Annotated in this window: 44 protein-coding genes and 1 pseudogene; 17 read left to right on the top strand and 28 right to left on the bottom strand. The window is 74.3% G+C overall.

The window, feature by feature from the left end:
- The 3 genes from ACQEUR_RS22800 to ACQEUR_RS22790 all read right to left on the bottom strand — a co-directional run.
- Positions 1-615 (bottom strand): hypothetical protein (locus ACQEUR_RS22800; protein ID WP_433034624.1); only part of this gene is annotated, 615 nt, incomplete at its 3' end.
- The gene (locus tag ACQEUR_RS22795) at positions 612-1,613 is read right to left on the bottom strand and encodes a hypothetical protein (RefSeq protein ID WP_433034622.1); all 1,002 of its coding nucleotides are present in this window, start codon (positions 1,611-1,613) and stop codon (positions 612-614) included. The genes ACQEUR_RS22795 and ACQEUR_RS22800, both read right to left, overlap by 4 nt.
- Before the next feature lie 54 nt (positions 1,614-1,667).
- On the bottom strand, positions 1,668-2,243 hold the full coding sequence (locus tag ACQEUR_RS22790) for a methyltransferase domain-containing protein (RefSeq protein WP_433034621.1): 576 nt from the start codon (positions 2,241-2,243) through the stop codon (positions 1,668-1,670).
- Positions 2,244-2,742: 499 nt separating this feature from the next.
- Between ACQEUR_RS22790 and ACQEUR_RS22785 the strand changes: the two genes are divergently transcribed.
- The 6 genes from ACQEUR_RS22785 (at position 2,743) to ACQEUR_RS22760 (ending at position 9,863) form a co-directional block, all read left to right on the top strand.
- Complete coding sequence (locus tag ACQEUR_RS22785; RefSeq protein ID WP_433034619.1) at positions 2,743-2,880, top strand: hypothetical protein; 138 nt, start codon at positions 2,743-2,745, stop codon at positions 2,878-2,880.
- Between the two features lie 389 nt (positions 2,881-3,269).
- Positions 3,270-6,029 carry a class III lanthionine synthetase LanKC gene (gene lanKC / locus ACQEUR_RS22780; RefSeq protein ID WP_433034617.1) on the top strand — a complete coding sequence of 920 codons (2,760 nt, stop codon included), beginning with the start codon at positions 3,270-3,272 and terminating at the stop codon, positions 6,027-6,029.
- A 28-nt stretch (positions 6,030-6,057) separates the two neighbouring features.
- The gene (locus tag ACQEUR_RS22775; protein WP_433034615.1) at positions 6,058-6,195 is read left to right on the top strand and encodes a SapB/AmfS family lanthipeptide; all 138 of its coding nucleotides are present in this window, start codon (positions 6,058-6,060) and stop codon (positions 6,193-6,195) included.
- Positions 6,196-6,273: 78 nt separating this feature from the next.
- Complete coding sequence (locus ACQEUR_RS22770; RefSeq protein ID WP_433034613.1) at positions 6,274-8,028, top strand: ABC transporter transmembrane domain-containing protein; 1,755 nt, start codon at positions 6,274-6,276, stop codon at positions 8,026-8,028.
- Complete coding sequence (locus tag ACQEUR_RS22765) at positions 8,025-9,500, top strand: ATP-binding cassette domain-containing protein (protein WP_433034611.1); 1,476 nt, start codon at positions 8,025-8,027, stop codon at positions 9,498-9,500. The genes ACQEUR_RS22770 and ACQEUR_RS22765 overlap by 4 nt, the downstream gene beginning before the upstream one ends.
- Before the next feature lie 150 nt (positions 9,501-9,650).
- Positions 9,651-9,863, top strand: coding sequence for a hypothetical protein (locus ACQEUR_RS22760; protein WP_433034609.1), 213 nt, complete (start codon positions 9,651-9,653; stop codon positions 9,861-9,863).
- A 19-nt stretch (positions 9,864-9,882) separates the two neighbouring features.
- On the opposite strand, the gene ACQEUR_RS22755 is transcribed toward ACQEUR_RS22760, so the two are convergent.
- The 5 genes from ACQEUR_RS22755 to ACQEUR_RS22735 form a co-directional block, all read right to left on the bottom strand.
- Positions 9,883-10,488, bottom strand: a complete 606-nt coding sequence (locus ACQEUR_RS22755) for a response regulator transcription factor (protein WP_433034607.1) — start codon at positions 10,486-10,488, stop codon at positions 9,883-9,885.
- Positions 10,489-10,699: 211 nt separating this feature from the next.
- A complete protein-coding gene (locus tag ACQEUR_RS22750; protein ID WP_433034605.1) occupies positions 10,700-11,305 on the bottom strand; it encodes a response regulator transcription factor in 606 nt (201 codons plus the stop codon).
- Between the two features lie 224 nt (positions 11,306-11,529).
- Complete coding sequence (locus ACQEUR_RS22745) at positions 11,530-12,690, bottom strand: hypothetical protein (protein WP_433034603.1); 1,161 nt, start codon at positions 12,688-12,690, stop codon at positions 11,530-11,532.
- 155 nt (positions 12,691-12,845) lie between these two features.
- On the bottom strand, positions 12,846-14,432 hold the full coding sequence (locus ACQEUR_RS22740; RefSeq protein ID WP_433034602.1) for an asparagine synthetase B family protein: 1,587 nt from the start codon (positions 14,430-14,432) through the stop codon (positions 12,846-12,848).
- Positions 14,433-14,437: 5 nt separating this feature from the next.
- A complete protein-coding gene (locus ACQEUR_RS22735; protein ID WP_433034600.1) occupies positions 14,438-15,382 on the bottom strand; it encodes a hypothetical protein in 945 nt (314 codons plus the stop codon).
- Positions 15,383-15,950: 568 nt separating this feature from the next.
- Between ACQEUR_RS22735 and ACQEUR_RS22730 the strand changes: the two genes are divergently transcribed.
- Complete coding sequence (locus ACQEUR_RS22730) at positions 15,951-16,364, top strand: hypothetical protein (RefSeq protein WP_433034598.1); 414 nt, start codon at positions 15,951-15,953, stop codon at positions 16,362-16,364.
- 82 nt (positions 16,365-16,446) lie between these two features.
- Here the strand turns inward: ACQEUR_RS22730 and ACQEUR_RS22725 are convergent, their stop codons facing one another.
- The gene (locus ACQEUR_RS22725; protein WP_433034596.1) at positions 16,447-16,797 is read right to left on the bottom strand and encodes a hypothetical protein; all 351 of its coding nucleotides are present in this window, start codon (positions 16,795-16,797) and stop codon (positions 16,447-16,449) included.
- A gap of 2 nt (positions 16,798-16,799) precedes the next feature.
- Positions 16,800-17,582, bottom strand: coding sequence for a GGDEF domain-containing protein (locus ACQEUR_RS22720; protein ID WP_433034594.1), 783 nt, complete (start codon positions 17,580-17,582; stop codon positions 16,800-16,802).
- Positions 17,583-18,060: 478 nt separating this feature from the next.
- Between ACQEUR_RS22720 and ACQEUR_RS22715 the strand changes: the two genes are divergently transcribed.
- From ACQEUR_RS22715 to ACQEUR_RS22705, 3 genes are all read left to right on the top strand, one after another.
- Positions 18,061-18,300 carry a DUF397 domain-containing protein gene (locus ACQEUR_RS22715; protein WP_433034592.1) on the top strand — a complete coding sequence of 80 codons (240 nt, stop codon included), beginning with the start codon at positions 18,061-18,063 and terminating at the stop codon, positions 18,298-18,300.
- Positions 18,301-18,815: 515 nt separating this feature from the next.
- Complete coding sequence (locus ACQEUR_RS22710) at positions 18,816-19,697, top strand: helix-turn-helix domain-containing protein (RefSeq protein ID WP_433034628.1); 882 nt, start codon at positions 18,816-18,818, stop codon at positions 19,695-19,697.
- 90 nt (positions 19,698-19,787) lie between these two features.
- The gene (locus tag ACQEUR_RS22705) at positions 19,788-20,549 is read left to right on the top strand and encodes an SDR family NAD(P)-dependent oxidoreductase (RefSeq protein ID WP_433034590.1); all 762 of its coding nucleotides are present in this window, start codon (positions 19,788-19,790) and stop codon (positions 20,547-20,549) included.
- 67 nt (positions 20,550-20,616) lie between these two features.
- On the opposite strand, the gene hpnH is transcribed toward ACQEUR_RS22705, so the two are convergent.
- The 9 genes from hpnH to ACQEUR_RS22660 form a co-directional block, all read right to left on the bottom strand.
- A complete protein-coding gene (gene hpnH, locus ACQEUR_RS22700) occupies positions 20,617-21,621 on the bottom strand; it encodes an adenosyl-hopene transferase HpnH (RefSeq protein WP_433034588.1) in 1,005 nt (334 codons plus the stop codon).
- 81 nt (positions 21,622-21,702) lie between these two features.
- Positions 21,703-23,184, bottom strand: a complete 1,482-nt coding sequence (gene ispH / locus ACQEUR_RS22695; RefSeq protein WP_433034626.1) for a 4-hydroxy-3-methylbut-2-enyl diphosphate reductase — start codon at positions 23,182-23,184, stop codon at positions 21,703-21,705.
- 26 nt (positions 23,185-23,210) lie between these two features.
- Positions 23,211-25,214, bottom strand: a complete 2,004-nt coding sequence (gene shc / locus ACQEUR_RS22690) for a squalene--hopene cyclase (RefSeq protein ID WP_433034586.1) — start codon at positions 25,212-25,214, stop codon at positions 23,211-23,213.
- Between the two features lie 188 nt (positions 25,215-25,402).
- Positions 25,403-26,431: a polyprenyl synthetase family protein gene (locus ACQEUR_RS22685; RefSeq protein WP_433034584.1), complete on the bottom strand. Its 1,029-nt coding sequence runs from the start codon at positions 26,429-26,431 to the stop codon at positions 25,403-25,405.
- Positions 26,428-27,777: a hydroxysqualene dehydroxylase HpnE gene (gene hpnE / locus ACQEUR_RS22680; protein ID WP_433034582.1), complete on the bottom strand. Its 1,350-nt coding sequence runs from the start codon at positions 27,775-27,777 to the stop codon at positions 26,428-26,430. The genes ACQEUR_RS22685 and hpnE overlap by 4 nt, the downstream gene beginning before the upstream one ends.
- Complete coding sequence (gene hpnD / locus ACQEUR_RS22675; protein WP_433034580.1) at positions 27,774-28,652, bottom strand: presqualene diphosphate synthase HpnD; 879 nt, start codon at positions 28,650-28,652, stop codon at positions 27,774-27,776. Before hpnD ends, hpnE begins: the two co-directional genes overlap by 4 nt.
- The gene (gene hpnC, locus ACQEUR_RS22670) at positions 28,649-29,551 is read right to left on the bottom strand and encodes a squalene synthase HpnC (protein ID WP_433034578.1); all 903 of its coding nucleotides are present in this window, start codon (positions 29,549-29,551) and stop codon (positions 28,649-28,651) included. The genes hpnD and hpnC overlap by 4 nt, the downstream gene beginning before the upstream one ends.
- 218 nt (positions 29,552-29,769) lie before the next feature.
- On the bottom strand, positions 29,770-30,612 hold the full coding sequence (locus ACQEUR_RS22665; RefSeq protein ID WP_433034576.1) for a DMT family transporter: 843 nt from the start codon (positions 30,610-30,612) through the stop codon (positions 29,770-29,772).
- An 18-nt stretch (positions 30,613-30,630) separates the two neighbouring features.
- Positions 30,631-32,061, bottom strand: a complete 1,431-nt coding sequence (locus ACQEUR_RS22660) for an MGDG synthase family glycosyltransferase (RefSeq protein WP_433034574.1) — start codon at positions 32,059-32,061, stop codon at positions 30,631-30,633.
- A gap of 281 nt (positions 32,062-32,342) precedes the next feature.
- On the opposite strand from ACQEUR_RS22660, the gene ACQEUR_RS22655 reads away from it, so the two are divergent.
- Positions 32,343-33,599: a glycosyltransferase gene (locus ACQEUR_RS22655; protein WP_433034572.1), complete on the top strand. Its 1,257-nt coding sequence runs from the start codon at positions 32,343-32,345 to the stop codon at positions 33,597-33,599.
- A 220-nt stretch (positions 33,600-33,819) separates the two neighbouring features.
- Positions 33,820-36,453, top strand: coding sequence for an Ig-like domain-containing protein (locus ACQEUR_RS22650; RefSeq protein ID WP_433034570.1), 2,634 nt, complete (start codon positions 33,820-33,822; stop codon positions 36,451-36,453).
- Between the two features lie 19 nt (positions 36,454-36,472).
- Here the strand turns inward: ACQEUR_RS22650 and rpsD are convergent, their stop codons facing one another.
- Positions 36,473-37,078, bottom strand: coding sequence for a 30S ribosomal protein S4 (gene rpsD, locus ACQEUR_RS22645; protein WP_433034568.1), 606 nt, complete (start codon positions 37,076-37,078; stop codon positions 36,473-36,475).
- A 199-nt stretch (positions 37,079-37,277) separates the two neighbouring features.
- Complete coding sequence (locus ACQEUR_RS22640) at positions 37,278-37,934, bottom strand: SRPBCC family protein (protein ID WP_433034566.1); 657 nt, start codon at positions 37,932-37,934, stop codon at positions 37,278-37,280.
- A 110-nt stretch (positions 37,935-38,044) separates the two neighbouring features.
- Here ACQEUR_RS22640 and ACQEUR_RS22635 point away from each other — a divergent pair, with 110 nt between their 5' ends.
- A complete protein-coding gene (locus ACQEUR_RS22635; protein ID WP_433034564.1) occupies positions 38,045-38,590 on the top strand; it encodes a TetR/AcrR family transcriptional regulator in 546 nt (181 codons plus the stop codon).
- Positions 38,591-38,832: 242 nt separating this feature from the next.
- Here the strand turns inward: ACQEUR_RS22635 and ACQEUR_RS22630 are convergent, their stop codons facing one another.
- The 3 genes from ACQEUR_RS22630 to ACQEUR_RS22620 form a co-directional block, all read right to left on the bottom strand.
- Positions 38,833-39,351, bottom strand: a complete 519-nt coding sequence (locus tag ACQEUR_RS22630) for a metallophosphoesterase family protein (protein ID WP_433034562.1) — start codon at positions 39,349-39,351, stop codon at positions 38,833-38,835.
- Between the two features lie 235 nt (positions 39,352-39,586).
- Positions 39,587-39,868 carry a hypothetical protein gene (locus ACQEUR_RS22625; protein ID WP_433034560.1) on the bottom strand — a complete coding sequence of 94 codons (282 nt, stop codon included), beginning with the start codon at positions 39,866-39,868 and terminating at the stop codon, positions 39,587-39,589.
- Positions 39,869-39,968: 100 nt separating this feature from the next.
- Complete coding sequence (locus tag ACQEUR_RS22620) at positions 39,969-40,412, bottom strand: Hsp20/alpha crystallin family protein (protein ID WP_433034558.1); 444 nt, start codon at positions 40,410-40,412, stop codon at positions 39,969-39,971.
- A 497-nt stretch (positions 40,413-40,909) separates the two neighbouring features.
- On the opposite strand from ACQEUR_RS22620, the gene ACQEUR_RS22615 reads away from it, so the two are divergent.
- Complete coding sequence (locus ACQEUR_RS22615) at positions 40,910-41,344, top strand: hypothetical protein (RefSeq protein WP_433034556.1); 435 nt, start codon at positions 40,910-40,912, stop codon at positions 41,342-41,344.
- A 73-nt stretch (positions 41,345-41,417) separates the two neighbouring features.
- Here ACQEUR_RS22615 and ACQEUR_RS22610 read toward each other — a convergent pair whose 3' ends face one another.
- On the bottom strand, positions 41,418-41,609 hold the full coding sequence (locus ACQEUR_RS22610) for a DUF397 domain-containing protein (protein WP_433034554.1): 192 nt from the start codon (positions 41,607-41,609) through the stop codon (positions 41,418-41,420).
- The gene (locus ACQEUR_RS22605; protein ID WP_433034552.1) at positions 41,600-42,400 is read right to left on the bottom strand and encodes a helix-turn-helix domain-containing protein; all 801 of its coding nucleotides are present in this window, start codon (positions 42,398-42,400) and stop codon (positions 41,600-41,602) included. The genes ACQEUR_RS22610 and ACQEUR_RS22605 overlap by 10 nt, the downstream gene beginning before the upstream one ends.
- Before the next feature lie 137 nt (positions 42,401-42,537).
- Here ACQEUR_RS22605 and ACQEUR_RS22600 point away from each other — a divergent pair, with 137 nt between their 5' ends.
- The 3 genes from ACQEUR_RS22600 (at position 42,538) to ACQEUR_RS22590 (ending at position 43,882) form a co-directional block, all read left to right on the top strand.
- On the top strand, positions 42,538-42,762 hold the full coding sequence (locus ACQEUR_RS22600; RefSeq protein ID WP_433034550.1) for a hypothetical protein: 225 nt from the start codon (positions 42,538-42,540) through the stop codon (positions 42,760-42,762).
- On the top strand, positions 42,759-43,007 hold the full coding sequence (locus ACQEUR_RS22595; RefSeq protein WP_433034548.1) for a hypothetical protein: 249 nt from the start codon (positions 42,759-42,761) through the stop codon (positions 43,005-43,007). Before ACQEUR_RS22600 ends, ACQEUR_RS22595 begins: the two co-directional genes overlap by 4 nt.
- A gap of 155 nt (positions 43,008-43,162) precedes the next feature.
- A complete protein-coding gene (locus tag ACQEUR_RS22590) occupies positions 43,163-43,882 on the top strand; it encodes a lytic polysaccharide monooxygenase auxiliary activity family 9 protein (protein ID WP_433034546.1) in 720 nt (239 codons plus the stop codon).
- Between the two features lie 56 nt (positions 43,883-43,938).
- Here ACQEUR_RS22590 and ACQEUR_RS22585 read toward each other — a convergent pair whose 3' ends face one another.
- Complete coding sequence (locus ACQEUR_RS22585; RefSeq protein ID WP_433034544.1) at positions 43,939-44,739, bottom strand: FkbM family methyltransferase; 801 nt, start codon at positions 44,737-44,739, stop codon at positions 43,939-43,941.
- Positions 44,739-45,124, bottom strand: a pseudogene (locus ACQEUR_RS22580) (sulfatase); the annotation flags it as partial. The pseudogene ACQEUR_RS22580 and the gene ACQEUR_RS22585, both read right to left, overlap by 1 nt.

Genomic DNA, 45,124 nt, shown 5'->3' with positions numbered 1-45,124 from the left:
GCGGGCGGTCTCCGCCGCGTCGCACCGCTCCCGGCGCGTCCGGTGGGTCTGTCCCCGCAGCGGGCCCAGACTGAGGTCCCAGGCGCCCGGCGCGGTCCGGCCGAGGGCGACGGTGGCGGCCTCCACCCCGTCGGGCACCTCGCTGGTGTGGAAGCTTCCGGCGGGCAGCGCGTACGAGGCGCCCGCGCCGTGGGTCTCCACCGTGCCGGTACGCGCCCGGACCAGTCGTGGGGTGGCCAGGACCTCGTCGAGGTCGCCCCGGCTGTGCACCTCGTAGATCCGGTGCGTCGGCTCGGCGGCGACGTCGGTCACCTGCACGATCTCGTTGCGGACCTCGCCGTAGAGGACCTGGCTGAGCAGGTCCCAGCTGTGTGAGTGCATGGCCGAGGTGAGCGGCGCGACGGCCGGGCGCTCCGCCGGCCAGAGGTGTACGCAGATGCCGTCGTCGCCGCTGCGGTCGACCGGCAGGCAGATGAAACCGAGCGGGTGGCGGACCGCCCTGAGCTGCCGCCGCCCGTCCGCGATCTCGGTCAGGACGTCGACGACCCACGCGTAGACCAGTCCGCTGCCGGTGCCGCGGCCGATCTCCCGGTGGAGCTCGGGGTAGTTCGTCATTCGTACGGATTCCTCGCCTGGATCGCCTTCACGATGATGTCGGAGACCTCCCGGTCGCCGAACGAGCGTGGCAGCGGCAGCCCGAGCGCGGTGAACAGCTTGCGGGCCTGTTCGACCGACGGCTCGTCGTCCAACAGCACCTGCCTCGCCTGCTCGATCGGGACCCGGCGACTCTGCTCCCGGCTGTACTGGAGCTCAATGCTATAGCGATGGTAGTAGATTTCCCGACGGTCTATCCGAAGTGCCGGAGTTTGCGGATTCTCCTGCGTGATGATGACGCAACTGGACGACAGGTCGAACCGGAAGGTGCTCATCTGGCTGGACAGCCGCACGTCGATGTTGAGCAGCCCGGAGCGCTGGTGGTGCCAGCACGCGGCGAGCACCGTGGCGAAGGACTCCTTGCGGGTCCGGTCCACCGTCCACAGTTCCCCGGTGCCGTCGGTGCGGGGTGCGAGGCTGCGGCGGAACTGCGCGTAGCGTTCGCAGACCTGCTCGTCGGTCGGGTCGATGATCTCGATGCCGAAGTCCAGGGTGCCGTTGCGCCGCCGGGCGTGCTCGATGCACTCGGGCAGGGTGACGGCCCGGGTGAAGGTGCCGGTGCCGCCCTTGAACCGCCAGCGGTCGGTCTGCCGGCGGGCCTCGGCGTGCGCCTGGCCGACCTCCTGGCCGTTGAGCACCCGGACCATCGAGACGCTGTTGATCGCGGTACGGGCCCGGGCCAGTACGCCGTCGTCGGCGGTGATCGCGGCGAGGTGCGGCAGCAGCGCGTCGAGCCGGGTGGTGCTCGGCCAGCATCCGCCGGGTCGCCTTCTCGGCCGTGTCCCGCCGCCACCGCTCCCGCAGCAGCGCCTGGGCGAGCAGGGCCAGGATCGCGGGACCGGCCTGGGCATTCTGCGGCTCACGTCGTCGTTGAGCCCGAGGATGCTCACCACGAGGGCGACCAGCAGCCCGAAGAAGGCGTCGAGGTTGCCGGCGACCCAGCTCAGAAGGCGCGCCATGTCATCCCCCGACCCACAATGATCTCCCCATCATAGCCCTCGGTCAATATCGAACTACCGAGAGTGGATCGGCGGTGATCTCACCGCCGCCGCGCGGCCAGTACCAGCGACCCGCCCAGCCCCGGCAGGAAACGGGCCAGGGTACGAGACTTTACCCATCGACCGTCGCGCAGGCGCCACCCGACATAGTTGGACCGGACCCGGATCGGCTCGAACCGCGCGGCCCGCAGCACCTCGCACAGCAGCGAGACGGTGAACGGCCGGATCTTGCAGCAGAGATGAGGATGCGGCAGTTCTGCCGGGCTGCCCGGTGAAGATGACCCGGTCCTGGAGGGTGGCCAGGTTCGGTGTGGTGAGGACCAGCAGGCCCGAGGGGACGAGCACCCGCCGGCACTCCCGCAGCAGCGCGACGGGATCGTAGACGTGCTCGATCAGCTCGCCCATCAGCACGGCGGCCAGCGCTTCGTCCCGCAGCGGCAGCGGCCGGGTCGCATCCAGGCAGAGCGCGCCGGCCGCCGCGCCCCGGGCCAGCCGCAGCGCGTCGGGCGCCAGGTCCGCGACAACGACCGGCCACGGCGGATCCGGTACGTCCGCCAGCATGCTCGCCGAGCCACAGCCGAGTTCGAGCACGGTATGCCCATTCCGGTCTCCGGCATCGCGTCGCGCAGCATCCGCAGCGCGAGCTGCCGGCGGGTGCGGTGGTAGGGGTCGGTGACGTACGCGCGCACCTGCGCGCCGTCGGCGTAGCTGTGCCGGTTGACCTCGCGCCCGTGCTGCTCGGCGGTCCGGGACAGCGGCGGGGAAGGTGAACCGTCCATCACACCCTCCACACCCTCCGACGGCCGCCGCGCCGATGTGCCACCCGGGTCGGGCCCGGGGTGTCCCGCCCATATCGAAACACGCCGGGGCGGTCCCAGCCGGTAGGCGGTGCGGTCGGTTGTCCCGGTCGGTGCCTCCGGCGCCGCCCGCGTTTGCGGGCGAGCCGGCACGGGGTATCAGAGGGCGTCGGCGCCCGGCGGGAGCCCGTCCGGTCCGACCCGATTCCCTCGTAAGGAGGCCACCGTGCGCTACGGATCGATAGGCGGCGTCATCGTTGTCATCTGGCTGATCATCGGCGCGCTGGCCGCCGGTGCGCGGCTACTTCAGCCGGGACAACGACAACTGCGCCGAGGCCAGCACCACCGCCGTCACCATCGTCGCCGGTCCGCTCAACTACGTCGGCGCGAACCCCGAGATCGACTGCGACGTCCCCGAACCCTCGAAGTGATCCCCCCTCGGCGGGTACGGCGCGGCGGTCGAGCCGCCGCCGGATTCCGAACGCCCGGCGGCGCTCCCCCCGACAGGTAGGAAGAGCCGCGCCCCCCCCAGTACCCCGGCGGCAAGGTCGACGGTCTTCGACCCGGCGCGCCTACGTCCGCCGCGGGCCTGGTGGTCCGGCCCCGGTCGCCGACATCCCGCGAGCAGGACCATTCATCCACGCCGTTGCCATATTTATATATGTCTGTATCTTGGCCGGCCTGACATTTGTCATAGGTAGCCGTGCACGACGCACGTCGGGGGATGACTTAACACACTAGAAACAACTCCATCGCGACCGCGAGACTTCGTCACATCGATAGCGCAAGGCCCCGTGTGGAGCAGCGAGGAGCCGAGACGATGGACGAACGGTACGACGCGTACTGCGCGGTCGACCCGCTGTTCTACGACTCCCTCAGCAGCAGTACCTCGGTGGCGTCGGGATTCGCGGCGGCCGGGCGGCCGCTGCCGCAGGGATGGCAGCGGGAGCCGAGCGACGACTGGATGATCTACGGCCCGGTCGGCGGATCACTGCCACAGCAGGGCTGGAAGATCCACATCTCGGCCTGCCTCGACAACGCGGACCGGATCCTCGACGCGGTCTGGGACTACTGCGTACCACGCGGCCTCTCCTTCAAGTTCCTGCGCGGCCCGCGGATGCTGCTGCTGCGCAACGCCAAGTACGCCCGCCGCGGCTCCAGCGGAAAGTTCGTCACGATCTACCCTCGCGACGAGGCCGAACTGGAGCTCACCTGCAAGGAACTCGCCGAGCGGCTGGACGGCGAGGCCGGCCCGTACATCCTCAGCGACCTGCGGTACGGCAGCGGTCCGGTCTACGTCCGCTACGGCGGCTTCGCGGCCCGCTACTGCCTCTCCGAGGACGGCCAGGTGGTACCGGCGATCACCGACGGAACCGGCACCCTCGTGCCGGACCGGCGCGACCCGGTCTTCCACGTCCCCGACTGGGTGACCCTGCCGGACTTCCTCGCCCCGCACCTCGCCGCCCGCAACGCGACCACCACCACCGACCTGCCGTACCGGATCGAGCAGGTGATCCACTTCTCCAACGGCGGCGGCCTCTACGTCGGCCGCGACACCCGCACCGACACCCGGGTGGTGCTCAAGGAGGCCCGCCCGCACGCCGGCCTCGACGCCACCGGCACCGACGCGATCACCCGGCTGGGCCGGGAGGCCGCCATGCTGCGCCGGCTGGCCGACGTACCGCAGGTGTGCCGGGTGCACGACGAGTTCGGCCTCGGCGACCACCGCTTCCTCGCGCTGGAGTTCGTCGAGGGCCGGGCGTTGAACAAGCTGGTGGTCGAGCGCTACCCGCTGACCGACGCCGACGCCACCCCCGCCGACCTCGCCGAATACACCGACTGGGCCCTGCGGATCCACGCGCAGGTGGAACGGATCGTCGACGCGATCGCCGAGCACGGCATCGTCTACGGCGACCTGCACCTGTTCAACATCATGGTGGACGCCGACGACCGGGTGACGCTTGTCGACTTCGAGGTGGCCGCGCCGGTCGCCGACGCCAGCCGGCCCGCGCTGCGCAACCAGGCGTTCGCGGCGCCCCGCGACCGCACCGGCCTGGCGGTGGACCGCTACGCCCTGGCCTGCCTGCGGCTGGCGCTGTTCCTGCCACTGACCCAGGTCGTCCGGCTGGCCCCCGCCAAGGCCGCCCACCTCGCCGACGTGATCGCCACGCACTTCCCGGTGCCGCGCGAGTTCCTGGACCGGGCGGTCGCCGAGATCGTCGACGGCGGCGCGACCGCGCCGGCGGACCACCGGACCACCGCCGACGGCGGGGCCGGCAGCGCCGTCCAGGAGTCCACCCCGGCCGCGCCGCCGCCCGCCGCCACCACCCGCACCGGTGACCCCCGGGCCACCGCCGCCGACCTGACCCGCGCCGCCGCCGACTTCGCCGCCGGCCCCGGGGCCTGGCCCCGGCTGCGCGACCGGCTCGCCGGCGCGATCCTGCACAGTGCCACCCCGGACCGCGACGACCGGCTCTTCCCCGGTGACATCGACCAGTTCCGCACCGGCGGGCTCAACCTCGCCCACGGTGCCGCCGGCGTGCTGTACGCGCTGCACGCCAGCGGCGCCGGTCGGCATCCCGGGCACGAGGACTGGCTGGTGAGGCGGGCCCTCGACCCGCCCTCCGGCGCCCGCTGCGGCTTCTACGACGGGCTGCACGGCGTCGCCTTCGCCCTGGAGTGCCTCGGCCGGCGGCAGGACGCCCTCGACGTCCTCGACATCTGCCTGCGGGAACCGTGGGAGGAGCTCGGCCACGACCTGCACAGTGGACTCTCCGGGATCGCGCTCAACCTGGCCGAGATCGCGCAGCGCACCGGGGAACCGGAGCTGCGGGCGGCGGCCTGGCGGGCGGCGGAACTCGTCGCCGAACGGCCGGGCGCCGGGGACCCGACCGGCCCCCCGTCGGCCGAGGCCGGCGTCGGCGGATCGGACCTGAGCGGCGGCCGGCACCCGTACGCCGGGCTGACCCGTGGCCGTACCGGACCGGCCCTGATGTTCCTCCGGCTCCACGAGCTGACCGGTGACCCGGAACTGCTCGACCGGGCGGCCGACGAGCTGCGGCGGGACCTGCGCCGCTGCGCGCTGCGCCCCGACGGGGCACTGGAGGTCAACGAGGGCTGGCGCACGATGCCGTACCTGGCACACGGCAGCGTCGGCATCGGGCTGCTCCTGGACCAGTACCTCCGGCACCGCCCCGACGAGGAGTTCACCCGCTCGGCGGCGGCGATCCGGCGGGCCGCGCGCTCCCCGTTCTACGCGCAGTCCGGCCTCTTCGCCGGCCGGGCCGGGATCATCGCGTACCTCGCGGGGCGGGTCGGGTCGGAGCCCGACGACGCCGACCGCGTCGAGCTGACCCGGCAGGTGTCCCGGCTGGCCTGGCACGCGCTGCCGTACCGCGGCTTCCTCGCCTTCCCCGGCGAGCAGCTGCTCCGGCTCTCCATGGACCTGGCCACCGGCACCGCCGGTGTCCTGCTCGCCACGGCCGCGGCCCGGCACGACACGCCGGTGACCCTGCCGTTCCTCGCGCCGCTCACCGGCGCGACCAGACTCCCCTCGCCGTCCGGGCGAGGGGCCGAATAACGGAAACATGGGAGGGAGGTGCACGACAATGGCGCTTCTGGACCTTCAGGGCCTGGAGCTGGCTGACCGCACTGGCGGTGGCGGCGGTGGCGGCGGTGGCGGCGGAAGCCGCGCGAGCCTGCTGCTCTGCGGCGACAGCTCGCTGTCCGTGACGACCTGCAACTGATCAGGTTTCCGATCGGGGCCCTGGGTGGGTAGACGTGCCCGCCCAGGGCAACCCCATGTTCTCGGAAGGGTGGTGTCCGTGGCCACCGACGGCGATCGGCTACTGCGGCAGGCGATCGGCTACGGCGGCGGCTGGACGGTCACGCTCGGCGCCACCGCGCTGCTCGGCGCGGCAGCCGAACTCCTGCTGCCGGCCGTACTGGGACTGGCCGTGGACGCCGCGCTCGGCACCGCCGACGGGCGGTGGCCGGTGGCCGCCTGCGGGCTGGTCCTGCTGATCGTCGCCACCGACACCCTCGGCGGGCTGGCCGGCGGTACCGCGGCCGCCCGCACCACCGCGCGGCTGCGCCACCGCCTGCTGCGCCACCTGCTCGCCCTCGACCCGCGCGCCGCCGCCCGGCATCCGGTCGGCGACCTGATCGGACGGCTCGTCGGGCAGGCCGCCGACGCCGGGCAGGTCGGCATCACCGTCGTCTTCGGGTTCACCGCCCTGCTGCCCTCGCTCGGCAGCATCGTCGCCCTCCTCCTGCTGGACTGGCCGTTGGCCGTCACCCTCGTCGCCGGGCTGCTGCTGCTCGCCGTCGGGCTGCGGGCCTTCGTCACCGACGCCTCCGCCGCCGCCACCGGCTACCTCACCGCGCAGGGGCAGATCGCCGGCCGCCTGTCCGAGGCGCTGCGCGGTGCCCGGACGATCGCCGCCGCCGGGACCGTACCGGCCGAGATCGACCGGGTGCTGGCGCCGCTGCCCCGGCTCCGCGCGCACGGCGCGGGCACCTGGCGGGCTCTCGCGCTGGCCTCGGCCCGGACCGCCGCGGTGGCGCCGCTGCTGCAACTGGCGGTCGTCGCGGTCGGTGGCTGGTCGGTGGCGGCCGGCCGGCTGACCCCGGGCCAGCTCTTCGCCGCCGTGCAGTACGCCGCGCTCGGTGCCGGCGTCGGCACGGTGGTGGCCACGCTCAACCGGCTGGTCCGGACCCGGGCCGGCGCGGTACGGGTGGCCGCCCTGCTGGCCGAGCCCGAGCGCCGGTACGGGCCGGCGGAACTGCCCGCCGGTGCCGGTCGGCTGGTCCTCGCCGGGGTGACGGTGCGCGGCGCCGACGGCCGGCCGGTGCTGGACGGGATCGACCTGGCGGTGCCCCCCGGCACGGCGCTGGCCGTGGTCGGCCCGTCCGGGGCCGGCAAGTCCACCCTGGCCGCGGTCGCCGGACGGCTCTGCGACCCGGACGCCGGCGAGGTACTGCTCGACGGTGTCCCGCTGCGCCGGCTCGCTCGGGCGTCGTTGCGTCGCGCCGTCGGGTACGGCTTCGAACGCCCGGTCCTGGTCGGCGACACCATCGCCGAGGTGATCGGGCTCGCCGGCGACGTCGCGCCCACCCCGCCGGAGGCGCCGCCGGCACCCGACCCGGCCCGGCACCGGCTGCTCGCGGCGGCCCGGGCGGCGGCGATCGACGGCTTCGTCGAGCGGCTGCCGGAGGGCTACCGCACCCGGCTGGCCGACGCGCCGATGTCCGGCGGGGAGGCGCAGCGGCTGGGCCTGGCCCGCGCGCTCTACGCGGAACGGCTGCTCGTCCTGGACGACGCCACGTCCAGCCTGGACACCGCCACCGAGCACCGGATCGCCCGGGCGGTCGCCGCGCACGCCGACCGGCGTACCCGGTTGATCGTCACCCACCGGGTGGCCACCGCCGCCGCCGCCGACCTGGTCGCCTGGCTGGACGGCGGGCGACTGCGCGGCCTGGGCCGGCACCGGGACCTGTGGCGCGACCCGGACTACCGGGCGGTCTTCGACGCCGTACCGGCGCGGCCGCGCGACTCACCGGCCGGGGCCGGGCGGTGAGCGGCGTCCTCCGGTTCGCCGTCGGGGCACTGCGCCGGCGGTCCCGCCCGCTCGGCCGGCTCGCCGCCTGGTCGGTGGCGGAGGCGGTGCCGGCGCTGCTCGCCGGCCAGTTCACCGCCCGCGCCGTGGACCAGGGGTTCCTGGCCGGTCGCCCCGGCACCGGGATGGCCTGGCTCGGCGCGCTGGCCGTGACGGTCTGCGTCGGGGCGGTCGGCACCGGCCGGACGTACGCCCGGCTGGGCGACATCGTGGAGCCGTTCCGCGACGAGTTGGCGCACCGGGTGGTGGCCGGGGCGCTGCACCGGTCGACCGCCGCCGGTGGCCGCCCGGACACCGCGGCGGTGGCCCGGCTGACCCACCAGGTGGAGATCGTCCGGGACACCTTCGGCGGGCTGGTCATGGTGGTGCGCGGCTTCCTCTTCGCCGCCACGGCGGCGCTGCTCGGCCTGCTCTCGCTGGATGCGGTCGTGGCGGCCGTCGTGGGGGTGCCACTGGTCGCCGGGCTGGTCCTGTTCGCCGCCGCGCTGCCGGCGATGGTGGCCCGGCAGCGCGACTACGTCCGGGCCGACGAGCGGCTGGGCGAGGCGACCAGCGCCGCCTTGACCGGACACCGGGATGTGACCGCGTGCGGCGCGCAGGACGTGGTGGCCGCCCGGGTGGGACGGCAGATCGACCGGCAGGCCGCCGCCGAGCGCGCGCTGGCCCGGATGGCGGCGCTGCGCAGCCTGACCCTGGCGGTCGGCGGCTGGCTGCCGCTGGCGGCGCTGCTGCTGGCCGCGCCGTGGCTGGTCCGCCGGGGACTCACCGCCGGGGCCGTGCTCGGCGCCCTGGTGTACGTCGCGACCGGCCTGCAACCCGCCCTGCACTCGCTGGTGCAGGGCGTGGCCGGCGGCGGGCTGCGCTTCGCGGTGACGCTGGACCGGATCCTCGCCGCCACCGCGCCCCCCGGGCCGACCGCCCCGCCGCCGCGACCCGCTCCGCCGACCGCCCCGCTCCCCCGACCGACTCCCCCGCTGCTCCGGCAGTTCCCCCCGGCGCCGCTGCTCCGGCCGGCGCCGCTCGCCGGCAACGGAGGACCGGGACGGAGGACCGGGCACGACCCGGCCCGCGCCGAGCTGCACGGCGTGACCTTCCGGTACGGCCCGCACGCCCGGCCGGTCCTCGACGGGTTCGACCTCACGCTGCCCGACGGGGACCACCTCGCCGTGGTGGGGCCGAGCGGAGCCGGCAAGTCCACCCTGGCCGGGCTCCTCTCCGGGCTGCTGCAACCCCAGGCCGGCTCGGTACGCCTGGCCGGCGCGCCGGTCGCCGGGGTCGACCCCGGGACCCTCGCCACCCGCCGGGTGCTCATCCCCCAGGAGGCGTACGTCTTCGCCGGCACCCTGCTGGAGAACCTGCGCTACCTGCGGCCGGAGGTCGAGGAGAGCCGGGTGGCGGCGGCGGTGGAGCGGCTGGGCCCTGCGACGACCTGATGCCGTGCGCGGCGGCCTCGAGGACGAACTCGATCAGCAGCTCTCCGGCCGGCGAACAGCTCGTCGCCGTGATGCCGCGCCTATCTCATCGCTCCACTGGCGATCCTGGACGAGGCGACCTGCCACCTGGACCCGGCGACCGAGGCCGTCGTGGAGCGGGCCTTCGCCGCACGCCCCGGCGCGCTGCTGGTGATCGCCCACCGGATCAGCTCCGCCCTGCGGGCCCGCCGGGTGCTCATCCTCGACGGGGGCCGGCCGGTGCTGGGCCGGCACGACGAGCTGCTGCTCCGCTCGGCGTCCTATCGGGAACTGGTCGGACGCTGGCAGGGCGAGCCGGAGTCGGGTCGCCCGGTCAGCGCCTGACTCCGGCCCGAGACACGGCCTAGATCCAGCCCTCCTCACGGGCGATCCGTACCGCCTCGATCCGGGTCCGGGCGCCGGTCTTGCCCGCGATCCGGGAGAGGTGGTTGCGCACGGTGCCCGGCGAGAGCGAGAGCTTGCTGGCGATCTCGACCACCGGCCACCCCTCGGCGGCGATCTCCAGCACCTCGACCTCGCGGGGCGTCAGCGGGTTCTCCCGGTTCAGCGCCGCCACCACCAGGTTGGCGTCGACGACCGAGTCGCCCCGGGCGAGCCGGCGGACCGCCTCGATCACCCGCTCCGGCGCGACGTTGCTGCCGAGGAAGCCGATCCGCTGGCCCGGGGTACGCAGCGCGTCGTCGAGCACCCGTGGGCGACGGGGGTCGACCAGCACGAGCATCGGGCACGGCGGTTCCGACGGCGTCCCCTCCGCGCCGTGCAGGACCCCGGCGCCGAAGAGGCTCCCGTCGGCCACGGCCACGTCCGGGCGCCGCGTGCGCAGGGCCAGAGCCAGTTCCTCGGGCCGGTCGACCTCGGCGACCACCTCGATGTCGTCCTCGATGGTCAACACGTAGGCCAACGCGCCGCGGATCAGGGCGCCGTTCAGGGCAAGCAGTGTCCGAATCACTTTCCCCCCTGCTGTTCGTGATCAAGTAATCACGAGCTGTGAACATTCAAACACGGCGGAACCCCGTGCGCTCGTTGGAGGGACCGCGGTGGCGCATGGGTCGGACAACCGACTCGGCGCAGGTCACGGCCGGGCCCCGGCGCCCGTCGGGAGGGCGGGTGCCGGGGCCCTACGGCGCACCGGGCCGGACGGAACCGATGGCGGGCCGGACTCAGATCCAGCCGGCCTGCTGCGCCCGCCGCACCGCCTCCAGCCGGTTGCGGGCGCCGGTCTTGCGCATGATCACCGAGAGGTGGTTCCGGACCGTGCCGTGGGCCAGGAACAGCCGGCGGGCGATTTCCTTCAACGGCAGGCCCTCGGCGACGATGCGCAGCACCTCCGCCTCGCGGCTCGTCAGCGGGCTGGTCGGCGGCAGCAGCGCGGCGACGGCCGTACCCGCGTCCACCACCCGCTCGCCGGCCGCCACCGCCCGGACCAGCCGGACCAGTTCGGCCGGGGGCACGTTCTTGTTGACGAACCCCCGCGCGCCGGCCCGGATCGCCCGCTGCAACGCCTCCGGGTGCAGCTGCGTACTCAACGCCAGCACGGCGCTGCCCGGCACCTCCGTACCGAGCCGCTCCACCACGGCGAGCATGTCGGCGCTCGGCAGCTCCAGATCGGCCACCACCACATCCGGTCGCATCGCCCGGCTCACCGTCACCAGGTCGGCCGCCTCGTGCAGGTCGGCCACCACCTCCAGGTCGGTCTCGCTGGACAACATCGCGCGCAACGCGCGCCGTAACAGGCCCATCTCCTCCACGATCACAATGCGGATCACGAGGTCTCTCCGATCTCGTTACACGCGACACGTCGGTTGCGCCGACCACCCCGGCCAGGCCTTCTCGAACCATCGAGCACGGCCTCACCGGGCGGCATCCCGCATCCGGGGACACACGCCAGTCCGACTGGGCGGCGACGGGGCACCTCCGTCATGGCCCGGTCGCGACACGGGCACATCGGAGGGGACGAAAGCGGCGGCCCGGACGAGGCCGCCAGGCCCGGTCAGCCAGGCAGGGTGGGTACGCCGGGCGACCGCCCGGCACCGATCGTGTCCACGAGAAGTGCGGTCGGCCGTGACCGTGCGCCGGGCTGCCAACCCGCGCCAGCGGGCAGGGCCGCCGGCTGGGCGCCAGCGCCGGTCACCGCCCCGGCCCGCTGCTCACCGGGGCCGCTGCGGGCGGGCGAGAACGGGCCGTACGGCGTGGGAGCGCCCGCGCCGCGCGCCGTGGCGCGGACGGCGGCGCTGTGCTGCACGGACCCCATCCGGGCGGTGGAGGACGGTGGCGCGGCGACGGGCCGGGCCGGTGATCCGGCGATCGACCGGTACCCCGACGGCAGGCCCGGCCCCGGTTGGACCTCGCCGGGCGGCGGCAGGGCCAGCGGTTCCGGCGGTGAGCCCCTGGCGGCCACGGGCAGCGCCGGCCCCAGCGGGGCGCGTCCGGGTATCTCCGGCACCGCCTGCACCGCGCGGACGACGACCCACGCCGGCCGGGCGGCGACCGCCAGCCCACCGAGCAGGACGGGATCGGCGACGAGCCGCACGCGGTCCGCCGCGACCGGGACCGCCTCGGCGAGGTGCCCGAGCACCCGGGCCGGTGGCACGACCGCGCGTCGCAGCGGTGCCGGCCCGGTCACTGTCTGGATGCCGACAGGTGGGCGGTCCCGCTCGGCGGCGACCGACCGGGGCAGGCGCGGCTGCGGCCGGCGACCGGGCTCGACCGCGGCCGACCCGGGCGGGCGCGGTGCCACCTCCGCCGACCGGGAACCGCCGGGCGCGTCACCGGCCGGGGCCGGGCGGACTCTCCTCGGTGGACCGGCGGACCGCCGGTCGGGTGCGGCGTCGACGAGAGCGACGCGGTCCCGGGACGGGGCCGACCGGGGCCGCTGCCCGGCGGGCCGCTGCTCGGCGGCGGTGGAGGTCAGGCGCGCCAGGGTGGACCCTGCCGACCGGGGGCTGACGTCGGGCGTCGAGCCGAGCAGCGCCGGCCGGCCGTCGCGACCGTCGTCGGCCCGGGCGGGATCGTCGAGGAGAGCCAGGAGGAGGTATCCGACCAGCGCGACGCCGCCGAGCAGCGCGATCCGGACCAGCAGGGCGCACCGCACCCCGGCGGGGGCCGGTGGGACCGGTCCCCGCGGCTGCCGGACTGCTGACACCGCGGTCATGTCGCGAAGGTGACCCTCCGGGAAGGCGGACAGGAACGACATCGTAACGCCGTGTCTACCACGCCGCATCCGGAAGCGACCCGCGCCTCGCGGTGACCAGCATCGATCGTTGCGGCGGCGCCGGCGCGGTCACCGCCGGTGCACCGCCGGCCCGGTCAGCTCCGGCGGCCCGAGCCGGTACGCCGGCGCAGCGCCGGGGTCATGTGCCAGCGCGCCGCCCCGGCCAGGTCACGGGCGTGTTCGAGCACCGTGTAGTCCTGCCGGGCGGTGCCCTCGGCGACCGCCCGGTCCAGGTCGTCGTCGCAGCGCATCAGGACGGCGTCGAAGTCGCGGCGCATCGGCGCCAACAGGTCGTACCCGAAGGAGCGGTACCGGCGGGCGAAGAACGGCCGGTAGAGCCGGACCCGTTCGTGCAGGCCGGACGCGTACGACAGCCGGCCCGCCGGGCGACGGCGGACGTGCTCCGGCAGCCGGTCGGCGAAGGCCCGCCGGAGGATCCACTTCTCCCGCCCGTCGCGCAGCTTCAGCTCCGCCGGCATCCGCAGCGCCAACTCGATCAGGGAGAGGTCGAGGAAGGGCACCCGGACCTCCACCCCGTGCGCCAGGCCGGTCCGGTCGATCCGCTGCAACTCGGTACGGCCGAGGTTGCGCAGCCGGTGCAGGAGGAGCCGTCGGGCCGCCTCCGGGCCGAGCCGTTGCTGCGCCGGCCGGCCGCCGAAGAGTTCGTCCGCCCCGTCGCCGGTGAGGACCACCCGGACCCCGAGGTCGCGTACCCGCCGGAACAGCGGCACCGAGACGACGGCGTCGATGACGTCGCCGTACTCGGTGAGTTCGGAGATCCGGATCGCCTCCCGGACGTCGTCGAGCCGGATGTCCCGCGGCCGCAGCTCGATCACCTCGTGGTGCACCCCGAGTTCGGCGGCGAGCCGGCGGGCGTGCCGTACGTCGTCGCTGTCCGGGTCGCCCACGGTGAACGCGACGCAGTCGTGGTGCAGCTGCCGTACGTGCAGCAGCACGAGAGCGCTGTCCAGGCCCCCGGAGAGCGGCACCCCGACGGTCAGGTCGGTATCCACCCGTGCCCGGATGCTCTCCCGCAGCCGCTCGCGGAGCAGCGTCGCGGCCTGCCCCGGATCGTCCACCGGAGGCTGCCGGTCGCCGAGCCGGGCGAGGTCGAGGTAGGGCACCAGATCCGGCCCGGCGACGGCGCCGGCCCAGCCGTGGTGCCCGGGCGGCACCTCGGAGATCGGTGCGCCGACCGGCACCAGCGCCTTGACCTCCGAGGCGACGTGCAGCCGCCGGAGCTGACGGGACCAGTACAGCGGCCTCACCCCGAGCGGGTCCCGGGCCAGGTACGTCCGGCCGGTCGTGGTGTCCACGATCGCGAAGGCGAACTCGCCCCGCAGCCGCCGTATCGCCCGCGGTCCCCATTCGAGGAACGCCTCCAGCACCACCTCGGTGTCGCTCTCGCTGCGCAGCCGGTGGCCCAGCCGGACCAGCTCGGCGGCCAGCTCCCGGTGGTTGTAGATCTCGCCGTTGTAGCAGAGCAGCCACCGGCCGTCGGCCGAGGCCCACGGCTGCGCCGCGCGTTCCCGGTCGACGATCCGCAGCCGCTGGACACCGGCGAGCACGTCGGCCCGGAGGTGGGTCTCGGCCAGGTCACCCCGGGGACCGAGGGTCGCCAGCATCCGGTGGAAGGCGGCGCGGTCGGCGCCGGAGCCGAGCACGAGGGCGATCCCGGACACCGGGCTCAGCCTCCCATCGCGGTCTGGAAGTCGCGCCGGAGCCGGCCGGCGCCGCGGGGGCTGACGCACACGTGCCAGAACTGGTCCTCGTCGATCACGTTGACGTCGCCCCAGCCCTGCCGTTCCAGCAGCAGCGCGGCCAGGGTGCCGTGCGCGTCGAAGCGACGGAACCAGGACATCTCGATGTCCACGGCGTGTCCGGTGCAGTGTCCGCTGGGCAGCATCGCCGCCTGGCCGAGAGCGCGGAGCCGGTGTTGGTGCTCGACACTGCGGGCCAGACTCGTCACCCAGAGCGGCGGGGTGGGACCGGTACCGCGTTGTGCGAGGTCGACGGCGAGCTGGTTGAGCAGGGCCACCACCTCCGGCCGGGTCCGGGCGAAGCGGAGCCCCGAGGTGTACGGCGCCCGGTGCGGCCAGACGCGGCGCTCGACCGTACGGAGGGTGCGGGTGAGCATTCCGCCGGCCCGCCGTCGGTACCGGAACCGGAGCAGGCCGCCGCGGCCCAGCGCCTCGACGTCCACCAGATCCGCCGAGTTGTGCAGTTCGGCGTCCGTGGCGTAGCCCGGTAGCCGTCCCCACCACATCACGTCGATCCGGGAGAGGAGGTAGATCCTGATCAGTTCCGCCACGTCCGGGGCCCGCGCGGGACCGTCGGTGCGGCGGTCGGCGACCTCCAGCACGAGCTGGCGTGCGACCTCGACCGCCCCGCCGGGCAGGGCGGCCAGGACCGCGGAGAACTCCGGCCGGGTCAGCCGCCCGGTCAGCGCCGCCTCGAGGGCGGGCAGGTCGGCGGGGCCCGTCCAGGCCGCGACCGCGGGCAGCAGGTCCGCCACCGCCGCCCGGTACGTCACCAGGTCCGGCAGCGGGGCGGCCGGACCCGCGCCGGCTCCCTTCCCCGGGGTCGTCCACGTCCGGGCCTCGACGTGTCGGGCCGCCTCTTGGCTGGGCATCTCCGGCCTCTTCCCGGTGCGACGTGAGCGGTTTCCGAACTCGGCCGGCCGGTGCCCCGGGGCGGCCCGGCCCGCCTCTGCCGCGCCCCGGGGATCACCTGGTCGCAGGCGGTCGAACCGGCCACGTCCAGGAAGGACACGCGGACGGCGGCCCAAGTTCGCACGCTAACACCGGATTAGCGGGAAAGACGGGATTCGCCTGTTTTGCGCGTTGCGCCGCCCCGGTCCGCCCCGACCACGCTCCCGGCCGGCGCGGCGAGTCGGGGCGGCCCCGTGCTCGCCCCGGGGGCCACCGGCGGCTCCGGTGCCCCGCCGAGGTCGGAGCGATCTTCGACGGAGACTCCGACCGACGCGGATTCGCGGTCCGGCGCTCGCGGACAGGGCGGGTCCCGGCCTCGGGCGGCGGCGGAACGGGTGCCTGACGGCCGCCGGGGTGCGATAACCTCCGGCGGCGACGCCTCGCCGAGCGGGACGACGGGGCCGGGCACGTGCCCGGACGGTTCAGGCCGGCAGGCGCTGAGTAGCCGTACTCGTGCGCCGGCGGCGTGCCCGGGAGAGAGTCGAGGACATGACCGAACCACGGCAGCAGGGCCGGACGCGCGGCTCGGTTCCGCTCTGGACAGTCCTCACCGGGGCCGTCACCGCGGCGGCGTACTGGGGGTTCCTCGGCTGGGACCAGCAGAAGGACACCGATCCGCTGACCGGGAACCAGACCGGGCCGTTCCAGGCCTGGCAGGTGGCCGGCCTGGTGCTGGTGCTCGCGGTGCTCGCCTTCGCGGCCGGCCTGCGCGGTCGGCCCTGGCTAGCCAGCATCGTGGTGGCCGTCGTGCTCACCGTCTCCTTCGCGCTGGACGCCGCGACCGACGTGGACGCGGACGGGCTCTGGCCGATCGGTGCCGCCCTCGTCACGCTCGGTTCGCTCCTCGGTACGGCCCTGGTGGCGGGGGCCGGCGCGCTTCTTGCCCGCCGCCGCACCGCCTGAGGTCACCGGCGGACGGACCGACTCCGTACCGCGCCGCGTCGTGGCGGCTAGTCTCCGGCGGAGCGGGACGGCCGCACCGGGGTCACCTGCCGGGGCGGTGCAACCGGTTGACGTCGTGCCCGAGGGTCAACATGCGTTCCACGGGCCGCCGCATCGGCTCCCGGGGAGCGTGGTTGGGGCTGCCGCCGTCCAGCAGCGGATCCGGGTCGGCCCGGCGGATCACGTACTGCGCGGTCAGGGTGTCGACGCCGGTCCCCCGGGCGCTGTTCGGCCGGTAGGTCACGGTCGCGGCCAGGGCGGACGCCGCCTCGATCACCCCGGCCCGCCAGTTGCCCGCGCGGTAGACCCAGACCGGATCGGTGGGGCGGTAACTGGCGGTGGAGTCGATCTCGGCGGGGTCACGCCGGTGGGGGTCGACGGTGGGAGCGGGCATCTTCACTGTCCTCCTGGCTCGGCACCCGGCGTCGTCTCGATCAACTGCCGGGATGGGGTGGGCTGGGCCGACCGTCGGCGGCCCGGGTGTTTCGGTTGGCTGAGGTGACCCGCGCCGAGGCCGAACCGGGTCGGCTGTGCGGCGGCGTCCAGATCGGGCAGGGTCTGACCGTCGTCGAGGGCGCCGAAGCCCCGGCCGGTCTTCACCCGGTACATCGCGGCGTCGGCGATGTCGAGCACCTCGGCGAGGTGGGTACCGGTGTCCACCGGCGCCAGGCCGACCGAGGCCGTGACCCGCAGGTTGGCGTCGGCGACCCGGATGGGTGCCGCCAGCATCTCGGCGAGCCGGCGGGCGGACTGGTGCAGCCACCGCCCGTCCTGGCGCCCGCTGACCAGCAACCCGGCGAACTCGTCCCCGCCGAGCCGGGCGATCAGGTTGTCCCCCGCGTACGCCGCGAACCGCCAGGCGACGGCGATCAGCACCTGGTCACCGACGGCGTGCCCGAACCGGTCGTTGATCTGCTTGAAGCCGTCCAGGTCGAGCATCACGGCGACGAGCGGCGGCCGGCCGGGATCGGCGACGAGCGCGGCTCCGATCTGGTAGAACGCCCGCCGGTTCGGCAGCCCGGTGAGTGGGTCGTGGCTGGCGGCGTGCCGTTCCGCCCGCAGCTCCTCGCGCAGCCGGATCACCTCCGCCTCGGCGCACCGGGCCCGGGAACACATCCGCCACGCGGCGCCCAGCCCGGCGACCGCGGCGGCTCCGGCTGCGAGAGTGAAGGGGTCCACTATGGATTTCCCCTCAGCGGTCCCGGCCGGACGCCGGCCCGAGGGAGGGTCGAACGATGGGCCCGAGGGCCTTCGGACGGCGGGAATTTGTCACCCTGAGTGACCAAAATCCACATCGGCCCCCACCCGCTGGCACCGCCTCGTCGCGGTGCGTTCGCGGCCATCGACGCAGGCAGACAGCCACGGAAGCGATCGGCAGCGCCTCCGCAGACCTCCGCGTCGCCGGCAATGGTCCCCCGCCCCCATCACGAAAAGTGAACAAACGGACACACCGTTTCAAGCGCTATCATGCTCGCTGTCAGGTGCAGAAGCAAGAGCGAATGCACGTGCAGATGGTCATGCACCGAGTGGCCGGGCCGACGGCGTCCGCGTCCCGCCGCGGCATGACGACGCGTCCACGGGGGAGGAAGCAGACGTACGCCGGGCGCGCGCGACGCCCCCTCGCCCTGACCCCTGCGGGATCTCCAGAAAGACACCGATGACTCACACCTACAACGGCATGGCCAGTGCGCAGCTACCGCATGTCAGCTGGCAGAAGAGCCGCCGCAGCAACCCCAGCGGCAACTGTGTCGAGCTGGCCCAGCTGCCGGGCGGCGCCGGGATCGCCATCCGGAACTCCCGTGACCCGGAGGGACCGGCGCTGATCTACACCCACGACGAGATCGCGGCGTTCATCCTCGGTGCCCGGGACGGCGACTTCGACCACCTCATCCCGTAGCCGTCGCTCCAGCTCTGCCGGCTCAGGTCCGCCCTCCCCCGGACGCGGTCGCACCCCGACCGCCGTCCGCCCTCCCCCGGACCCGCCACCCGGCCCGGCGCTCCCCTGCGGACCACGCGCCCCCGGTACACCCTCGGCGGTCACTCCGCCGGCGTCCGCGCCACCCACCTCGAAGCCGACCTCCGGGCCGCCCGTCCACGGCCCGCCGGTGCCCCCTCCGGTACGCCACGCCGTTCATTCCGGTCGACCGGCGCCACTCGCCCCGCGGCACGCGTCCGGGTCGACGCGCCCGACGAACAAGGGGATCGGAGTCCGACCGACCGCCGAGAAATTTCGGGCCTGAGGTCTACCCCCCTCACCGTTGTGGCATGGCATGCTTACCGACGGATTTGGCCCGGCCCGTTCGCCGGGTCATGTCGAGCATGCGGAGGCGGCAGGTGACCAAGGATCAACCCGACGGTGGACCGGACGCCGATGGTGGGACACCCACCGACGGCGGGCCGGTCTTCGACGGGCTGGCCCTTGACGGATCCGCCACGGGCCCGACCGTGCTGCGCATCCTCCTCGGCTCCCAACTGCGCAAGCTGCGCGAGGCCTGCGGCGTCAGCCGGGACGCCGCAGGTTATGAGATCCGCGCGTCCGGATCCAAGATCAGCCGGATGGAGTTGGGCCGGGTGGGCTTCAAGGAACGTGATGTCGCCGACCTGCTGACCCTCTACAAGGTCTCGGACACCGGCGAACGGGACGCCCTGCTCGCCCTGGCCCGTCAGGCCAACAACCCGGGCTGGTGGCACCGGTACGGCGACGTCCTGCCGCACTGGTTCCAGTCCTACCTGGGCCTGGAGAGCGCGGCGGCCCTGATCCGGACCTACGAGGTGCAGTACGTCACCGGGCTGTTGCAGACCCGGGACTACGCGCGGGCCGTTGTCCTGCTCGCCCACGACGGAGCGCCACCGGACGAGATCGAACGCCGGGTGAACCTCCGGATGGACCGGCAACAGATCCTCACCCGCCCCGGGGCTCCCCAACTCTGGGCGGTGCTCGACGAGGCGGCGTTACGGCGGCCCATCGGAGGGCTGCGGGTGCTGCGGGACCAGGTCGCGCACCTGATCAAGGCCAGCAGGCTGCCCAACGTCACGATCCAGGTGATCCCCTTCGCCGCCGGCGGGCACGCCGCCGCCGGAGGCGCCTTCAGCCTGTTGCGTTTCCCCGACCGGGAACTGCCGGACGTGATCTACATGGAGCAGCTCACCAGCGCGCTCTACCTCGACAAGCGCGACGACGTGGACTACTACGCCGCCGCGATGGAACGGCTCTGCGTCGAGGCCGACCCGCCCGCGAAGAGCAGCGAGTTCCTCCAGCGGCTGCTGGCCGAACTGGACGCCGTCGAGGGCTGACCCGGCCGCAGCGGCACCACCGCGCCGCGACCACGGTTCCGTTCGGCGCTCCGTCCGCTGCCGGGCGGCCGGATGGGCCAGACTACGGGTATGCAGCTACGCCGGCTTGACGGCGCCGTAGCCCTGGTCACCGGCGCGTCCTCGGGCATCGGGACCGCCGCCGCCCACCGGCTGGCCCGGGCCGGGGCCCGGGTCTTCCTCACCGGCCGCGACCCGCAACGGCTCGCCGCTGCCGCCCGGTCCGCCGGCGGTACGGCGCTGCCCTGCGACCTGGTCGACCCGGAGCGGACCGCCGGACTGGTCCAGCGGGTGCTGGACGACACGGGCCGGGTGGACATCCTGGTCAACAACGCGGGCCAGGGCTACGCCGGAGCGCTGACCGCGATGGGCGATGACCAGATCGCCGCGCTGGTCGCCGCCAACCTGACCGCGCCGATGCTGCTGACCCGGGCCGTGCTGCCGGGCATGCTGGCCCGGGGCCGGGGGCACCTGGGTTTCGTCGGTTCCATCGCCGGCCGGCTCGGGGTTCGCGAGGAGGCGGTGTACGCGGGCACCAAGGCGGGGCTGAGCGTCTTCGCCGACAGCCTGCGTCAGGAGACGGCCGGACGCGGAATCGTGGTCACCGAGCTGGTACCCGCGGTGGTGGACACCCCGTTCTTCGACCGCCGGGGCCGGCCGTACCCGCGCCGTCGACCCCGCCCCGTCTCGGCGGAACGGGCCGCCGACGCGCTGTTGGCCGGCATGTTCGGCAACCGGTCCGAGGTGTGCCTGCCCCGGTGGATGTACCTGCCGATCGCGGTCCGGGCCGCCCTGCCGGCGACGTACCGGCGGCTCGCCGGCCGGTTCGGCTGAGCGTCAGGGGTTAGGAGGGGGCCCTTCCTCTACCGAAAACGATAGGAAGGGCCCCCTCCTTACATCCCTAGCCGGCGCGGAGGGCGCGCAGGGACTCGCGCAGCGAGCCCATCGTGGCGAGCACTGCGGTCGGCTCGTACCCGCAGTGGGCCATGCAGTTGGCGCAGCGCGGATCCCTGCCGCGCCCGTACGCGGACCAGTCGGTGGTCTCCACCAGTTCCTTGTACGTCTTGACGTACCCGTCCCCGAGCAGGTAGCAGGGGCGCTGCCAGCCGAAGAGCGAGTACGACGGGATCGCCCAGGCGGTGCAGGAGAAGTCGACCTTGCCCTCCAGGAAGTCCAGGAAGAGCGGCGAGTGGTTCAACCGCCACCGCTTGCGCCGGCCCTCGCCGAACGCCTTGCGGAACATCGTCCGGGTCTCCGTCACACCGAGGAAGTGCTCCTGGTCCGGCGCCTTGTCGTAGGCGTACGCCGGGGAGAGCATCATCTGGTCGACCTTGAGGTCGTCGTTGAGGTAGTCGAGCACCTCGATCACGGTCTGCGGGGTGTCGGTGGAGAAGAACGTGGTGTTGCTGGTGACCCGGAAGCCCCGCCGTTTCGCCTCCTTCACCGCCTCGACCGCCTCGTCGAAGACGCCCTCCTTGCAGACCGAGGCGTCGTGCCGCTCCCGCAGCCCGTCGATGTGCACGGCGAAGGAGAAGTAGCGGGACGGGGTGAACTTGTCCAGCTTCTTGCGCAACAGGGCGGCGTTGGTGCAGAGGAAGACGTACTTGCGCCGCTTCACCAGCTCGGCGACCAGCTGGTCGATCTGCGGGTGCATCAGCGGTTCGCCGCCGGCGATGGAGACCATCGGCGCCCCGCACTCCTCGATCGCGGCGAGCGCCTGCTCCACCGGCATCCGGCCCTTCAGCACGTCCGCCGGGTGCTGAATCTTCCCGCAGCCTGCGCAGGAGAGGTTGCAGGCGAAGAGCGGCTCCAGCTCGACCAGCAGCGGGAAGTGCGGCCGGCGCCGCAGCTTCTGCCCGATGAGGTAGCGGCCGACCCGGATGCTCTGGCGCAGCGGCATGCCCATCTCAGCACCCCACCCCGGTCGGCGGGGCGCTCCGTTTCGCCCGGACGTGCTCCACTGAGTCGCTGCGCTGCGAGGTCCCCGTCATGGTGTCCGTATCTCCTTGGGAAGGGTGAAGTGCATGCTCTCGGTACGGGTGATGAGTTCCCGTACCGTGCCGGCGCCGAGGCCGGCCAGCGCCGCGACGGTCTCGTCGACCAGGCGCGGCGGCGCCGACGCGCCGGCCGTGACGCCGACGACGCGTGCCCCGGCGAGCCAGCGCAGGTCGACGCCGTCGACGTCGTCGACCAAATAGGCCGGGGTTCCCCCGCGCTCGGTGACCTCCACCAGGCGCCGGGAGTTCGAGGAGTTGGCCGAGCCGAGCACCAGCACGACGTCGGCCTCGACGGCCACCTCGCGCAGCGCGGCCTGCCGGTTGGTGGTGGCGTAGCAGATGTCGTCGGAGTTCGGGCCGGTCAACGCGGGAAAGCGCCGCCGCAGCACGTCGAGGACCGCGGCCACCTCGTCCACCGCCAGCGTCGTCTGGACCAGGTACGAGACCCGGTCCGGGTCGCTGACCTCGATCCGCTCCGCGTCCCCGACGTTCTCCACCAGGGTGATCTGGCCGGGCGCCTCGCCGAGGGTGCCCTCGGTCTCCTCGTGTCCGGCGTGCCCGATCAGCAGCACGGTGTTGCCCCGCCCGACGAACCGGCGGGCCTCGGTGTGCACCTTGGTCACCAGTGGACAGGTCGCGTCGATCACCGGAAGGCGCCGGTCCGCCGCCGCGCCCCGCACCGCCGGCGCCACCCCGTGCGCGGAGAAGACCGTCAGCGCCCCGTCGGGGACCTCGGTCAGCTCGTCCACGAAGACCGCGCCCCGGCGTTGCAGGTCGGCGATGACGTGCACGTTGTGCACGATCTGCTTGCGGACGTACACCGGCGGGCCGTGCCGGTCCAGCGCCTGTTCGACCACGCTGATCGCCCGTTCCACCCCGGCGCAGAACGACCTCGGCGAGGCCAGCAGCACCTGGCGGGCTGTCGTCGCGGCGGCCCACTCGACGAGCGCCGGGGCGACCCTCGGCAGGGTCCGCAGCGCGGTCAGCACCCGGCCGGCGGTCACCGGGCGGTACAGCCGCTGGGGCGGCACGTCGGCGACCACCCGTACGCAGGTGGTGGGGCGGCCGGAGGCGCCGGCGAGCAGCCCCGCCGACTCGGTGTCCACGGCCAACGCCCCGGTGGCCGCCAGCCGGTCCCGTTCCGGGCCGTCCACCAGCCGTCGACTGCTCACCACCGGCCCCAGGTGGACGGTCAGGCCGCGTCGGCGCAGCGCCGCCGCGACCATCGGCGCCGCCGGGCAGGGCACCGCCTCGTCGGGCGGCGCGCCGTCCCGGCGTACCTCGGTGGCGACCACGACGTCACCGGGGCGCATCCCGGCGACCAGCCCGCCGGCGATGCCGGCCACCGCCAGCGCACCCGCCTCCCGGTAGCCGGCGGCGACGCGTCCGGCCCGGTTCAACCCCCGGCCGGTACGCCGCAGCGGGGCGCCCGCCGGCAGGCCCCGGCGCAGCGCGCGGGCCTCCGTCCGCATGGGTGCGAACAGCACCCAGTCGCCGCTCAACTCGGTTCACCCGGGTCGGCGAGGAGCCGGCCGAGCGCGCTGATCGGGAAGACCAGCCGGTAGAGGTGGTAGTTGATGTAGAAGTCACCGGGGAAGCCGGTGCCGGTGTACTGCGGCTCGTCCCAGCCGCCGTCCGGGCGCTGGGACTCCAGCAGCCACCGGACGCCCCGCCAGAGCGACGCCCGGTCGCCGGAGCGGGCGGCGTGCAACGCCAGCAGCGCCCACGCGGTCTGCGACGCGGTCGAGGTGCCCCGCCCCCGCCAGCTCGGGTCGCGGTACGAGCGCATGTCCTCGCCCCAGCCGCCGTCGGCGTTCTGCCGCCGGTGCAGCCAGCAGAGCGCCCGGGTGATCGCCGGGTCGTCGGGGCGGACCCCGGCGGCGATCAGCGCCGGGACGACGGCGCCGGTGCCGTACACGTGGTTGGCCCCCCACCGGCCGAACCAGGAGCCGTCGGCCTCCTGGCTGCGCAACAGCCAGGCCACTCCCCGGCGGACGGCGGCGGAACCCGTCAGCCCCTCCGCGCAGAGCGCCTCCACCACGTGCGCGGTGACGTCCGCGCTGGGCGGGTCGATCACCTCGCCGAAGTCGCAGAACGGCAGCTCCCGGGCGATCCGCCGGGTGTTGTCCGCGTCGAAGGCACCCCAGCCGCCGTCGGCGGACTGCATGCCGCACAGCCACCGCAGTCCGCGTTCGATGGCGGGCCGGACGCTCGGGTCCGGGCCGCTACGACGCAGCGCGAGCAGCACCTCGGCGGTGTCGTCGGTGTCCGGGTAGCCGTCGTTGTCGAACTCGAAGGCCCAGCCGCTGGGCACCAGGCCGGGGCGGCGCACCGACCAGTCGCCGGGGACCCGGATCTCCTCGGCGAGCAGCCACCGGGCGGCGGCGGTCAGGGCCGGATGGCCGGGCGGCAGGCCGGCGTCGGCGAGGGCGGTCACCGCCAGCGCGGTGTCCCAGACCGGGGACTGGCACGCCTCCAGCCGACGTACCGGGCCGTCCGGGGTCTCCTCCCGCACGGTGAAGCGTTCCAGTCCGGCCAGGCCGGCCCGCAGCACGGGATGCGACAGCGGGTAGCCGACCAGGTGCAGCGCGATCAGCGAGTAGACCCAGGGCGGCTGGATCCCGCCCCACGAGCCGTCCGCCTCCTGCCGGGCGACGATCCACTCGGCCGCCCGGCGCAGCGCGTTGCGCCGCAGCGGGCCGACCGGGCGCCGCTCGTAGCCGCGCAGCGCGCCGTCCAGGCGGTGCATCCAGCCGTCGCGCCGGCGCAGCGACGGCGGCGGTGCCGGACGCTCGCCGGTACGCAGCTCGCGCAGGGAGAAGCCGAGCGGGCGTACCGGCCGCAGCGAGCGGACGATGGCCAGCGGCACGATGGTCTGCCGGGCCCAGCAGGCGAAGTCGTAGACGTTGAGCGGGAACCAGGGCGGCAGCAGCACCACCTCGGGCGGGATGGCCGGCAGCCGCTGCCACGGCCACTCGCCGAACAGCGCCAGCCAGAGTCGGGTGAAGACCCGGCTCCGCTCGATCCCGCCGTGGGCGAGCACGAACTCCCGGGCCCGGCGCAGGTGCTCGGCCTCCGGCGGGTCGCCGGCCAGCCGCAGCGCCGCGTACGCCTCGATGGTGGTGGAGAGGTCACCCGGGCCGCCGTGGAAGGTGGCCCAGGCGCCGTCCGACCGCTGCCTGGACCGGATCCACCGGGCCGTGGGTTCGGTCTGCTCGGCGGTGCGGACGCCGAGGAACTCCCGCATCAGCAGGTCCTCGGCCTCCATCGTCACGTTGGTCTCCAGCTCGCCCTGCCACCAGCCGTCCGGCTCCTGCCCGGCCAGCAGCAGGTCGCGGGCCCGGTCGAGGGCCGCCCTCGCCTGTTCGCGCAGCTCGGCGTCGGGCACCGTCCCGGCCTCGGGCGCCGGTCCCGCGGCGGCGGCCGGCACGGCGGCGTCCAGCGCGGCGGCGGCGGCCGGCACCGCCGCGGCCGCCAGGGCGGCGGCGTCGGTGTCGGCCAACCTGCCGCCCCGGCCACCGTCGGGCGTGCCGCCGCCGGATCCAGCCCCGTCGGTTCCGGCGCCGCCGGACCCAGCGCCGTCCGTTGCGGTGCTGCCCGTTGCGGTGCCGCCCGTTGCGCCGTCCGGCCCGGCTGCCTGAGGTCTGGCGCCGTTGGGGCTGGCGCCGTCGGTGGAGATCAGTCCAGCCATCAGTGGTCCCGTCCCGTCATGAAGTGCGCGATCGCCACCAGGTCCGCGTGTACCTCGGCGCCGGCCTCCGGACCCGGCGCGGCGAGCTGGTCCAGCTCGGCGAGCGCCTCGGTGAGCAACCGGTCGGCCTGCTTCTCCGTCCAGTCGCGGGCACCGGTCTCCTCGATCAGGGTCGCGGCCAACGCCAGGTCGGCGGCGGAGAGCTCCCCCGGGCTGGTGTACAGCTCGGCGAGCTGGGTGGCGGCCGGGCCGCCCGAGGTGAGCGCCCGGACCACCGGCACGGACTTCTTCCGGGCCCGCAGGTCGGCCAGGACCGGCTTGCCGGTGACGGCCGGCTCGCCCCAGATGCCGAGCAGGTCGTCGACGAGCTGGAACGCCAGACCGAGCCGCTCCCCGTACCGGGCCAGGCCGTCGACCACGGCGGGCGAGCCGCCACAGAGCACCGCACCGAGCGTCGCGGAGCAGGCCAGCAGCGCCGCCGTCTTGTCCCGGGCCATCGCCAGGCATTCGTCCAGCGTCACGTCGGTCCGGGTCTCGAACGCCACGTCGGCGGCCTGCCCGGCGATCAGCCGCCGGATCGCGGCGTGCAGCACCGGCATTCCCCGGCTGACGTCCAGGTCCGGCGCGAGGGTCAGTACCTCGTCGGCGAGGCTGAGCAGCGCGTCGCCGGCCAGGATCGCCGGACCGAGCCCGAAGGCGGCCCAGGCGGTCGGCCGGTGCCGGCGCTCCAGGTCGCCGTCGATGACGTCGTCGTGCAGCAGCGAGAAATTGTGCACCAGCTCCACCGCGACCGCGCCCGGCAACCCGCGGCGTACGGTCTGGCCGGCGGCGCGCGCCGAGAGCAGTGCCAGGGCCGGCCGCAGTCCCTTGCCGCCCCGCCCGGTGGGCTGGCCGGCCGCGTCCCAGTAGCCGAGCTGGTACCCGGCGACCAGGCGGGTGCGCTGGTCGATGCGATCGAGCGCCGCCCGGATCTCGGGTGCGACGAGTTCGTCCACCTGGGTGAGGATGTTGGGCAGCATCATGGTCATGTCGGTGCCTCCGTCGCACTCGATGTCGACCCGAGGTGGGCGAGTACGACGTCCGCGGCCCGGTGACCGCTGCGTACGGCGCCCTCCATCGTGTCCGGCCACCCCGTGTCGGTCCACGCGCCGGCCAACGCCAGTCCCGGTGACCGGGTCTGGGCCGGCGGCCGCGCACTACGGGAACCCGGCTCCTGCCGGAAGGTCGCCCGGGGTTCACGGGTCACGAACGCGTCGAGCACCCGGGTCCGGCGTGCCGCCGGGAACAGCTCCGCCAGCGCGTCGATCTGGGTCCGCAGCAGTGCGCCCGCCCGGGTCGCCAGCACCTGTTCGGCGGCGGAGATGGAGACCACCAGGTACTGCCCGGCGGTGCCGGTCGGGCTCCGGTCGAAGACCCACTGCACGGGCGTGTCCAGCCCGGCCGCGAACTCCAGGTCGGTGACCCGCTGCTGGTAGCGCACGTGCACGTTGACGATCGGGGCGGCGCCGAGCCGCGCCCAGCGGGCCCGGTCGGGTGCCGCCTCGGCCGGCACCAGCCGGGCCGCCTGCGGATGCGGCACCGCCAGCACCACGGCGGCGACGGCCAGCTCGATGCCGTCGCCGGAGATCCGGTACCCGCCGTCCTCGGCGCGGATCTGCCGCACCCGTACGCCGGTGCGGACCGTCGCGCCGCGCTGCCGCAGCAGGGTGCGGGCCGGTCCGCCGTGCAGTTCGGACAGCGGCGCGGTGGGGCGGCCGAGGTCGGCGGCGTCGGCCCGGTCGAGCAGCCCGGTGCGGAACACCCGGGCGGCCAGCGCCAGCGACGCCCGCTCCGGCGGGGCGTTGAGCGCGGCCGTGCAGATCAGCTCCCACAGCCGGCGGATCGTCGGCGCGTCCTGGCCGTGAGCGGCGAGCCAGGTGCCGAAGCTGATCCGGTCGGCCGCCGGGTCGTCCGGGTCGACGCCGCGCAGCGCGGCGGCGGCCCGGATCGCCGCGAGCCGCTGCCCGAAGCGCAGCGGACGGTAGTTGAGCAGTGCGGGCAGCAGGTGCGCCGGCGCCGGCAGCCGGCGGTGGCGGGCCAGTACATGCGGCGGCACCCCGACCCGCAGGATCGGCACCGAGAACCCGTCCTGCAACGCGGCCCGGTCGGCGGTGCCGAGCCGGGTGAGCAGTTCCCGGTATTCGTGGTAGCAGCGGAGGAAGACGTGCTGACCGGTGTCGACGGTGAGGTCGCCGCGCCGGAAGGAGTAGGTGGCCCCGCCCAGCGCCGGCCGCGCCTCGACCAGGGTCACCCGGTGTCCGGCGTCGACGAGCCGGATCGCGGCGGCGATGCCGGCCAGGCCGCCGCCGATCACACCCACCCGGTCGGTGGTCACGACCCGCTCCGGGTCATCGCCCGCGCCGCCACGTACGCCTTCTCCCAGCCCGGCAGCGACACCCGGCTGCGGGTCACCGCCAGCGGGTCCGACGCCATCCGGACCAGTAGCCGGTGGTAGATGCCGGCCATCGCGGCGACGCAGGCGGCACTGCGCCGGTCCAGCAGCGGCAGCAGTCGCAGCCCGGTCTGGTAGTACCGCTCGGCCCGCTGCGCCTGCCAACGCAGCAGCGCGGCCAGCCGCTCCGGCGGGTCGACGAGTTCGCCGTCGGCTCCGAGTCGCAGGGTGCAGCCGAAGCGCTCCAGATCCTGGCGGGGCAGGTAGATCCGGTCCACCGCGCGGTCCTCGACGATGTCGCGCAGGATGTTCGTCAGCTGGAGCGCGATGCCCAGGGTGTCGGCCAGCTCGCTGGCCACCGGCCGGCTCACCCCCGGGCGCAGCTCGAAGACGCCGAGCGAGAGCCGGCCGATGGAGCCGGCCACGCAACGGCAGTAGCCGACGAGTTCCTCGAACGTCTCGTACCGGGTCCCCCGGACGTCCGCGAGGCAGCCCTCCACCAGCTCGTCGAACGCCGCCAACGGGATGGGCAGCCGGTTCGCGGCGTCGGCCAGGGCCACCAGCGCCGGATCACGGCCGGCCGCCGGCAACCGGTGCAGCGCGGCACGGACCTGGTCGAGCCGGGCGAGCTTGGTGGCCGCCGGCAGGTCGCCGTCGCCGATGTCGTCGATGCGCCGGGCCACCGCGTAGACCGCGCAGAGGGCGGCGCGGCGGTCGGGCCGGAGCAGCCGGATTCCGTACGAGAAGTTGCGGGCCTGGCTGCGGGTGACCCGCGCGCACTCCCGGTAGGCCCGTTCCAGCCCACCCTCGCGTCTCATGCCGCGCTCACCAGCCAGGAGCGGAGGAAGGCGGTGGCGACGCCGGCCCGGGTCGGCCGGGGCGGCCCGGGCAGCGGGTCATAGCCGCTGCGGGCCAGCGCGGCGAGGGTCGCCTGTCCACCGGCGACATAGCCGGCGACGGCGACGCGGGCCCAGCCGTGCAACTCGCCGACGAGCGGGGCGCCGGCGGTGAGCAGGCTCTGCGCCCGCTCCGCCTGCTGCCGGACGACCGTGCGGAGCGGCTCGCCGGCCCGCGGCGCGTCGAGTTCCCGTTCGTCCACGCCGGCCGCCGCGAGGTCCTGGGTGGGCAGGTAGATCCGGCCGCGACGGCGGTCCTCGGCGACATCCTGGAGATGTTCGACGATTTGCAGCGCCGTGCAGATCCGGTTGGAGAGTTGGATCCGGGGGGCGGTACGGGCACCGAATACCTGGAGGACCAACTCCCCCACCGGGTCGGCGGAGAGGTGGCAGTACTCAGCCAGGCTGCCGAAGGTCGGGTAGCGGTCGACCACCTGGTCGCGGCGGTTCGCCTCGATCAGCCGGAGCAGCGGGTCCATCGGCAGCTGGCAGTCCACCAGCGTGGGCGCGAGGTGGAGCAGCACCGGATGCCGGGGCGGCAGGCCCTCGTACATCGACCGGACCTCCCGCTCCAGCCGCTGCAACGCGGCCAGCCGTACGGTCGGTCCCTCGTCGCGCCCGGCCGTGTCCGGTTCGTCGCCGAGGTCGTCGACGAACCGGGCGTACGCGTACAGTGCCAGCAGGTGCCGCCGGATCCTGGCGGGCAGCACACGCAGCGCGACAGGAAAGTTCTCGCCGGCCAGCACTGTCTCCGGCAGCCGTCGCTCGCCGGGCCGGTCCGAAGGCGGTTGGCCGGGAGCATCGTCGGTCAGATCAAGCACGCTGCCGCCTCTCGCGAGGTCCATCTGTCAGCCAGAGCCCAGCCAGACCGCCGCGCCAGATTGGTAGTGACCCCTTGCTCGCGCTCAGTAATCTTCACCGAGCGTACCCAACTTCCCACCTCCGTCGGCCCGGCTGGGAAAATCCCTTCTGCGGTGTTCAACGCACGTGAAGCAACTTCGACCCGGGGTGACCGCCTCGGCCGGTGACGGGCGGTCTGTCAGTTCGAACGGGTACGGCGGGCCAACCAGATCCCGACCGTCATCGCCAGCACGCCGAGCAGGCCGATGAACAGCCGCGGCCCCTCCAGCGAGAGTTCCTCCTTGAACGCGGTGACCCCGATCAGCACGCTGGTGAAGGGGTCCAGCAGCGCGATGGCGGTCAGCGGGGCGGCGATCGGACCGCCCTGGAAGGCGTTCTGGTTGAGCGTCAACGCGACCCCGCCCACCACGATCAGCGCGTACAGGTGCCAGTCGGTGAGCAGCGAGAGCGGATGGTCCGGCAGCTTCGAGGTGACCGTCTTGAGCAGGGCCGCCGCCCCGGCGTACAGCAGGCCGGTGGCGATGCCGAGCATCAACCCCCGGGTGGCGTTCTGGGTGCGCCAGGCGATCACCAGGCAGAGGGCGGCGAGCGACCCGATCGCGATCCCGACCCCGATCCAGGCCAGCAGCGACGGCTGGGTCACGCCGCCGCGCGGGTTCGCCGCGGCGAGGAACGCGACCAGCCCCACCGCGCCGACGACCACCAGGATCATGTCCCGGCGGTGCGGCCGCCGGCGTTCCAGCGCCGCCTCCAGCGGCACCGCCATGAACAGGCCGCTGGCCAGCAGCGGTTCGACCAGGGCGAGCGGGCCGAAGCGCAGCGCCAACGCCTGTAGGACGGTGCCGATCCCGTCCGGCACCCAGCCGAACAGCCACAGCGGCCGGTGCAGCAGGCGGATCAGCAGCCGCGGGTCGATGGTGCGGGTCGGCCGTTCCTGCTTGGCGGCGTGCTGCTCCAGCACGGAACTCAGCGCGAAGCAGGCGGCGGAGGCCACCCCGAGCACGATGGCCAGATAGTTCACCAAATCCTCACCTGCTCGTCAGCCCTGCCGGTCCGGCCGGCGGGCCGGTCGGCGTCCATCGGGGCGGACACCGGGTACACCGCCGCGCAACCCCCGCGCGGCGGTGCGCAGTTCCTGTGCCCCGGTGCGCAACCCGACCCACCAGGTCAGCGCGCGGCGGGGCGGGAACGCGGCCAGCGCGGTGCCGATCTCGGCGGAGGCCTCCGGCACCGACGCACGCTCGACCAGCGCCGGACGCTCGCCGTGGACCAGCGGGCCGGTGCCGTTCGCGGGTACCGCCGTCGGGCCCGGCTCGACGCCCCGGGCGACGTCGGCGACCACGCCGGCCGGGTCGGACGCGAACAGGGACAGCCCGGCCGCCCGTTGCGCCCGGCCGGCCGTGCCGTCGGCGAGCGTCACCAGGGTCGGTCCGAGGGCCGCCCGCCGACGTACCCAGGTGGTCACGCCGGCCCGGGACATGGTGGCGGCGTTCGCTCGGCCGTGGCCGGGGATGGGCCGGTAGGTGGCGACCGGCAGCCCGCAGGCCATCGCCTCCAGCGCGGTGAGCCCGCCGGCGTTCTCCACGAGCACGTCGGCGGCGCGCAGCAGGGCGGGCATGTCGTCCACCCAGCCGAAGACGGGTCCGGTGCCGCGCCGGGCGAGCCGGCGGTACAGCCGGGCGTTGTGACCGCAGACCACGACCGGGACCGCGACCCCGGTACGGGCGATCTCGGCCGCCGTCTTGGCCACCGCGCCGACCCCCCAGGAGCCGGCGACCAGCAGCGCGAGTCGCGCGTCCGGCGGCAGGCCGAGGCGTTCGCGGGCGCGCCGCTTCTCCTCGTCGGTGCCCGGGCCGAACCCGGCCGAGACCATCCGGCCGGCCACCCGGACCTCACCGGCGCCCAGCGCCCGGGCCTCGGCCCGGGTCCTGTCGTGGGCGGCGCAGTGCACGTCGATCCCCGGCGACACCCAGATCGGGTTGACCGCGAAGTCGGTCAGGTAGGTGATCACCGGTACGGCGAGGCGGCCCTCCCGGCGCAGCGGTCCGAGGATCTGGCTGACCACCGGGTACGTCGAGACGACCGCCCGGGTGTCCGGTGGGAGGGCGCGGAGCACCCGCGGCCAGACCGGTCGCAGCAGCGCCCGGGTGATGGGTGCGGCCCGGCTGAAGTTGCCGCCGATCGCGAAGAGGACCCCGTAGATCCAGGGCAGCCGGCTCAACATCCCGTGGTAGGTGCCGCGTAGCAGCCGGCCGAGTCCCCACGGGAAGATGTCGGCCAGGTCCACGCAGTCCGCCAGCAGGCCGCGTTCGCGCAGCCGCCGGGCCAGTTCCCGGCTCGCCCCGTCGTGGCCCGCACCCGCGCTGGCGTAGATGATCACCACGCGTGGACGTCGGCCTCCGGCCCCGCCGGCCGGCGGGTCGGATCCCTCCGTGCGGGTCGCCTGGAAGCGCCCGGGAGTAAACGTCATCCGGCCATCTACCCGCCCAGGGTGCGAAGAATCCTCGCCCGCGGCACTCGCCGGCCATCTTTCCGCGATCGCCCGCTCGGCCCTCCTCCGTCACCGAATCCGGTCCGCGCCGGGCGGCACCGGGCATAAGCTCCGGATATTCGCGGCGTCACCCGGTGCGGCCGTTCGGTGCGTACCGGGCGACACCGCATCGTCTCGGCGCGACGTCCGGCGACACCGCGCCGGCCGCGCCGGTCCGGGTCGACGCCGGGCGACACCCGTGGGCCGCTGGGAGGCGACACGTGCGGGTCCTGATCGTCACCGCCGGTTCCCGGGGCGACGTGACCCCGTACACCGGTCTCGGTGCCCGGCTGCGCGCGGCCGGGCACCGGGTCACCCTGGCCGCCCCGGCCGCCTTCGCCCCCCTCGCCGCCGGCTGCGGCCTGGACTTCCGCGCCATCCCCGGTGACCTCTCCGCGCTGCGCGCCAGCGACTCCGACCAGCGGCCGTCGCGCTCGCCGCCGGGCGCGGCGGGGGTGCTGGAGTTCCTCCGGCTCGGCAACCGGTTCGTCGACGACCTCGGCGACGGCATCGCGGCGGCGGCCGAACCCGGCGCGGACGTCCTGCTCCTCTCCAGTACCACCGCACCGCTGGGCTACTCGGTGGCGCAGGCCCACGGCGTGCCGAGCCTCGGGGTGTTCCTCCAGCCGCTCTATCCCACCGGCGCGTTCCCGCCGACGCTGCTGAACGTGCCGTCGCTGGGTCGCTGGGGCAACCGGACCGCCGGCCGGCTGGGGCACGCGCTGGCCCGGCGGGTCTACGCCGACGCGTCCCGGCGGCTGCGCGCGCGCCTGGGGCTGCCCCCGGCCGGGCTGGGCGGCCTGGACCGGCGGGCGGCGACCGAGGGGTGGCCGGTCAAGCACGGCTTCAGCCCAGCCGTGGTCCCCCGCCCGGCGGACTGGCGTCCCGGTCTGGACGTCGTCGGCTACTGGTGGCCGGCGGGATCCGACGACTGGCGACCCCCGGCCGAGCTGCTGGACTTCCTCGCGGCCGGCCCGCCACCGGTCTACGTCGGCTTCGGCAGCATGGGGCACGCCAGCGACCAGCTCGACGCGCTGGTCACCGGCAGCCTGCGCCGGGCCGGGGTACGCGGGATCGTGCAGGCCGACGCCGTGGGGCCGGGTCCGGGCCGGCCGGTCTCCGCCGACGTGCTGGCGATCGGCGAGGCCCCGCACGACTGGCTCTTCCCCCGGATGGCCGCCCTGGTGCACCACGCGGGCTGTGGTACGACCGCCGCCGGGCTGCGGGCCGGGGTGCCGGCGGTGCCGGTACCGATGCTGGCGGACCAGCCGTTCTGGGCCGGCCGGCTCGCCGCTCTCGGCACCGGCCCGGACGCCGTCCCGTTCCGCCGGCTGACCGAGGAGGGGTTGGCGACCGCGATCCGGGCCGCCGTCACCGAGCCGGCGTTCGCCCGGCGGGCCCGAGCTGTCGCGGACCGGTTGGCCGACGAGGACGGCGCCGGCGCCGTGGTGGCCGCGCTCGACCGGCTCGCCGGCTGACCCGGCACCCGCCGGAGGAGTCGGGGCGCGGCGGGAGGGCGTCCGGACCTATCCCGACGGGTACGACATCGACCGGCTCGGACGGTCCCGCCCCTGGTCGTCCCGACTCCTCCGCGCAGATTGGGTCGGCTGCCCGACAGTCCACCACGGACGGCGTGTCGCACTCCGTAGCGTCGCGGACGCCCGGTGTGATCCGTGTCCGTCGTCCAGGGAGCCGTCCATGCGCGCGTCCCCGTCCCTTCCGCTCCGCCCACTGCTGGCCGTGCTGCTCGGTGTGACGCTGTCCCTGGTGCCCGGTGCCGGGCCGGCGGTCGCGGGGCCGGCCCACGAACTGACGACGGCACGTGGCCTGGCGGCCGCCCCGGCGCACGAGCTGGCGCTCAGCGCGGCCCCGAACCGGTCGGCGGCGGTGCCGCTGCCGGAGGCGACCCTCGGCGAGACCGGGTACGTCTTCGTCCGGCCGGCGTCGGAGATCGTCCGGGTCCGGTTCTTCCTGGACGACCCGACGATGGCGGGCGCGCCCCGGCAGACCGAGGGGACGGCGCCGTACGACTTCGCGGGCACCGCCGCCGACGGCACGGCGCAACCGTGGTCGACGGCCGGGCTGGCCGAGGGGGCGCACACCATCACCGCCGCGCTCGACCTGACCGGTGGCGGCACCGGCGTCGTCTCCGCCCGGTTCCACGTCGCGCGGGCGGTCCGGGTCGACTTCCAGAGCGAGACGGCGCCGACGCCGGCCGGCTACCTGCGGGACTTCGGTCAGGCGTACGGGGCGCGCACCGGCGCGGGCCAGGGCAGCGGTCTGACGTACGGCTGGGTGGCTCCCGGCACCGCGACCCCGCGCGACCTGGTCGGCAACGGCCGGGACCGGGACCGGGCCGGGGTCGACCAGCGGCTGGACACGATCCTGCACATGCAGGGCGGCGACGTGCCGAACTTCGCCAACGTGCGGCTGCCCGGCGCCTGGGAGCTGGCCCGGCCCAACGGCACGTACGCGGTGACGGTCGGCGCCGGTGACGGCCCCTCGGTGGACAGCCTCCACCAGCTCAACGTGGAGGGTTCGGCGGTGGTGGGGCCGTTCACCCCGGCAGCGGGCGCGGAATACCGGCAGTCGACCACGCTGACCCGGGTGCTGGACGGACGGTTGACGGTCGACGCCGCCGGCGGGCGGAACACCAAGATCACCCACGTCGAGGTGGTGCCGGCGCCGGAGGCGGCGATCCGGCCGGCGTTCACCGGTGTGACCCCGGCGACCGGTTCGACCGGAGTGCTCCGGGACACCGCCGTGGCCGCCACCGTCAACCTGCCGACGGTCGGCGCCGGGGTGGACGCCGGCACGCTCACCCCGGAGACGGTCCGGCTGGTCCGGCTGGCCGACGGGGTCGCGGTGCCGGCCAACCGCAACACCAGCGGTGGCGGGGACGTCGTCGTGCTCCAGCCGACCGGGCTGCTCGCCGCCGACACCGCCTACCGCTTCGAGATCACCTCGGGGGTACGGGACACCTCCGGCGCCGCCTTCCTGCCGTACGCGGTCACCTTCACCACCGGAGCGCTGCCCAGCGGTGGTGGTGGCGGGCCGGTCGCCTTCGACAGGGTCGCCCTGCCCGGCACCGCCGGACGGGTCTTCACCAGCGTGACGTTCGGCCCGGACGGCCGGCTCTACGCCGGGGTGGCCACCGGGCAGATCCTCCGCTATCCGGTGAACGCCGACGGCACGCTCGGCACCGGCGAGGTGATCGAGTCGCTGCGTACCGCCGGGGGCGGTGACCGGATGCTGATGGGGATGGCCTTCGACCCGGCGGCCACGGCCGGCAACCCGGTGCTCTGGGTGACCCACACCGCGTACGGCTACGGCGGCATGCCGGACTGGACCGGGCGGATCAGCCGGCTCAGCGGTCCGGCGCTGGGCAGCGTCGCCGACCGGGTGGTGGGGCTGCCCCGCAGTACCCGCGACCACCTGACCAACGGGCTCGCCTTCGGCCCCGACGGCGCCCTCTACGTCAACCAGGGCTCGAACACCGCGATGGGCGCCCCGGACAACGCCTGGGGGCAGCGCCCGGAGCGGGCCCTCAACGCCGCGGTGCTCCGGGTCGACGTGGCGGCGATCGGTGCGGCCCCGCTGAACGTGCAGACCGCCGAGGGCGGCGGCTACGACCCGTTCGCCGCCGGGGCGCCGGTCACCGTGTACGGCAGCGGGGTGCGTAACGCCTGGGACCTGGTCTGGCACAGCAACGGCCGGCTGTACGTGCCGGCGAACGGCTCGGCGGCCGGCGGCAGCACCCCGGCGACGCCGAATCCGCTGCCCGCCGCGTGTACCCGGCGGGTGGACGCGGCCAGCCTCGGCCCGTACACCGGTCCGGCGGTGCCGGGTCTGGCGAACGTCTCCACCACCCAGCACGACTACCTGTTCCGGGTGGAGCGCGGCGGCTACTACGGCCACCCCGATCCGGCCCGGTGCGAGTGGGTGTTGAACGGCGGCAACCCGACGGCGGGGGTCGACCCGGCCGAGGTGACGCAGTACCCGGTGGGTACCCGACCGGACCGCAACTGGCGCGGCGCGGCGTACGACTTCGGGTTGAACCGGTCGCCCAACGGCGTCATCGAGTACCGGGGCGGCGCGTTCGGCGGTGCCCTGCGCGGCCGGCTGCTCGTGGTCCGCTACAGCGGCGGCGACGACATCGTGGTGCTCGAACCGGGCGGCGCCCAGCAGGACATCGTCGGCGCGCAGACCGGGCTGACCGGGTTGAGCGGCTTCACCGATCCGCTCGACCTCACCGAGCAGCCCGGCACCGGCAACCTCTACGTCTCCGAGTACGGCGGCCAGCGGATCACCCTGCTCCGGCCCCGGGCCTGAGGGCCGGTGCGCCGCCCACCTACCCGGTGACGACCCGGACGGTGACCGGCTCGGTGGCCAGCCCCGGCAGCTCCGGCCGGCTCGGTTCGCGGGTCAGGGTGGCCTGGAGCTGGTCGGGCCGCAGTTCCAGGTACGGCGGTGGAGCCAGCCGACCGGCCCGCTCCTGCACGCCGCTGACCAGCGACGCCTTGCCGATCCGCGACTCCCGGATCCCGATCGTCTGCCCGGCGCGCACCGGGTACGACGGCCGGCCGACGGGCCGACCGTCGACCACCACGTGCCGGTGTGCCACCAGCCGCCGCGCCTGCCGGATGCTCGGCGCGAAGCCGGCGCGCCAGAGCAGGGCGTCGAGTCGCCGTTCCAGGATCTCCACCAGCCCCTCACCGGGGTCGCCGCCGCGCCGCGCGGCCTCGGCGCAGGCCCGGCGCAGTTGCCGGCCGCGCAGGTGGTAGCGTCCCCGGACCAGCCGCTCGTCGTGTTCCGGCAGCCGGTAGCTGGTGGGGTCGGCGCGGGGCTTGCGGCGCACCGGTGCGCGCCTCGCCCGGCGCAGGAACCAGCCGATCTTCGGAAACAGCGCGAGACCGTCCGGTGATCGGGTCAGAACTGTCCGGGACCGCCCAACCATGCGTCTCTCCCCCCGTGCCGGCCGTCCCGCCGGGTTTCCCCACCGTGGCGGCCCCTAATACTCCACCGTCACTTCGCCTGTCTGCGCTGGTGGTGGGATCGCCGGGCGCCGGCTTAGGATGTCCGTCGCCAGATCGGCCGGTGCAGGATGTGCTCTGGCGGTAGCGATGTGGCGAGTACGCCCGAAGGGTCGTGAGTGCTCAGGTGGTGGCCTCCGCGTGGTCCCGGAGCCCGACAAGCGTCGCCCGCATCATGGGTGTCATCGTCGAGTCGAGGAACGACTGGACCATGCCGGACAGGATCGGCGTGGTGGGGAGGAACGAGTACGTCCAGCTCAACCGCGTACCACCGGCTTCGGGTTCGTAGCGGAACTCCGCGACGGCGTGCTGCACGGCGATACGCTGCACGCTCGTGAATCCCCAGATCTGGTATCGGAAGACGTCCGGCTCGTCGGCGAGCACCTCCTCGACGAGGTAGTGCCCGTCCTCGAAGCGCACCCAGCGGCGGTCTCCGACTCGCTCGCCGGGCCTCCACTCGCCGACCAGCGGCTGGGTCGTCTCGACCGCCGGGAAGCCGTTGTCGAACTGCACGATGTCCTCCAGCGACAGATTCGGGTCGTTGCCGGAGGACCACACCTGCGCCGGCGGCGCGTCGACGTGAACGGAGTGCGTGACGCTCACGTAGCCGTCATCGACCACAGTGGGGCGCTCGCCGGAGTAGTCCGGCGGCTCTCCGGGCGGAACGGTCAGCCGCCAGGCCACGACGCCGAGCACGGCGATCGTGGCGGCGCCCACGATGCCGAGGCGGGTGAGGATGCGGCGAGCGCGAGGACGGCGCGAAGTAGGGTCGCTGGCCATACGGCTCCCTCAGGTTGACGTTGTCAACCAGACTGAGCCCGGAGGTTGACTTTGTCAACCCGTCGGACTCACAGGTAGACCTCGTCAACCGCGCGGCTAGCATGGGTCAGATGGCCGGGTCCACGCGTGATGCGATCGTCGATGCCGCCACGGCACTGCTCGACGAGGGCGGCCCCGCGGCGGTAACGCTGCGCGAGGTCGGACGCCGCGCAGGAGTCTCGCACAACGCCCCGTACAAGCACTTCGCCGACAAGGAAACGCTGCTCGCCGCGGTGGCCGCCCGTGAACTCCACGCCTACGCGGCCCTGCTCACCACCGACAGCGAAGGAGGTATCGCGGCGGCGCTCACCGCCTACCTCAACCAAGCCTTGTCGCATCCGGCCCGATTCCGGCTGGTGTTCGGGCCCTGGACCAGCGACGACGCCCGGCTCGGCGATGCCGCCGATACCGCCCGCGACGCACTGCTGGACGCCGTGACCGCCAGTCAGCGCACAGGCGAGCTTCCCGCCGGCGACCCGATCGCGCTCGCCGAACTCCTCCGCGCGACCAGTCACGGAGCCATCGAACTCGCGCTCGGCGGACACCTCGCCAAGAACGGCTCCACCACGACACCCGCCGACCTCGTGAGCAGACTCCTCGCGCTCCTGGCACCATGACCCAGCCAACCAGACCCACCCCCAGCCTCGGCCCAACCGGTTGGGCGTGGATGACCACCGCCACAGCCCGACACCGGCCCGAAGATCATCGCGCTGACCGCCGCCGAGCCAGAGCACATCCCGCACTGGCCGATCTGGCGACGAACATCCCAAGCCAGCGCCCGGCGATCCCGCTACCAGCGCCAGACAGGCGAAGTGACGGTGGAGTACCAACGCGATCCCCGGGCCGGTGGGGCGGCGGCCTATCCGTCGGACGGGACCCCGGGGCGCGGCAGCGGGTGCAGGACCACGTCACGGAGCTGCCCGTCGGTGATCTCCGCCGTCAGGTAGGTGGCGTACGGCTGGCGGCGCCGGTCGGTCGGCGAGCCGGGGTTGAGCAGCCGCGGCCCGCCGGGCGCCTCGGTGTCCCAGGGGATGTGCGAGTGGCCGAAGACGAGGAGGTCGACGTCGGGGTACCGGGCGGCGCAGCGGCGTTCCCGCCCACCGGCGGGGCCGGTCTCGTGTACCACCGCGACCCGCAGGCCGGCCAGCTCGATCCGGGCCACCTCGGGCAGCCGGGCCCGCAGTGCCGGGCCGTCGTTGTTGCCGTAGACGCCGACGAGTCGGGCGCTGCGCGCGCTCAGCGTGTCGAGCAGGGACTCGTGCACCCAGTCGCCGGCGTGGATGACCACGTCGGCGTCGTCCACCGCGGCCCACAGCGCCGGCGGCAGGTCTCGGGCCCGCTTGGGTACGTGGGTGTCCGCCATGATCACGAGACGCACCCCGCCACCCTACCGCCCCCGCACCCCGCCCCGGCGGCCCTTCGTGATCGCGTAGGGTCCGGCCGGTCTGGGCGAGCCGGACCTTACGCGATCACGGCGAACCCCGGGGGCGGACGCGGTACGCGGGCCGGCCCGGTCCGTTGTGGACCGGGCCGGCGGTGTCGGTTGTGCTCACAAGGGTCGAGACGAGTGTGCTGATGGCATCACCTGCCTTCTCCGCTGGCGCGTCATCGGCTCAGTGCGGCGGAGGTGCCCGCTGCCGCCGCCACCGGGTGCCGGACGGCACGGTGTCCGGGGGCACGAGCAGCTTTGTCGCGGCGGGCTCGACGGGCCAGAGCGGTGGTCGCGGTGCAGGCTGCGGCCGAGCCGGCGGCGGGGGTGGGGGCGTGTGCCAGCAGGCGTCGATGAGTGCGTCGAACTCGGCCCGCATCAGGTCGTCGTCGTGCTGAACCAGCTCGACGAAGGCCTCGTGGACCGACCGGATTGCCGAGGAACCCCGCCCGACACCGCTGCTCATGCCCGTCACCCCCTTTCAGCGCCGACATCGCCGCGATCGGCGAACCGCCGACCGCTCCGCGTCAACAGACCCCCTGGACCGGCCCGGTCCCACCGCCGTCTCAGGCGTTGATGGCCTTCCGGTCGCCGCCGGTGGAGGCCACCGCGACCTTGCGCGGCTTCGCCCGCTCGGTCACCGGGATCTTCACCACCAGTACGCCGTTGTCGTAGCTGGCCTCGATGCGGTCGGTGTCGAGGGCGTCGCCGAGGAAGAGTTGCCGGGAAAAGACCCCGAGCGGGCGTTCGGAGAGCTGGACCTGGGTTTCCTTGTCCAGGTCGAGCGGACGCCGTTCGGCTCGGACGGTCAGCATGTTGCGTTCGACGTTGATCTCGATCGCCTCCGGGGAGACCCCGGGCAGGTCGAACGCCGCGATGAACTCGTCACCGCTGCGGTACGCGTCCATCGGCATGGCCGACGGGCGGGACCAGGTGCCGGTCTGCATCGCCCCGAAGGCCTGCTGGGCGAGCCGATCCAGTTCGCGGAAGGTGTCGGTGCGCATCAACATCTGATCCACCTCCTGTGTCGACTGACGATGCTGTCAATGCGCGACACCTCGGTTGTACCATGTCATCGGACCGACGACAAGCGAAACGTCATCAGTGCGATGACATGAACTCGATGAGCGGCGGAGGCGACGGTGGCGCGGCGGGAACTGGTCGACCCGGAGGACGTGCGGATCCCCGGGCAGAGCGGGCCCGGCGACGGCGGGAGGACGTCGACGAGCGAGGCGCTCGACCGCGTCCGGGCCGTCGCCACCCGGCTCGGCGCCGACGCGCCGCCGTCCTGGCGGGCCGCCGCCGGCCCGCGCTCCCCCGCTGACCGACCGGGAGACGGCGGGCCGGGCGCGGGCGAGGGTGAGGGCGACCCGAGCGCGGAGCAGGTCCTCGCCGCCCTCATGCTGCTGCGGCAGCTCCGCGCCGAGCTGGCCACCTGGGAGCCCCGGCTGATCGACGCGGCCCGGCAGCGCGGCGCGAGCGGGCCGACCTCGCGCCGGCCCTCGGCGTGGCCAGCCGGCAGGCCGCCGAACGTCGCTACCTGCGGCTACGCCCCGCCGACGACGAGTGCCCGGACCAGACCCGGGACGGCCGGGTACGCGCCGAGCGGGACCGTCGGGCCGGTGACCGGGCGGTGGCCCGGTGGGCCCGGGACCACGGGGCAGACCTGCGTCAGCTCGCCGGACAGATCACCGCGCTCACGGACCTCGCCCCGGCCGCCCGGCCCAGCCTGGACCGGTTGCACGACGCGTTGGGCGACACCGATCCGAGCACCCTGGTCCGGCTGCTCGCCGAGACCCGGGGGCATCTGCCGGTGGAGCACCACACGCTCGCCGCCCGGGTCGACGCGGTCAACGAACGGGTCGACGAGGTCCGGCAGAGTGGTCGGGACCGGCGTACCGGCCGTCCTTCCCCCGGCCGGGCACGGGTGATCGGGGGCTGACCGGCTGGAATTGAGCTGACCGGCCGGTCGTCGGGCCGTGGCAGGTGCGTCCCGAGGAGCCGGATCGAGCGCGTCAGCGGGACCGGAAGGTCCCCCGGACGAAGGCACGCCAGGCGGCCGGGGCGAAGGCGAGCACGGGGCCGGCCGGGTCCTTGCTGTCCCGTACCCCCACGATGCCGGGCAGGTTGTCCGCGACCTCGACGCACGCTCCGCCGTTGCCGCTGCTCCGGCCGCTCTTCCGCCAGACCGCCCCGGTCAGCTCCATGCCTTCGCCGCCTCCTCGATCATGTGCACGCTCTCGTCGTGCGACAGGACCCTGGCGCGCACCGACTCCCGGGTCTCCGCCAGCGATAGTACGTCCGCCTGCCGCTGCACGACATAGCCGTGGAGCTGGTTGTCCAGATAGGCCGCGTCGTCCCCCTCCGGCGGCGTGGCCAGCACGAACGCGCCGTTGAGCCCGGGGTAGGCGCCGGTGGCGGACGGCACCACGTGCAGGTGCACCCGGGGTCGCCGGGCCAGTTCCGCCAGGTGTCGGAGCTGCTCGGCCATCACCGCCGGCCCGCCGACCGGCCGACGCAGGATGTACTCGTCCAGTACCGCGACGAAGAGTGGCGGCGGATTGCGGTCCAGCACCGCCTGCCGCTCCAACCGGCCGACGACCTGCTGCTCCAACTCGTCCTCGGTGAACCGGCTGGCCCCGCAGAGCAGCGCCCGGGCGTACTCCTCGGTCTGCAAGAGCCCTGGCACCACCAGGGGCTCGTACCACCGCAGCATCGTCGCCTCGCGCTCGATCTGCACCCACTCGCGGAACCAGGCCAACACCACCTCCTGGCCCAGCTTCTTGCGGATCCGTTCCAGCCGGCCGCCGGTCTTCAGCACGTCGTCGCAGCGCGCGGTGAACTCCAGGCGCGGGATCCGGCGGCACTGCTCCACCGCCGCGACCAGGGACGCGGAGAACCTGATCTCCGTACCGAGGGCGTCCTGGGAGAGGCCGGCGGCGGTCCGGCAGAGCCGTAGCTCCTCGGCGAAGAGCTCCAACGTGGGCGGATGGGCCATCTGTACACCTCTGCACGGGGAAGTTCCGCCCGCCCTACGGCCGGACGGTCGGTGGACGAACCGTTCCGACAGTAGTGGAGCCGTCACCACACTGTGGGTAGCCGCACCAGCCGATCGTCCGAAAGGGAGGCGCCCCGATGCCCTGGCCACGTCGGAAGCCGCACCCGGTCCCGTACGCGCCCCGGCACCGCCGGGACTGGCGCCGGCTGTGGCGCTACTGTCGCTGCGGCCACCGGTGGCGCTGCCCGGACAGCCGGGTGCCGCCGACATCGCCGCCCTACCTGGGCGGGTACACCAACCAGCGCTGGACCGGGTGGCGCGGCCGGCCGGGCGCGCCCGCCGTACCGCTGGAGGAACGGTGACCACCGGGGCGGCGCACCTGGCCCGACGGCCGGCCTGGTCGTGCCGGGTCTGCGACACCGCCTGGCCGTGCGCCGCCGCCCGGGAGAGCCTGCTGATCGAGTACGCCGGCAACCGGGTGACACTCTCCGTCTACCTCTGCTCGATGCTCTACGACGCGACCAGCGACCTGCACGCGCTCCACGGCGACGCCGGACCCGCCCCGCGCGAGCTGTACGCCCGGTTCATCGGCTGGGTCCCGAGATAGTGGCACTTAGTTTGGCGCCACAACTATTGACAAGCAGCATCCACGAATGTGAATCTCTGCGCAGGCACACCGCCACCGGAGCCGGGTGGTCAGTGCGGGGAGCGCCGGGCAGCCTCCCGCGTACCCGATCGTGCAATCGACGTCTGGGGATCCCCATGTCTGCTCTCGCGCACCACCACACACCCGCCCTCCGCCGTACGCCGCACCTCCTGCGTGTCCTCGCCGTGGCGGTGGCCGCGGTCGTCCTGCTCACCACCGCGCTGGCGGACATCGCCGCCGCGCACGGCTCCACGATCAGCCCGGCGTCCCGCAACTACGGATGCTGGAAGCGGTGGGGCAGCGACTTCCAGAACCCACAGATGGCCACCCAGGACCCGATGTGCTGGCAGGCCTGGCAGGCCGACCCGAACGCCATGTGGAACTGGAACGGCCTCTACCGCGACGGCGTCGCCGGCAACCACCAGGCGGCCGTACCGAACGGGCAGCTCTGCAGCGCCGGCCAGACCGGCGGCGTCCGGTACGCCGCGCTGGACAATCCGGGCGCCTGGCAGGCCACCCGGGTCAGCAGCAACTTCGGCGTCACCGTCCACGACCAGGCCCTGCACGGGGCGGACTACTTCCGGATCTACGTCACCCGGCAGGGGTTCAACCCGCAGACCCAGCGACTGACCTGGAACGACATCGAGCTGGTCCGGGAAACCGGCCGGTACGCGCCGGGCGCGGGCACCCGGGAGAACGACCCGGTACTCAACGGCGTCTCCAACACGATCAGCGTGAGCGCGCCCGGACGCTCGGGCCGGCACGTGGTCTACACCATCTGGAAGGCCAGCCACTCCGACCAGACCTACTACTGGTGCAGTGACGTGACCTTCTAGTCCGGTGTGCGGACGGGCCACCGCCGGTTGCTCGCGCAACGGCGGTGGCCCGCCCTCTACTCCACCCCCGACCCCGGCGGCAGCCCGTCGGCGCTGCGGAGCCGGGCGTACACGTCGCCGGAGCGGCCCAACGGGCGGAACCGCTCCAGCAACCGGACGAGGCCGTCCGCGTCCAGCCACCGCTCGCTGGCGAACCGCATCGTCTCGATGGGCGAGTAGTTGTAGTGGTACCCGCCCGCCGTCGCGCCGAGCCGTTCCACGAGGTCGAGGGCGGCGAGGGCGGCGTCGTGCGCCGGCGGAAGGTATTCGAAGGAGAGCCCGCGCAGCGGCTGGCTGAGCCCCGCCAGCACGTCGACCTCGAAACCCTCCACATCGATCTTGCAGAAGGCCGGTACGCCGTGGATCGCGATGAGGTCGTCGAGGGTGGCGACCTTCACCTCGACGGAGCGGTCCCACCGTACCCGGGCGAAACTCTCGTCCGTCGTGACCGACTCGATCCACTCCGGCGACATCGTCGACACCGTCGGGGTGGCGGTGGACAGGGCCAGCCGCGCCTGCCCGGCGCGCGCCCCGACGGCCTCCGGCACGATCGTGACGTCCGGGTCGCGGCGGAACGCCAGCCGCAGCACGCGCAGGCAGTCGGGCTGCGGCTCGACGGCGACCACCCGGGCACCCAGCCGCCGCCAGGTGCGCACCCGGCCGCCGACGTGGGCGCCGATGTCGAACCCGAGATCTCCCGGGCCGAGGAACTGGCCGTAGAGCCGCCGGGCCCGCCGGTGTTTGCTCGGCTGGCCGTGGTAGATGAGGAGGGACCGGCTGATCCCCCAGACGCGGGCAAACATGGTTGAAGCTACCATTACCGACTCCTTAGGGGCGTTCGGAAGGCTCCCAGGAACCGGTCCCGGAAGGTGTCCATCGGCCAGACCGGGGCCTGCGGACCGGGGTTGAGCCCGTCCTGCCAGCCCCAGCCGGCGATCCGGTCCAGCACGGCCGGGTCGCGGGCGACGATGGTGATCGGTACGTCCCGGCCGGCGCCCTCGCCGGTGACGATCGGGGCGGGCTGGTGGTCGCCGAGGAAGACCAGCACCAGGTCCTCGTCGCCGTACGTCTCCAGGTAGGAGATCAGGGTGCTCAGCGAGTACTCGATGGAACGCCGGTACTCGGTGCGCACCTCGGCGGGGTCCCGCCAGCCGCCGTCCTCCGCGTCGCCCCGGCCGGCCATCGGTGTGAAGACCGAGCCGT

The sequence above is a fragment of the Plantactinospora sp. CA-290183 genome, assembly GCF_050936375.1.
Taxonomy (GTDB): domain Bacteria; phylum Actinomycetota; class Actinomycetes; order Mycobacteriales; family Micromonosporaceae; genus Plantactinospora.
Note: the sequence above shows the minus strand (reverse complement) of the source record. Positions and strands in the feature narration are given on the sequence as shown.

Coding starts and splice junctions, on each gene's coding strand:
- ispH (WP_433034626.1), bottom strand. CDS start 23,184: ATGCGGACGGAGGCCCGCGCGCTGCGCCGGGGCCTGCCGGCGGGCGCC.
- ACQEUR_RS22620 (WP_433034558.1), bottom strand. CDS start 40,412: ATGTTGATGCGCACCGACACCTTCCGCGAACTGGATCGGCTCGCCCAG.
- ACQEUR_RS22685 (WP_433034584.1), bottom strand. CDS start 26,431: ATGACCATGATGCTGCCCAACATCCTCACCCAGGTGGACGAACTCGTC.
- ACQEUR_RS22590 (WP_433034546.1), top strand. CDS start 43,163: ATGTCTGCTCTCGCGCACCACCACACACCCGCCCTCCGCCGTACGCCG.
- ACQEUR_RS22745 (WP_433034603.1), bottom strand. CDS start 12,690: ATGACCGCGGTGTCAGCAGTCCGGCAGCCGCGGGGACCGGTCCCACCG.
- ACQEUR_RS22705 (WP_433034590.1), top strand. CDS start 19,788: ATGCAGCTACGCCGGCTTGACGGCGCCGTAGCCCTGGTCACCGGCGCG.
- ACQEUR_RS22605 (WP_433034552.1), bottom strand. CDS start 42,400: ATGGCCCATCCGCCCACGTTGGAGCTCTTCGCCGAGGAGCTACGGCTC.
- hpnH (WP_433034588.1), bottom strand. CDS start 21,621: ATGGGCATGCCGCTGCGCCAGAGCATCCGGGTCGGCCGCTACCTCATC.
- ACQEUR_RS22585 (WP_433034544.1), bottom strand. CDS start 44,739: ATGGTAGCTTCAACCATGTTTGCCCGCGTCTGGGGGATCAGCCGGTCC.
- ACQEUR_RS22650 (WP_433034570.1), top strand. CDS start 33,820: ATGCGCGCGTCCCCGTCCCTTCCGCTCCGCCCACTGCTGGCCGTGCTG.
- ACQEUR_RS22625 (WP_433034560.1), bottom strand. CDS start 39,868: ATGAGCAGCGGTGTCGGGCGGGGTTCCTCGGCAATCCGGTCGGTCCAC.
- ACQEUR_RS22795 (WP_433034622.1), bottom strand. CDS start 1,613: ATGGCGCGCCTTCTGAGCTGGGTCGCCGGCAACCTCGACGCCTTCTTC.
- rpsD (WP_433034568.1), bottom strand. CDS start 37,078: ATGGTTGGGCGGTCCCGGACAGTTCTGACCCGATCACCGGACGGTCTC.
- hpnD (WP_433034580.1), bottom strand. CDS start 28,652: ATGAGACGCGAGGGTGGGCTGGAACGGGCCTACCGGGAGTGCGCGCGG.
- ACQEUR_RS22715 (WP_433034592.1), top strand. CDS start 18,061: ATGACTCACACCTACAACGGCATGGCCAGTGCGCAGCTACCGCATGTC.
- ACQEUR_RS22775 (WP_433034615.1), top strand. CDS start 6,058: ATGGCGCTTCTGGACCTTCAGGGCCTGGAGCTGGCTGACCGCACTGGC.
- ACQEUR_RS22635 (WP_433034564.1), top strand. CDS start 38,045: ATGGCCGGGTCCACGCGTGATGCGATCGTCGATGCCGCCACGGCACTG.
- ACQEUR_RS22725 (WP_433034596.1), bottom strand. CDS start 16,797: ATGCCCGCTCCCACCGTCGACCCCCACCGGCGTGACCCCGCCGAGATC.
- ACQEUR_RS22735 (WP_433034600.1), bottom strand. CDS start 15,382: ATGCCCAGCCAAGAGGCGGCCCGACACGTCGAGGCCCGGACGTGGACG.
- lanKC (WP_433034617.1), top strand. CDS start 3,270: ATGGACGAACGGTACGACGCGTACTGCGCGGTCGACCCGCTGTTCTAC.
- ACQEUR_RS22730 (WP_433034598.1), top strand. CDS start 15,951: ATGACCGAACCACGGCAGCAGGGCCGGACGCGCGGCTCGGTTCCGCTC.
- ACQEUR_RS22600 (WP_433034550.1), top strand. CDS start 42,538: ATGCCCTGGCCACGTCGGAAGCCGCACCCGGTCCCGTACGCGCCCCGG.
- ACQEUR_RS22660 (WP_433034574.1), bottom strand. CDS start 32,061: ATGACGTTTACTCCCGGGCGCTTCCAGGCGACCCGCACGGAGGGATCC.
- ACQEUR_RS22610 (WP_433034554.1), bottom strand. CDS start 41,609: ATGGAGCTGACCGGGGCGGTCTGGCGGAAGAGCGGCCGGAGCAGCGGC.
- ACQEUR_RS22640 (WP_433034566.1), bottom strand. CDS start 37,934: ATGGCCAGCGACCCTACTTCGCGCCGTCCTCGCGCTCGCCGCATCCTC.